At 40.8% G+C, this 51,074-nt stretch carries 43 protein-coding genes and 1 pseudogene (1 of these 44 only partly in view); 23 read left to right on the top strand and 21 right to left on the bottom strand.

The genetic code is table 11. The annotated features are described in order from the left end of the window. The 7 genes from Q8S11_RS04135 to ubiE all read right to left on the bottom strand — a co-directional run. Window positions 1-501 (bottom strand): NAD(+)/NADH kinase (locus Q8S11_RS04135; RefSeq protein ID WP_305660802.1); only part of this gene is annotated, 501 nt, incomplete at its 3' end. Between the two features lie 9 nt (window positions 502-510). Next, on the bottom strand, window positions 511-1,173 hold the full coding sequence (locus Q8S11_RS04130; protein ID WP_305660801.1) for a CBS domain-containing protein: 663 nt from the start codon (window positions 1,171-1,173) through the stop codon (window positions 511-513). Between the two features lie 9 nt (window positions 1,174-1,182). Then, entirely contained in the window at window positions 1,183-1,941 is a 759-nt protein-coding gene (locus Q8S11_RS04125) for an alpha/beta fold hydrolase (RefSeq protein WP_305660800.1), read from the bottom strand. Between the two features lie 129 nt (window positions 1,942-2,070). After that, complete coding sequence (locus Q8S11_RS04120; protein WP_305660799.1) at window positions 2,071-2,520, bottom strand: GatB/YqeY domain-containing protein; 450 nt, start codon at window positions 2,518-2,520, stop codon at window positions 2,071-2,073. Window positions 2,521-2,617: 97 nt separating this feature from the next. Beyond that, window positions 2,618-3,379 (bottom strand): SDR family NAD(P)-dependent oxidoreductase, encoded by a 762-nt coding sequence (locus Q8S11_RS04115; protein WP_305660798.1) that lies wholly within the window; start codon window positions 3,377-3,379, stop codon window positions 2,618-2,620. 420 nt (window positions 3,380-3,799) lie between these two features. Continuing rightward, window positions 3,800-4,537, bottom strand: a complete 738-nt coding sequence (locus Q8S11_RS04110) for an outer membrane beta-barrel protein (RefSeq protein ID WP_305660797.1) — start codon at window positions 4,535-4,537, stop codon at window positions 3,800-3,802. Continuing rightward, a complete protein-coding gene (gene ubiE / locus Q8S11_RS04105) occupies window positions 4,534-5,265 on the bottom strand; it encodes a bifunctional demethylmenaquinone methyltransferase/2-methoxy-6-polyprenyl-1,4-benzoquinol methylase UbiE (RefSeq protein WP_305660796.1) in 732 nt (243 codons plus the stop codon). Before ubiE ends, Q8S11_RS04110 begins: the two co-directional genes overlap by 4 nt. Window positions 5,266-5,416: 151 nt before the next feature. Here ubiE and yihA point away from each other — a divergent pair, with 151 nt between their 5' ends. The 3 genes from yihA to Q8S11_RS04090 all read left to right on the top strand — a co-directional run bounded on the left by yihA (window position 5,417) and on the right by Q8S11_RS04090 (window position 8,668). After that, window positions 5,417-6,019 carry a ribosome biogenesis GTP-binding protein YihA/YsxC gene (yihA, locus tag Q8S11_RS04100; RefSeq protein WP_305660803.1) on the top strand — a complete coding sequence of 201 codons (603 nt, stop codon included), beginning with the start codon at window positions 5,417-5,419 and terminating at the stop codon, window positions 6,017-6,019. A 69-nt stretch (window positions 6,020-6,088) separates the two neighbouring features. Continuing rightward, a complete protein-coding gene (locus Q8S11_RS04095; protein ID WP_305660795.1) occupies window positions 6,089-6,949 on the top strand; it encodes a UbiA-like polyprenyltransferase in 861 nt (286 codons plus the stop codon). Between the two features lie 3 nt (window positions 6,950-6,952). Then, entirely contained in the window at window positions 6,953-8,668 is a 1,716-nt protein-coding gene (locus tag Q8S11_RS04090; protein WP_305660794.1) for a M3 family oligoendopeptidase, read from the top strand. A 187-nt stretch (window positions 8,669-8,855) separates the two neighbouring features. On the opposite strand, the gene Q8S11_RS04085 is transcribed toward Q8S11_RS04090, so the two are convergent. Beyond that, a complete protein-coding gene (locus Q8S11_RS04085; RefSeq protein WP_305660793.1) occupies window positions 8,856-9,737 on the bottom strand; it encodes a PorP/SprF family type IX secretion system membrane protein in 882 nt (293 codons plus the stop codon). 16 nt (window positions 9,738-9,753) lie between these two features. Continuing rightward, complete coding sequence (locus tag Q8S11_RS04080; RefSeq protein WP_305660792.1) at window positions 9,754-15,279, bottom strand: cadherin-like beta sandwich domain-containing protein; 5,526 nt, start codon at window positions 15,277-15,279, stop codon at window positions 9,754-9,756. A 233-nt stretch (window positions 15,280-15,512) separates the two neighbouring features. On the opposite strand from Q8S11_RS04080, the gene Q8S11_RS04075 reads away from it, so the two are divergent. Continuing rightward, on the top strand, window positions 15,513-16,325 hold the full coding sequence (locus tag Q8S11_RS04075; RefSeq protein WP_305660791.1) for a helix-turn-helix domain-containing protein: 813 nt from the start codon (window positions 15,513-15,515) through the stop codon (window positions 16,323-16,325). A gap of 167 nt (window positions 16,326-16,492) precedes the next feature. Here the strand turns inward: Q8S11_RS04075 and Q8S11_RS04070 are convergent, their stop codons facing one another. Then, entirely contained in the window at window positions 16,493-16,885 is a 393-nt protein-coding gene (locus Q8S11_RS04070) for a type I restriction enzyme endonuclease domain-containing protein (protein WP_305660790.1), read from the bottom strand. A gap of 86 nt (window positions 16,886-16,971) precedes the next feature. Between Q8S11_RS04070 and Q8S11_RS04065 the strand changes: the two genes are divergently transcribed. Next, window positions 16,972-17,640, top strand: coding sequence for a hypothetical protein (locus tag Q8S11_RS04065; protein ID WP_305660789.1), 669 nt, complete (start codon window positions 16,972-16,974; stop codon window positions 17,638-17,640). On the opposite strand, the gene Q8S11_RS04060 is transcribed toward Q8S11_RS04065, so the two are convergent. After that, window positions 17,622-19,199 (bottom strand): glycosyltransferase family 39 protein, encoded by a 1,578-nt coding sequence (locus Q8S11_RS04060; RefSeq protein WP_305660788.1) that lies wholly within the window; start codon window positions 19,197-19,199, stop codon window positions 17,622-17,624. The two genes, Q8S11_RS04065 and Q8S11_RS04060, sit on opposite strands and share 19 nt — an antisense overlap. After that, a complete protein-coding gene (locus tag Q8S11_RS04055; protein ID WP_305660787.1) occupies window positions 19,186-19,842 on the bottom strand; it encodes a phosphatase PAP2 family protein in 657 nt (218 codons plus the stop codon). Before Q8S11_RS04055 ends, Q8S11_RS04060 begins: the two co-directional genes overlap by 14 nt. Window positions 19,843-19,918: 76 nt before the next feature. On the opposite strand from Q8S11_RS04055, the gene Q8S11_RS04050 reads away from it, so the two are divergent. Then, window positions 19,919-21,643 carry an APC family permease gene (locus Q8S11_RS04050; protein WP_305660786.1) on the top strand — a complete coding sequence of 575 codons (1,725 nt, stop codon included), beginning with the start codon at window positions 19,919-19,921 and terminating at the stop codon, window positions 21,641-21,643. A gap of 151 nt (window positions 21,644-21,794) precedes the next feature. Here Q8S11_RS04050 and Q8S11_RS04045 read toward each other — a convergent pair whose 3' ends face one another. Further along, window positions 21,795-23,753, bottom strand: a complete 1,959-nt coding sequence (locus Q8S11_RS04045) for a KUP/HAK/KT family potassium transporter (RefSeq protein WP_305660785.1) — start codon at window positions 23,751-23,753, stop codon at window positions 21,795-21,797. A gap of 219 nt (window positions 23,754-23,972) precedes the next feature. Here Q8S11_RS04045 and Q8S11_RS04040 point away from each other — a divergent pair, with 219 nt between their 5' ends. From Q8S11_RS04040 to Q8S11_RS04000, 9 genes are all read left to right on the top strand, one after another. Continuing rightward, on the top strand, window positions 23,973-24,521 hold the full coding sequence (locus tag Q8S11_RS04040) for a T9SS type A sorting domain-containing protein (RefSeq protein ID WP_305660784.1): 549 nt from the start codon (window positions 23,973-23,975) through the stop codon (window positions 24,519-24,521). 50 nt (window positions 24,522-24,571) lie between these two features. Beyond that, window positions 24,572-25,183: a fumarylacetoacetate hydrolase family protein gene (locus Q8S11_RS04035; RefSeq protein ID WP_305660783.1), complete on the top strand. Its 612-nt coding sequence runs from the start codon at window positions 24,572-24,574 to the stop codon at window positions 25,181-25,183. Between the two features lie 13 nt (window positions 25,184-25,196). Beyond that, the gene (locus Q8S11_RS04030; protein WP_305660782.1) at window positions 25,197-26,909 is read left to right on the top strand and encodes a M23 family metallopeptidase; all 1,713 of its coding nucleotides are present in this window, start codon (window positions 25,197-25,199) and stop codon (window positions 26,907-26,909) included. 60 nt (window positions 26,910-26,969) lie between these two features. Continuing rightward, the gene (gene bcp / locus Q8S11_RS04025; protein ID WP_305660781.1) at window positions 26,970-27,431 is read left to right on the top strand and encodes a thioredoxin-dependent thiol peroxidase; all 462 of its coding nucleotides are present in this window, start codon (window positions 26,970-26,972) and stop codon (window positions 27,429-27,431) included. A 105-nt stretch (window positions 27,432-27,536) separates the two neighbouring features. Next, window positions 27,537-28,382: a transketolase gene (locus tag Q8S11_RS04020; protein WP_305660780.1), complete on the top strand. Its 846-nt coding sequence runs from the start codon at window positions 27,537-27,539 to the stop codon at window positions 28,380-28,382. Between the two features lie 80 nt (window positions 28,383-28,462). Then, window positions 28,463-29,416: a transketolase family protein gene (locus Q8S11_RS04015; protein WP_305660779.1), complete on the top strand. Its 954-nt coding sequence runs from the start codon at window positions 28,463-28,465 to the stop codon at window positions 29,414-29,416. 38 nt (window positions 29,417-29,454) lie between these two features. After that, complete coding sequence (locus tag Q8S11_RS04010; RefSeq protein ID WP_305660778.1) at window positions 29,455-30,006, top strand: RNA polymerase sigma factor; 552 nt, start codon at window positions 29,455-29,457, stop codon at window positions 30,004-30,006. Between the two features lie 30 nt (window positions 30,007-30,036). After that, window positions 30,037-30,660, top strand: coding sequence for a hypothetical protein (locus tag Q8S11_RS04005; protein WP_305660777.1), 624 nt, complete (start codon window positions 30,037-30,039; stop codon window positions 30,658-30,660). A 47-nt stretch (window positions 30,661-30,707) separates the two neighbouring features. Then, entirely contained in the window at window positions 30,708-31,088 is a 381-nt protein-coding gene (locus Q8S11_RS04000; RefSeq protein WP_305660776.1) for a hypothetical protein, read from the top strand. 78 nt (window positions 31,089-31,166) lie between these two features. On the opposite strand, the gene Q8S11_RS03995 is transcribed toward Q8S11_RS04000, so the two are convergent. After that, window positions 31,167-31,322, bottom strand: a complete 156-nt coding sequence (locus tag Q8S11_RS03995; protein ID WP_305660775.1) for a hypothetical protein — start codon at window positions 31,320-31,322, stop codon at window positions 31,167-31,169. A 330-nt stretch (window positions 31,323-31,652) separates the two neighbouring features. Between Q8S11_RS03995 and Q8S11_RS03990 the strand changes: the two genes are divergently transcribed. Further along, on the top strand, window positions 31,653-32,843 hold the full coding sequence (locus Q8S11_RS03990) for an aspartate aminotransferase family protein (protein WP_305660774.1): 1,191 nt from the start codon (window positions 31,653-31,655) through the stop codon (window positions 32,841-32,843). 101 nt (window positions 32,844-32,944) lie between these two features. Next, the gene (locus tag Q8S11_RS03985; RefSeq protein WP_305660773.1) at window positions 32,945-34,210 is read left to right on the top strand and encodes a DEAD/DEAH box helicase; all 1,266 of its coding nucleotides are present in this window, start codon (window positions 32,945-32,947) and stop codon (window positions 34,208-34,210) included. A 43-nt stretch (window positions 34,211-34,253) separates the two neighbouring features. Here Q8S11_RS03985 and Q8S11_RS03980 read toward each other — a convergent pair whose 3' ends face one another. Both Q8S11_RS03980 and Q8S11_RS03975 read right to left on the bottom strand, forming a co-directional pair. Then, complete coding sequence (locus Q8S11_RS03980) at window positions 34,254-34,919, bottom strand: SGNH/GDSL hydrolase family protein (RefSeq protein WP_305660772.1); 666 nt, start codon at window positions 34,917-34,919, stop codon at window positions 34,254-34,256. Window positions 34,920-35,445: 526 nt separating this feature from the next. After that, entirely contained in the window at window positions 35,446-36,366 is a 921-nt protein-coding gene (locus tag Q8S11_RS03975; RefSeq protein WP_305660771.1) for a DUF58 domain-containing protein, read from the bottom strand. A gap of 416 nt (window positions 36,367-36,782) precedes the next feature. On the opposite strand from Q8S11_RS03975, the gene Q8S11_RS03970 reads away from it, so the two are divergent. Then, entirely contained in the window at window positions 36,783-38,927 is a 2,145-nt protein-coding gene (locus Q8S11_RS03970; protein ID WP_305660770.1) for a S9 family peptidase, read from the top strand. A 176-nt stretch (window positions 38,928-39,103) separates the two neighbouring features. On the opposite strand, the pseudogene Q8S11_RS03965 reads toward Q8S11_RS03970, so the two are convergent. The 3 genes and pseudogenes from Q8S11_RS03965 to dnaE all read right to left on the bottom strand — a co-directional run bounded on the left by Q8S11_RS03965 (window position 39,104) and on the right by dnaE (window position 43,875). Further along, a pseudogene (locus Q8S11_RS03965) lies at window positions 39,104-39,508 on the bottom strand (GxxExxY protein). A 339-nt stretch (window positions 39,509-39,847) separates the two neighbouring features. Next, complete coding sequence (gene trxA / locus Q8S11_RS03960; protein WP_305363572.1) at window positions 39,848-40,165, bottom strand: thioredoxin; 318 nt, start codon at window positions 40,163-40,165, stop codon at window positions 39,848-39,850. Between the two features lie 77 nt (window positions 40,166-40,242). Continuing rightward, on the bottom strand, window positions 40,243-43,875 hold the full coding sequence (dnaE, locus tag Q8S11_RS03955) for a DNA polymerase III subunit alpha (protein ID WP_305660769.1): 3,633 nt from the start codon (window positions 43,873-43,875) through the stop codon (window positions 40,243-40,245). Window positions 43,876-44,200: 325 nt separating this feature from the next. Between dnaE and Q8S11_RS03950 the strand changes: the two genes are divergently transcribed. Beyond that, complete coding sequence (locus tag Q8S11_RS03950) at window positions 44,201-44,953, top strand: hypothetical protein (protein WP_305660768.1); 753 nt, start codon at window positions 44,201-44,203, stop codon at window positions 44,951-44,953. 55 nt (window positions 44,954-45,008) lie between these two features. Here the strand turns inward: Q8S11_RS03950 and cfa are convergent, their stop codons facing one another. Next, the gene (gene cfa / locus Q8S11_RS03945) at window positions 45,009-46,127 is read right to left on the bottom strand and encodes a cyclopropane fatty acyl phospholipid synthase (RefSeq protein ID WP_305660767.1); all 1,119 of its coding nucleotides are present in this window, start codon (window positions 46,125-46,127) and stop codon (window positions 45,009-45,011) included. Window positions 46,128-46,433: 306 nt separating this feature from the next. Between cfa and Q8S11_RS03940 the strand changes: the two genes are divergently transcribed. Together Q8S11_RS03940 and Q8S11_RS03935 are read left to right on the top strand one after the other, a co-directional pair. Then, window positions 46,434-46,763 carry a helix-turn-helix domain-containing protein gene (locus Q8S11_RS03940; protein ID WP_305660766.1) on the top strand — a complete coding sequence of 110 codons (330 nt, stop codon included), beginning with the start codon at window positions 46,434-46,436 and terminating at the stop codon, window positions 46,761-46,763. Between the two features lie 11 nt (window positions 46,764-46,774). Next, window positions 46,775-48,076 carry a type II toxin-antitoxin system HipA family toxin gene (locus Q8S11_RS03935; protein ID WP_305660765.1) on the top strand — a complete coding sequence of 434 codons (1,302 nt, stop codon included), beginning with the start codon at window positions 46,775-46,777 and terminating at the stop codon, window positions 48,074-48,076. 203 nt (window positions 48,077-48,279) lie between these two features. On the opposite strand, the gene Q8S11_RS03930 is transcribed toward Q8S11_RS03935, so the two are convergent. Continuing rightward, on the bottom strand, window positions 48,280-49,704 hold the full coding sequence (locus Q8S11_RS03930) for an MATE family efflux transporter (RefSeq protein ID WP_305660764.1): 1,425 nt from the start codon (window positions 49,702-49,704) through the stop codon (window positions 48,280-48,282). 326 nt (window positions 49,705-50,030) lie between these two features. On the opposite strand from Q8S11_RS03930, the gene mdh reads away from it, so the two are divergent. Together mdh and Q8S11_RS03920 are read left to right on the top strand one after the other, a co-directional pair. Continuing rightward, window positions 50,031-50,969, top strand: a complete 939-nt coding sequence (gene mdh, locus Q8S11_RS03925) for a malate dehydrogenase (RefSeq protein ID WP_305660763.1) — start codon at window positions 50,031-50,033, stop codon at window positions 50,967-50,969. Window positions 50,970-50,977: 8 nt separating this feature from the next. Further along, window positions 50,978-51,074: the beginning of a retropepsin-like aspartic protease gene (locus Q8S11_RS03920; RefSeq protein WP_305660762.1), read on the top strand. It continues 332 nt past the right edge of the window; only the first 97 of its 429 coding nucleotides appear in the window; its start codon is at window positions 50,978-50,980; the stop codon falls past the right edge of the window.

Raw genomic sequence — 51,074 nt, 5'->3', positions numbered from 1 at the left:
CAGATAAGCATGCACTATCATCATAGCTGAGGTATCCCGTTTATGAATAGTAACATCATTCAGTGCAAAATTTTCATTTCCAAATAGCTTCAATTCTGATTCTATACAAAGCTGAACACGTTTATCCAGGGTAAAGTCCTTATTAACCAGACTATTCATTGCGTTAGCAATATCATTCTTGTTGATACTGGCCAAAAACCCTAAACGTCCAAAGTTTATACCAATGACCGGAATATTGGAATCTCGAATCAAAGTTACGGTATCAAGCAATGTGCCGTCACCGCCAAGGCTGATCATAACATCAACCTGAGCCTCTATCAGATCCTGGGAATTTCTAAAGATCTGAAACTTCCTCGGGAAAAATATTTTGCCTGAGATGAAGTGATTATACTTATCATAGACAAAGGCTTCAACAGTATGTTCTGCAAGGCTGTCGAAAACCTGCTGGACATGTGGTAATACAGTATTATTGAATTGCCTGCCGTAAATTGCAATCTTCATGGGGTCCTTTTAGATATCGAGATAATTCATTAGCTGATCATATCTGTCTGAACTACCATCATCTGATTTGGTATCATTAAATGTGGCCTTAACATGATAATCATATCTAAGAAAAGATGCTATAATAGAAGATAAATCTGTACGATTAAGTTTTAATGTAATTTCAAGTTTTGTAGAATCAGGGAATGATTGTACATAGGAACTCAGGATTTGAGCATTGTCTGATTCTACAATTTGGGAAATATGTGCCAATGAATTATTCCTGTTCGTAATTTCGAGTATAATAATCCCTCCGGGCTCTTTAACCGATGTAATTGTCGCAACATATTCCATCATCGTATTTATGGAAATTAGTCCCTTATAATTTTTGTTTGTATCGAGAACGGGTACCAGACTCAATTTTTGCTCATAGAACAAACGAATTACATCATAAATATGCTGTCCTTCATAAACAAATGGATTATGAAGTGACAAGCTTAAACTACCTACCGGAGCATTGATATCCTGAACCTCAATCAGGTCTTCATCCGACACGAGTCCCAAAAATTGTTTGTCGTTAACAATTGGAAGGTGGTTTACGCGAAACTCAGCCATCCTTTCATGCACTTTCTGAACGGTATCAGAAGTTCTTAAAGCCGGGATACTATCCGATATGAGTTCCTGTGCATACATATAGTTCTGTTAATATATACGTTCTAAAAACTTTCTTAAATGTACATTGAATTCAACAGGCCTTTCCATCATTGGAGCATGGCCACAAAGATCGACCCAGTTCAGTTCAGAATCGGGCAATAATTGATTAAATTCAACAGCAACTTCCGGTGGGGTAATTTTATCATTCTTTCCCCATATAAGGCAAACCGGAACTTTAATCTTATAAATGTCTTTTGACATGTTATGCCTGATGGCTGATTTGGCCATAGCAAGTATCTTAATGACTTTTATCCTGTCATTCACTATCTGGTAAACCTCATCAACCAGTTCTTTGGTCGCTGTAGCCGGATCGTAAAATGTAAATTCAACCTTCTCTTTTATAAAATCATAGCTTTCACGTCTGGGGAATGACCCCCCAAAAGCATTTTCATATAAACCTGAACTACCGGTCAAGACCAGGGCTTTTACCTCATCCTGATGATTAAGTGTATATATCAGGCCAACATGACCGCCAAGTGAATTTCCAAGCACGGTTATATTTTTAAGATTTTTGAATTTTACAAACTTATGGACAAACTTAGCAAGCGTCTTTACGCCGGTGGTTAACAATGGAAGATCGTACAGTGGCAACAAGGGAATGATTACCCTATAATCCTTTTTAAATTCTTGAACAACATCAGTCCAGTTACTAAGTGCACCCATTAAGCCATGAAGCAATAAGAGCACTTCTCCTTCTCCCTCTTCAATGTATTTAAAACCGTTTTCTTCTTTTATCTCGAACTCCATAGAATTTTTAAGTACATTTTTCTTTTACCTGCTAAGGTATAAGTCTAAAAGTTAAATCAATATAAAAACTTATTTTATTAGAAAGAAAATAAGCCTTAATCATCAATCCACTTTGAGATGATCTAATAATTAACCTAGAAGCTCCTTTACAAGCTCAGAAACAGTTTTGCCATCGGCCTTTCCCGCCAGTTCCTTACTTACAAAGCCCATCACCTTACCCATATCTTTCATACCTGAGGCACCTGTTTGAGCAATTACTGTTTTAATAAAAGCAGTAATGGCCTCTTTGTCCAATTGTTTTGGCAGATAGGCTTCAATGACCAGAAGCTCTTCCTGTTCTATTTGATAAAGATCCGGGCGATTTTGAGACTGGTAGATATCTGCAGACTCTTTGCGTTGCTTTGCCAGCTTTTGCAAAACCCTTATCTCTGCTTCTTCTGTAAGTACTTCCTGGGCGCCCTTTTCCGTTTTGGCAACCAGTAATGCAGCTTTTATGGCCCTTAGTCCACGCAAACGGGTACTATCCTTACTCAACATGGCGGATTTAATATCCTGGTCAATATTTTGTTGCAGAGGCATTTCCTGAAATGATTATAATTTGGTTAGTGATTAATGCAAAACTACACAATCCTGATTAGTTGGGAGTAAATTTTACATTTATTACAAAGATCATGCCCTAGCTTAATTCTTTTAAATGGTGCGAGGTGCTTGCCTGCGCCGTTGGCATCACGATCATATCGTTTAAATTTACATGAAAAGGACGCGAGACTGCAAACCAGATAGTTTCAGCAATATCCAATGCATGCAGAGGTTCATATCCTTCGTATACTTTCCTGGCCCGTTGCTGATCACCATGAAAGCGAACTTCCGAAAATTCTGTATCCACCGCTCCGGGATGCACACCCGTCACCTTAATTTTATGAGGAAGAAGGTCAATCCGCATTGCTTTATTAAGTGAATCTACCGCATGTTTGGTCGCACAATACACATTTCCATTCAGGTAGGTTTCCTTTCCGGCAATGGAACCAAGGTTGACTATGTGACCGGATTTGTGTTTGATCATCCAGTTTGAAACAACTTTGGTTACATATAGTAATCCTTTGATATTTGTATCGATCATTACTTCCCAGTCTGTAGTATTTCCGGCATTGATTGGGTCCATGCCTTGCGACAAACCAGCATTATTAATCAGTACATCAACTTTTTTCCAATCATCCGATAAAGTCTCCAGTTTTTCAACCTCCTCCTTGTTCCTGACATCCATGGTCAATGTATTAACTTGTATACCAAATTCTTTAACCAGATCCTGTGCCAAAGCATCTAAACGCTCAGTCCTTCGTCCGGTGATAATAAGGTCATAATTTTGTTGTGCAAAGAGGCGGGCGCATGCTTCGCCAATTCCGGCGGTGGCACCGGTTATTAGAGCTATTTTTGACATAATTATTTAAAAACCCGAAATTAAGGAATTTGAAGCAAAAGCTCAGCCAATATTAGGAATGGATTGAGATTGTACTGATGAGAGGATAATCCTTTTGTCGGGCTGCCCTTCCCAATGAAAACAGCTCCAGGTAAAATAAACCTTGCCGAAGGAGGTATCTTCCGGCTATCCGCCTGTGGTCGGTGTTATCACCGACCAATGATAAGATCGAGCTTGGTACAGTGAGAACACCGACCAGAGGGGAATAGAATGCGATTTCTTGCCGGAAATACTCCGGAGGAAAGGGCTGAATTAACCTATAACACACAGGTATTGCTTTCAAAAATCAAACTATTTTGGCTCCAGAGCCTTATGAGATCAATTATAAGGCCATTTTTTACCCTTCCTTATACCGAACTCAGGTTAAATTAAGTTTAACCCTTATTCAAAATAAAGACTGAACTGAAAATTTCGGAGAAATAACTTATCAATAGGTGAAGTATAGGGATTTTCAAGTCTGTCATCATCCCTGAGTACACTTTTCATTGATTGAGCGAATTTGATCTCAGGAGACATTTTGAAAAACTCAAAGTAGAGGTCAAAACCAACTCCGGCTTCATACCAAGCTATATTTTTATTGTTCTTAAGGTATTTTGCTTCGGGACTTAAAGCGATATCATCGGTTTTCTTTTTCGAAGTAATGTCGACTGAATATTTTGCCCCGGCGATCATGTATGCCCTGAAATTCCTCCTTCTGTCCGATTTAAGCTTGATTCCCAAAGGTAAATCCATCAGCGTAGCCTGAACCTTTCTTTGAATGTTAAAAGCCGGATCCATATATTCATAATTAACAATTCTATCGGCAAACACCATCGCAGGAGTAAAACGCAGATTGGCATTATCCCCGAGCCTGAAATCAGAAACAAATCCTAATCCAAATCCCGGTGTTACCGGAGATGAAAGGCTTTTCATTGGACTGTTTATCATTGGACCGTACTGATCGTTAAAAGGACCTTGCCATTCAGCCAGCTTTAAGATCTTAAACTCGGAAGCCACATATTGGAAAGTAAAACCAAAATGCAATTGTTCTCCGTCAACACCTCCCCCCCAGCTCTCCTGTGCAGCTAATCTGTTCAATGAAAAAATAAAAAATATACACAGAATGAGCGTTTTCTTCATTTGATACCGGTGTAAATGGAACAAATTCCAAACGTCAGCGGACGGTATTTCGTATTTTTGAACCCAACTTTTTGCATCAATAAATCAAAACTCTCTCCATCAGGGAATGAAGCTACTGATTCAGGAAGATAGGTGTATGCGCTGCTGTCTTTCGAGAAAATTCTCCCAATTGTGGGAGTTATATATTTGAAATAGAAATTATATGCCTGTTTTACCGGAAATACCTTCGGTTTTGAAAATTCAAGAATCACCACCTTAGCTCCGGGCTTTAATACCCGCAGCATGTCACTCAGCCCCTTTTCAAGATCCTCAAAATTTCGGACACCAAAAGCCACAGTTACAGCATCAAAAGAGTCATTATCAAACAATAATTTTTCAGAGTCACCTAAGCGAACCTCAAAAACATCCTGCATTTTTCTCTTTATAATTTTCTGATCTGCAATTCCAAGCATGCCTGCAGAAATATCCACCCCCACTACCTTTCGGGGTTTAAGGATTTTAATTGCCTCAAATGCAAAATCACCGGTTCCGGTTGCAACATCCAGCATGTATGAAGGCTTATCAGTAAGCAATTCTTTAATAGCTTTTTTTCTCCAGACCCTGTCAATGCCCATTGATAGAAAATGGTTCAAAAAATCATAGGTACCGGAAATATTATTAAACATGCTTGCTACCTGCTCCTTTTTGGTAGTATCTGAATCCTGATAAGGCCTTACTGTTTTCGACATACAACGCAAAGATAATGGAATTAAGGAAGCGTCTACAGCCAAGATTAGTCCTTCACGCAAAATTTATCAAATCATTGAAAATATGACGCTGTGCAGATTGAATTAAAATCAGGGGTTTTAAACATTGCAAGCAATGTCCTACCTTTGCCAGATGATCATTAAAAGCGCAGAATTTCAATGCAGTAATACCAGAACTGATAAATTACCGGCTCCTGAATTACCCGAATATGCCTTTATTGGTCGTTCAAACGTAGGTAAATCCTCACTGATCAATATGCTTGTGCAGCGCAAAGGGCTTGCAAAAACATCTCAAACTCCCGGAAAAACCCAGTTAATTAACCATTTCCTGATCAATGAAAACTGGCAACTGGTCGATCTTCCGGGCTACGGATATGCACGAACCTCAAAAAGTAACCGCGGTGAATGGTCAAAATTCATCAGCTTCTATCTGCGCAACCGCGAAAATCTGCAATGTGTATTTGTCCTGATTGACAGCCGTTTGGATCCACAAAAAATCGATATTGAGTTCTGTACATGGCTGGGTGAAAACGGCCTGCCTTTCCAGTTAATTTTTACAAAAGCTGATAAGCAATCGAGTGTAAAGACTGATCAAAGCATAGCAAAATTCAGAAAAGCCCTGCTGGAGATCTTTGAAGAGGTGCCACAACATTATATAACCTCAGCAGAAACACAGGAAGGCCGGGATGACTTACTGAATTTCATTAATGACCTGAATAAGAAGTTTACACGTTAATCTTTGATTCAAGAAAAAAAAGCTGAAATGCTATTTTCAGAATCCGGTATAAAAAAAACAGAAAAGCGAATGAACAAATATTTTTCCCTTGTATTATTTGCCCATACTATTTTTGCAATGCCTTTTGCTATTATCGGCTTTTTCCTTGCCATTACCACCACCACGCACGAATTTAACTGGCTGAAGCTGTTACTGATGCTACTCTGTATGGTTTTTGCCCGCAATGCAGCAATGGCATTCAACCGATTCCTCGACCGTGATATCGACGCCCAAAACCCAAGAACTGCAGTCAGGGATATTCCTTCAGGTCGCATTAGTTCTAAAGAAGCATTACTCTTTACCATTGCTAACAGCCTTTTATTTATCCTTACAACCCTGCTGATTAACAAACTGTGTTTTTACCTGTCTCCCATTGCACTTGCAATAGTTTTGGGCTATAGTTATACCAAGAGATTTACACCCCTTTGTCACCTGATTTTAGGCCTCGGTCTTGCACTTGCGCCAATCGGAGCCTATCTGGTAGTTACCGGTGAATTTGCAATGCTGCCAATTTATTTTTCACTGGCTGTTTTATGCTGGGTAAGTGGCTTTGATATAATTTATGCACTTCAGGATGAAGAATTTGACAGGCAAAATAATCTGAATTCTATTCCAGCCTGGCTTGGAAAGAAGAATGCCTTAGCAGTATCGTCTTTTTTGCATTTTCTGGCTATTGTATTTGTGACTCTGCCCTATCTGTATACCGACCTCTCCTGGTTTTACCTTGCCGGAGTCCTGTTCTTTATCCTGCTATTAGTCTATCAGCATCAGCTGGTAAAACCAGATGATCTCTCTAAAGTAGATCGTGCTTTTTTCACCACAAATGGTATCGCTTCGGTAGTTTTTGCCGTATTTTTTTTACTGGATGCCTATCTCAGAAATCAATTTTAACAAATGAAAGATCTTAAAATTTCAAAAAAACAAAGAACCTATATCCCTGCAGAACTGAAAATACAATGGGAAAATCTTGAGCCTATATTTAATGAACTGATTATCCGATCTATAAATTCGGTAGCTGACTTAGAGCAATGGCTCCGTGACCGAAGTGAAATTGAAGCAGCACTGGAAGAAGACTTTGCCTGGAGATACATCCGCATGACCTGCGATACCACAGATGAAAAATTATTGAGTGACTTTCAATTTTTCGCGACAGAAATCGAACCAAAAATTGCACCACTCCACAATGAACTAAACAAAAAATTTGTCCAATGTCCCTTTGCTGAACAATTGGATGAAGCAAAATACTTTGTCTATGTCCGTGGCATTAAAAAGGCACTCGAACTCTTTCGGGAAGAAAATATACCCTTACTGACCCAAATACAGGTCGAACAGCAAAAATATCAGGGTATTACGGGTTCTATGTCAGTGAAACTGGGAGGACAGGAATATACACTTGAACAAGCCGCAGTATTCTTGAAAGATACCGATCGCAAGGTACGACAAGAGGCATGGGAAGCCATCACAGCCAGAAGGTTAGAAGACAAGGTAAAACTCGATGAACTATTCAATTCTTTACTTAAACTCCGCCATCAGGTTGCCTTAAATGCCGACTTTGAAAACTTCAGGGATTATATGTTTCAGGCTTTGGGTCGTTTTGATTATAGCCCGGCCGACTGCTACAAATTTCATGAAGCTATCCAAAAGGAAATTGTACCTCTTTTAAAAGTGCAGGCTGATAAGCGTCTTAAAGCATTGGCTTTAAATGAATTAAAGCCCTGGGACATGGATGTTGATATTTCCGGTAAGCCGGCATTAAAACCCTTCAGCAATGGCGAAGAATTGATTGAAAAGTCCATAAAATGTTTTCAGGGATTGAGTCCGTATATTGGCGAAAGACTCGAAATAATGAAAGCAAATGGCTTTTTCGATGTTGACAGTCGTAAAGGTAAAGCTCCTGGAGGTTATAATTATCCACTTGCAGAAAGCGGTGCACCATTCATTTTCATGAATTCTGCCGGGACTTTCCGCGATCTGACTACTATGGTTCATGAAGGCGGGCATGCAATCCATACTTTTATTACTGCAGAACTTGAATTAAATGACTTTAAGCATCTTCCTTCAGAAGTAGCAGAACTTGCTTCTATGAGTATGGAGCTTATCTCTATGGATCATTGGGATAAATTCTTTGATAATTCTGAAGATCTCATTCGGGCAAAAAAGGATCAGCTGAAAGATGTCTTAAAAACTCTCCCTTGGGTGGCTGTAGTAGATCAGTTTCAGCATTGGATTTATACCAATCCAGAGCATACTACTGAAGAACGGGCAGAGGCATGGACAAAAATATTTGAGCCATTTGGAAATAATTTTGCCGACTGGTCTGAACATCTGCATGCGCTTGAGAACCTCTGGCAAAAGCAACTTCATATTTTTGAAGTTCCCTTCTATTATATTGAATATGGAATTGCCCAACTGGGTGCCATTGCAGTCTGGAAAAACTATAAAAATGATCCTGAAAAAGGACTTTCCAATTATATGAATGCCCTAAAACTTGGATATACTAAAACGATTAAGGAAATTTATGAAACTGCCGGAATCGAATTTAACTTCACTGCTGCATATGTGAAAGAACTGGCAGATTTCGTACAGGAAGAATTGGATAAGCTGGAGTAATTGGCAGTTTAGGGCATATGAGGAGAAATTAAATTAACAAAGGGGCTCGAAAGGTTTTACGGTGTGGCGGGGAGATTGCCGGGCTGACTACGGCTGAATCTGCAACATGGAACAAGTCTTAAAGATATTGTTCGAAATTGCAGTTGCTACATTTGAATGGACAAAAGATTAAGCCACTAATAGCTTATTAATTTAATAATGAGGCTTTCAAACCAATCTCAAAGTTCCCGCTGCTATAGCCGGCCAGAGATGAGGTGCTAGTTGAGTAAATGCCAATAATATTAAATGATTGGTAATTCATGCCCAATCCGAAAGTAGCACTTCCTATGCTATGAAACATTCCGAAAAGATTAACCTTATTTACATAACTAACATTAGCCCCGATGTCCAGGATGTTATTAAGCCCTTTAATGCCACGATATACCACTTTGGGCTCCAGGCTTATCCCATAAGGGTTTTCGCTATCAATTTTATAACTTAATGCTGAGAAAAATGTAGGATGATTTATTCTCTGGTTTACCAGGTCACGTTGAAAAATACCCTTAATATTCGGCAGGGCAGCCTGAACACTAAGCTTGTTACTGGTATATGCCAAGCCGAAATCGCCATCTACATGGGTTTCCGTCTGGTTATAGTTAGCAACAATAATATCATTTGGATCACCATTCATATCTTCCCGGCTTAGGCGTTCATTCAGGAAGCCTAATGAAAGACCGAATGAAAGTTTAGTATTATTTTCGTTGAGAGGCATATGGTATGCATAGCTGGCTACACTCCTCAGACTTTTGAATAATCCGGACGTTTCATTGGACACATTCAATCCGATACCTGCATTGCGGGTAAATGCGTATTCCCCAGTAAGTATCTGGCTAGATGGTCCTCCTGGAATGTTGCTCCATTGTTTGCGGTAACCCATGTTAACATCAAAGCCTTTTCTTCCTGCCATCGCCGGATTGCCCAAGTATTGATTTTGGAAGTAAAGTGCGCCTATTGGATTAAGCTGTGCATGAAGGTCAATTGCGATGCCTTGTAAAATATAAAGCAGCAATGTCAGTAATATAAATCTCATTTTTAAACCCATCTTTTTACTTTACAATACTCACAAAACCTTTCAGTCTGTTCTTACCCTCACCGAAATCTACCACATAATAATAAGTTCCTTCTGCCAGGGGGTAACCTTCAAAACTGCCATCCCAATCGTTCTGATAATTTACTTTCTGATAAATTATCCGGCCCGAACGATCAAATATCTTGAGTGAATGGTCAGGGTAATAATCCAGATTTTTAATGACGAGAAAGTCATTTTTCCCATCGCCATTCGGTGTCATAATATTCATCGCTTCAAGCGCCTGATAGTCGTCGATCACGTTGACGGTGATGCTTTGCGAGCTTATACAACCCATAGCACTGGTTACCTTTACGGTGTAGCTTGTTGTTACTGCCGGTCTGACAGTTAATACTGCTGAGTTTTGTCCGCTGATTATGCCTGATTCCGTTACCCAGCTGTATCCTGTTCCTCCCGCAGCTGTAAGCATTGCTGTATTTCCTTTGCTCAGCGAATTCCCTGCACTATTGCTTATATGGATCGACGGAAGTGGATTAATGGTGACAGTGAATGACCTCGATATTGCATCTGTACCACCATCCGCTGTACCACCATTATCTTTTACGATAACAGTGATGATTGCTGTACCGCTTGCACCCGGAACAGGCATGTAAGTGATCGCACCTGTTGAACCCTTGGAGGTCACACTAAGTTGATTAAGCAGATCAGGGTTGTTTGAACTCACGCTCAGTGTAGTACTTTGCCCTGATTCCGGCCCTGCGCTGATGCCACTTAATGCTACTATACTTTGCAAGACCGGGGCAGCACATATAGCCGGCTGATTAACGATAAGCCCCAGTGTTGGTGCCTGATTAGCCAGAGGCAATACCCTTAAATTAAATGTCTTTGTATCAGTTATTAGTCCTTTCTTAACCGTTGCAGTAAGCGTTACCATCGGACTTGGCAGCCCCATTAATGGTCTGTTTAGCCTTTGTCCGTCTGCCGAAATTACAGCAGCATTGCTACTTGTCCAGGTCACTTCAGATCCTCCGGGAAGCGTTGCCGGGAGTGGATTAGTCAGTGAGGTAATGATATGATTAAGGTCTGTGTTTGCACCTTTGATCAGATCCTCAGTCAGCGCATCCTTATCTAACGCTACTATAGCTACATTCAGGTCTGTTGTCTGTGTAAAGGTGATAAATCTTGAAAACGCTTTAGTCCAGATCACCAGGTCGGCGCCTGCATTGATCTTAAAGGCTCCGTCTGCCGGAAGCGCATCGCCAGCCGCCTGTGTATCCGATGAGCCTACCGCGGTGATTTCTGTATAAACCGATCCGTGAACTCTGGCAACACGCATGCCGGATTGTCCCGGTAATAACAGCCGGACTCCTTTACTAAACGAAAGTGAATTCGTTTCACTTCCGACTTCTATGATCAGTCCAACCGTAGTTACCTCCCCCAGTACTACAGGAAGATCATAATTTGAAACCGCCGGTGCGTAGATCACACCATTCCATGTAGAACTTGAGCCTGTTACAACAGTTCCGGAAGGGATCTGCACGTTTGCCAGCGGAGAATTAATACTGGTTTGAGGAATAGTTCCTGTGCCGCCTGAAATAAGATTACCATAAGAAATGGAAGGAGCTGTTGTTGTTCCGGCTGCTACCGTTACTGTAACAGCTTGTACAGAGGAGGTTATTATTACCTTATTAGAAGTGTTATTCAAGGTGCTATTACCACCTGTGTCAGGTAAAGTCTGTCCTGGTTGCAAGCGGGTTACTTTTACGACATAGGTATTCGCGCTTTTGCCATCTTCAGCAGTTACAATTGTAGTAACGGTATTTTCCCCTGCGTTTAGTGCTATATTTCCCGAAGAATTTTGAGCAGTTACAGTGTTGCCATTTATTTTAATAGTTGCTCCTGCTTGATCTGCTACCGGGCTTAGTGTAACAGAGCTTATTCCGCTATTGACATATGCAGTATAAGAACTTATTGAGGGTGAAAACGCCGGACTTAATATTCCTGCACTTAGTGAAAGAGACGATAAAGTACTTACAGAAGATAAAATAGTGGCCGCACGTGTTATAGTGATGGTGTAAGTTTTGGTTGTTGTGCCGTCCTGTGCGGTAACGACAGTGCTGATTGTATTACTTCCTACATTCAGAGCTATGATTCCTGAGGCAATTCCGCTATTTACTTTGCTTCCGTTTACCCGGATTGTGGCATCAGCATGTTCGACTACAGGTGTTATTGTCACAGAGCTAACATTGTTTGCAACAGACACATTATACGAAGTCGTACTTGCCGAGAAAAGGGGGCTTAACATTCCGCTGCTCAATCCCAAAGCCGAGAGGTTAGCAATAGCTGATACCCCTTTGTTAACAATCAATACCTGCTGCACGTCTGCTGCATCAGTATAATTAGCGTTACCAGCTTGTGATGCAGTAATATTAGTTGATCCGGCTCCAACTAGCGTCACGGTTCTGCCTGATATTGTAGCGACGGCCGTGTTCGAGCTGACGTAGGTAAGTGCATTGCCCGATGCTCCGCCGGTAGCGGTCAGATCAAATGCTGCATCCCCAAAAGCTTTAGCTGCCAGTGCCGGGAAGTTGATGCTTTGTCCTGCTTTGTTAATTGTTAGCGACTGTACCACATCGGTTGCTGCATTGTAATTGGTATTTCCTGTCTGCGAAGCAGTAATGTTGGTGCTGCCTGCGCCTAGAATCGTAACCTTAGTGCCCGAGATTGTTGCGACAGCCGTGTTCGAGCTGACGTAGGTAAGCGCATTGCCCGATGCTCCGCCTGTGGCGGTCAGATCAAACGCGGCATCGCCGTAGGACTTTGCGGTTAATACATTGAACGTGATTATTTGATTTGCCTTATTCACTGTAAGGGTTTGCACCACATCCGCTGCAGCATTGTAGTTCGCACTCGCTGCCTGCGAAGCTGTGATATTGCTTGTCCCCACACTAAGGATGGTAACCGTGCTGCCTGATATGGTGGCGACGTTGGGGTTCGAGCTTAGGTAAGTCAACGGATTGCCAGATGCTCCACCAGTTGCTGTTATTGAGAACGCGTCATCGCCAAAAGTCTTATTTGGCAAGGCCGAAAAGCTGAGCGTTTGATTCGCTTTATTCACCGTGAGGGTTTGCACCACATCCGCCGCAGCATTGTAGTTCGCACTCGCTGCCTGCGAAGCTGTGATATTGCTTGTCCCCACACTAAGAATGGTAACCGTGTTGCCTGATACGGTGGCGACGTTAGGGTTCGAGCTTAGGTAAGTCAACGGATTGCCAGATGCTCCACCAGTTGCTGTTATTGAGAATGCGTCATCGCCAAAAGTCTTATTTGGCAAGGCCGAAAAGCTGAGCGTTTGATTACCCTTCGTTACAATAAGTGTTTGCACCACATCAGCCGCTGGATTGTAGTTCGCATTACCTTCCTGTGAAACTCTTATTTCAGTTTCTCCTGTACCAACTATCGTAACAATGTTGCCGGATACAGAAGCGACCGTGGGAAACGTGCTAACGTATATCAACGGATTGCCAGATGCGCCGCCGGTAGCTTCGAGTTCGAATGCAGCATCACCATATTTTTTAGCGCTAAGGGCATTGAATGTAATTACCTGATCGGCTTTCTCTCTGCTTACTGTAATCGTATACGTTTTTATCGTTGTCCCATCCTGAGCGGTTACCTTTACATCGATGATATTGCTTCCCACGTTCAAGGCTAATGCCGATGATGCACTGGCGCTGGCCACACTCGCGTAGCCACCGCCATTTACCTGTACCTGGATGGTCGCGTTCGCCTCAGAAACGGTTGGTGTGACCGTTATCGAAGTGGTGGCAAAGGATACGCTCGCTGCATAGCTTAGTTTAGCCGCATCGAAGCCTGGGTCGATGGTGACCGAACTGGTTGACAAAGCCGTCAGATTAGCGTTAGTTGAAAGCGCGCGATTTACTCGAAGGGTATAGGTTTTGGTAGTTTCGCCATCCTGGGCAGTTACCACAGTAGAAATGGTATTAGAACCTCCGGATAAACTGATTGCCTGACTTGCGCTTCCGCTTGTTACTGCAACACCGTTCACAGTCACACTTGCTGTTGCATCTGATACTGTTGGTGTTAGCGTGATGCTTGCCGTGCTGTTGCTCACCGATGCTGAATAGTTCGTAGTATCGGAATGAAAATCCTGCGACAAAGTTCCATCAGAAAGCGTAAGGTTAGTAAGTGCCGCACTGGTAGAAACGAAGGTGGCTGACCACAAGTCTCCCCGAAGATTGGACTTTCCGGTGAGGCCAAAACCTGAACCGCCGAATAGATAGAGTTTGCCCCCGGCTTGCCAGCCTACTGCAGCATCTCTTGCCCCTGGCGTATTTGCGGACTCTGTAGATCCTAGCGTACCGGTTTTGCTAGGCAAATTACTGCCCTTAATCCAGCGCCAGTACCCGGTATCTGGGTTGTATTCCCAAAGGTCATTGAGTGACCCGGAATTTGATGCGGTGTAACCATATCCTCCGAATAAATAGAATTTGCCCCCGCTTACCCAGCTCGCGGACTTGTGTCTTGCTCCCGGTTTATTATCTGCAGCTGCCGTACCACGCGTGCCATAGGTGCTAAACTGGTTTTTTGAATTAGTGCCTTTGATCCAGCGCCAGTGGCCACTTGCTATTTCATACTCCCAGAGGTCGTTGAAGTACCCGGAGCCGCTATTGCCCCCAAAAAGATAGAGCTTTGCTTCTTTTTCCCAGGAAACTGAACTATATCTTGGGCCTGGCGTATTGGCCGCCTCTGCTACACCCAGTGTACCATAGATTCCTGTTTGATTTGCTAAGCTGCTGCCCTTGATCCAGCACCAGTATCCAGTTGCAGGGTCGAATACCCAAAGATCGTTCAGGTGATAGGCTTCGCCCGTTGAAGTATTATTGTTTAGCCCCCCAAATAGATAGAGCTTGCCTCCGCTTTCCCAGCTTACCGAACTATGTCTTGAGCCCGGTGTATTGGCTGACGCTGCTACACCTATTGTGCCATAGTATCCTCCTTGGTTCAACGAACTACCGCCCTTGATCCAGCACCAGTTTCCGGTTGCAGGGTCGAAAACCCAAAGATCGTTCAGACGCTGGGTATTGCTTGAAGTATAGGTTACACCCCCAAACATATAGAGCTTGCCCCCGCTTACCCAGGTCGCCGAATTTCCTCTTGACCCCGGACTATTGGCTTCTGCGGGTTCGCCGATGGTCCCATAAGTAGCTGCTTGATAAGTAGTTAAAGCGTTCCCTTTGATCCATCGCCAGTTCCCGGTATCTGTATCGTATTCCCACATGTCGTTGAGGTATCCGCTGATTCCTGTTACTGCAGCTCCCCCGTAAAGATAGAGCTTGCTGCCGATTTGCCAGGTTGCCGAACTGTGTCGTGCGCCGGGCAGGTTGGCCGGGTCTGCCACGCCCATCGTGCCATAAACGGGGGTTCCTACTGATTCTGTAAAGCCTTTTAAAAATGACCAGGTAACGCTTTGAGCGTTTGCAACACTAGTGCACAGAGAAAGGAGGAAGATGAGATAAATTCTCATCGGGTTGATTTTAAAAAATTGGTAGATATATTTTTTCATAGACAGCCAGGGTTTCTTGAACAGGTCAATGCAGAATATTTAATCCCGCTTCCCCAACATCTACAAAAATCTGCCTTAATAAAATAACAAACCCGCCAATCTCCTGATCCAGCCTGCCAAAATTGAGGACAGAATTACATTTTTAGGGTAAATTTTAACCTTATACAACGTTTAACTCACGATAATTATCATATTTGAAAGACCGAAACCTTTTAAGAATAAACTATCCTGCGATGAATCCTCCCACTTTTACAAGTTTATTTGACCTCGAATATTTTATTGAACTGACTCCGGATTTGATCTGTATTGCCGGATACGATGGTTACTTTAAGAAAATAAATCCCGCAGTTTCAAAAACGCTTGGATACACTGATGAAGAGCTGAAATCGCGGCCAATAAACTCTTTTGTTCACCCCGACGATCAGGATATTACAGCTAAAAGCAGGCAAAGCGTAAAGGAAGATCAACCGCTCCTTAACTTTGAGAACCGATACATTAGCAAAAGCGGGGAGGTAGTTTGGTTATCATGGACATCCATGCCAATAAAGCGCGATCAGTTGATCTTCGGAATCGCCAAGAAGATCAATCCCCGGCATAAAAAAGAGGAAGCGGTGTCTCACCTGCTCGTTTCTAATCGTGGTGTTGTTAACGAGCGTTTAAAAGCGGAAGAGGAATGGCTCAATGAATTTGAAGACGTTGTTAAAAAGTATATCGGCCATATGAATTTAAGTGTTGGCTTGCTGAGTTCGGAGTTGGGGATGAGCGAACGTCAGCTTTTCAGGAAGGTTAAACGGATACTGGGTATCACTCCCAATCAACTGATCCAGAATGTTCGGCTAAAAATAGCATCCGAAGCTATTTCGTCGGGGAAGTATACAACCATAGCCGAAATTTCAAACATTGCCGGTTTTAGTACAGCCACTTATTTCAACAGATTATACAAAGAGGTATACCAATTGAATGTATCGGATCTGCTTGCCGCGGCACCGGATTATAAGGAAGTGTAATCTAACGTGATCCGGACATAATAGACAAGTTTGGAAGAGGGGCTAAAGATGAAGACTGGATTCCTCAGGCCCGGGCAAACTGCGGCTTGCATCATCACTCAAGATTTCAACATTCGGGGAATCAGACATCAAAATGAATTGTGTAAGCAACACCAGCTACTTTTACCTCAGCCCAACACCAGCCAATCCCTGTACTGCCCCTCCACCTGCTCCAGCACCTCCTTCAGTAAATTATCCTGTTCCGAAAATTCAACTTTACATCTTAATTCCTTTTTAACAGCCAGGCGAATAGCTGAACGGGCATCTTCCTTTTTGGTCCAGTCGAGCTGGAGGTTTTTCTTTACTAATGCCACTACGCGGTGCACCAAATCCTGAATAGGTCCTGTCTGGTTGATGATTTTTTCATTTCCAGATAGTAAATCGTAAAAAGCCAGTTCGTCTTCGGTCAAGCCGAGTTCTTTGGTACGGATATCCTCGTTTTTAAATTTGGTGGCAATGCAGGTATTGCCAGAATGCCTTCTTTGGCACCATGAACGTATTGCTGGAACGGTATTCGTCATGGATAATCAGGGATAATTCAGGTCTTCCTTTTGGAATATAAATTTAGAGAAACCAAATTTAGCACACTTTTTGTATTTCTATCAGTATGAAAAAGTTATTCATACTGCTCACTATATTTTTGATTCCTCTCTTATCCCTGTCTCAAACCTGGGATACCTTCCGGATTGACAGTGCTGTTTCCGTCCGGCTTCCTAAAGGTTTTACCAAAACTGAAAGCAGTAAGCAGTTTAATCTGTTGGCCAGAAGTTCATTTGGAACAATATTAATTTTCAAAGTCCCTGACGATCCGCAAATAACCCCCGACATTGAAAAAGAGAGGCATCTGGGTCAGTATTATGATAATTACCTAAAAAGTGTCAGGCAATCCTCAAAATCCGGTATTATTACCGGTGAAAAAAACAAGCTGGTAGGCGGATTAAAAGTTAAAGATTTTACACTGCAGATTGATACGGGCAGCGGGGTTCTTTTTAGGGATTTTAGAATACTACATGCCAATGCGGCTACCTATACTTTTGAATTTCTATATCAGGACATTCATAAGGAATATGCTGTTCCTGAGCGTGAAAAATTCTTTAATTCCATTGAAATCAACGAAATTATAGGCAGCTCTGACCAGTTTACCAGCCACAACCCCAATTCTGACAGCCCTGACAATTCTCAATATTTGATTTTGCTGATCCTCATAGTGTTATTGGGAATCGGATTGAATACGCTAAGAATTGTGTTAAAAAATGCTCAGCGACCCGACTTATAAATAACAGTAACTGGATTTTCGAAGGTGTCTTTCTGTTCAAAAACCGGAACCAGGTTGCCTGCCGCCTCTAACTCTTTCTCAAATTGTTTCCGGGAAATCACCAAAACATCCGGATGCTCGTTGAGAAATAAGCTGAGGCTATCCTGACTATGAATTGCAGGTACCAGTCGCTGCATGTTAAAAACATAGGCAGAATTCATCATTTTGTAGTAAACCAGATCCGGTTTATTTTTAAGTAGCTCTAATGATCCTGCGACGGGATTAATTCCATATACCCTGGGATAAGCTTTCGCAAAAAAAAGAAAATTGCTCAGGATAAATGAGAAGGCCATACTAAAAATGAATTTATTGAGTTCATTCTTTCTGATAAAATACCAGCCAAACACTGCTCCAAGCGGTAAAGGAAGAAACCATACCCAGACACCTGCAGCATCCTGAACACTCTTATCAGCCTTTAGTACGAAATAAACTACAAACGGTAAAACAAACGCAATGATCGTATAAAAAACATAAGCCAATTTTATTTTTTTCATAGACACTTTCATGCCCTCAAGTTCCGACAACAAAAACCCAAGCAGGATTGCAATGAAAGGATATGACGGAGCTGTATAATTCGGCAACTTGGTCTGTGAAAATGAGAAAAAGATAATGATACCCAAAACAATGCTAAGGGAATACAATAAAATCTCATTTTCCCGCTGTTTCCATGCCAGGAACATCGCCTGGATACAAAAAATTCCCAAAGGAAGTAAACCCGCGATCACCATAATCAGAGGCAAAAGAAAAAATCCTCCATGCCCTTCCATAGTGTCTGAGAACCTTTGCAGGTTATGTTTAAAAAAGAAACCTTCGGTCCAGAGCCCATCACTAGCCAGATAATTTAGCCAATACCAGGGCAAGGAAATCAACAGCACTATAATTATCCCGGCAGGAATTTGAAATAAACGCATCCAAACCCAGTTCAATCTTTTAGTCCAAAGAAGGAATGTCAGCATAATTAAACCCGGTAATGCCACAGCTATTGGCCCCTTGGTCAGTAAGCCCAGTCCAAAGCATAAATACATCAGTAATATCCAAAACTTTTTCTTATCGATGAGGAAGTTATAAAAGCACATAAAACTGGCAGTCATAAAGAATATTAGATAGGGATCAGGTACTGACATCCGCATCTGAAAATTAAAATGCAAGGAGGATATTAAGACCAATGCAGTGAGCCAGCCTGCCTTCTCACCCAAATATCTTCTGCAGAACAGAAAACTGATCAGGATAGTTAAAGCCCCAAATATGGCAGAGAAAAACCGGGCGCTGAATGCTGATACTCCGAACACCTTATAAGACATTGCCATAAAAAAGTAATGCAGAGGAGGTTTATCGGTTCTTAACTGCCCGTTAAAATAAGGCATAATATAATTGCCAGAAACCAGCATCTCACGGGCACATTCTGCATTCTTAGCTTCATCAAGAATATAAATCATTGGTTTATCGAGATTCTGCAGAAGGAGGACCAAACTGATTATAAATAAGAGAAATCCCTTAGTTTTCAGATTAAGCTTTTCCAAATAACCTCCCTTCTAAACTGGCCGAATGGTACCATTTGCTGTTTTCAAGCCACCATATCAGATGAAATGTCATAAATACAGCAATGATAGACCCCGCAATTACGTCTTCCAGGAAATGCTGGGCAAGATATACCCTTGAAAATGCGGTGAGGGTAGCCAGTGGAATGATGATCCAATGGCGTCTCCTATGGGGGAGCAAATAACTTAATACCACGGCAAGGGTAAATACAGACGCAGTGTGTCCGGAGGGGAAACTGTTCCACTCATAGACCGGATAGTTTTCAATAGTTCGGATTGGTATGATATCCTCGAAATATTTAACCGGTCTTGGGGCCTTGAACAAATGTTTAAGTAGCTGGATTACGATAGAACTATAGGCAAATGCAATAGCGGCAAGTACTGCATAACGAAATTTAAAGAATAGTAAAATCAAAACAACCAAAACTGTCATTAAGCCATCACCAAAAAAGGTGATTAACTTAAAAAGCTCATCAAAATAACTGTTATGATGTCTGTTGGTCCATAAAAACAGCTCGGCTTTAGAATTAAGCAGCATCAAAATAAAACCAATCAGAAGCATGAATAAAAACGGGATCAGAAAGTACCGCTGAGGATAAAGGATTTCGGAGAGTCTTTTCTTCATTATTTAGTTCGAAAACGAATTCAAAACTAAATAATTTTTATGTTTGATTGCTAAACCAATCTAATTGAACGACAATATGTCAAGAAACCTTTTTAGAAAGAAATCTATTGAGCTGATCATGAAAGACCGTCAGGCGGGATTTTCTGATTCAGAAATCGAAGATCAACAGTTAAGAAGAGTTCTATCAGTTAAAGACCTTACCCTGATGGGTATTGCTGCAGTGATTGGTGCCGGCATATTTTCTACAATTGGGAATGCAGCCTTCCATGGAGGACCCGGGGTAAGTATCCTGTTTGTGATCACAGCCATTACCTGCGGATTTTCGGCATTATGCTATGCAGAATTTGCATCAAGAATCCCTGTTGCAGGAAGTGCTTACACATATGCTTATGCTTCATTCGGAGAGCTAGTCGCCTGGATAATCGGATGGGATCTACTTATGGAGTATGCCATTGGCAATATTGCGGTTGCAATTTCATGGAGTGAATATTTCACCAATCTGCTTGAGGGTTTCAATATCCATGTACCCGCATATCTGACCATGGATTATCTTTCTGCTTTCAGGGCATACAAGGAAGTGCTCGCAGCCGGAACAGATCTGAGCGGGATCAGTGCAAAGGTTCAATATGCTGCCGGTGCATGGGAAACGGCACCCGGATCAGGCAATTTAAAATTCGTAGCAGATATACCGGCACTGGGCATCGTTTTTCTGATAACTTATCTGGTTTACATCGGTATCCGGGAGACGAAAAGAGCAACTAATGCAATGGTTTTCCTGAAAGTTGCTGTCGTAATCGGAGTAATTGTACTTGGATTTTTCTATGTACAACCGGCAAACTGGGATCCATTTTTACCAAATGGTTTTGAAGGCATGATGAAAGGGGTTTCGGGGGTTTTCTTTGCATATATTGGCTTTGATGCCATTTCTACAACAGCCGAAGAATGTAAAAACCCACAGCGGGATTTGCCCAAAGGCATGATTTACTCATTAATCATCTGTACCGTTTTGTATATTCTGGTAGCCTTGGTATTAACCGGAATGGTGAACTATAAAGAGCTGCAGGTTGAAGATCCATTGGCATTTGTCTTCAAAAATGTCGGACTGGTTAATATCAGTTATATTATTTCAATTAGTGCAGTAATTGCGACAGCAAGTGTATTACTGATATTTCAGATGGGCCAGCCCCGTATCTGGATGAGCATGAGCCGGGATGGATTATTACCAAAGAAGTTTTCAAGTATTCATCCAAAATACAAGACCCCTTGGTTTGCCACGTTAATCACGGGTATCGTCGTTTCAGTACCAGCTTTATTCATGAACCTTACTGAAGTTACTGACCTTACCAGCATCGGTACTCTTTTTGCCTTTGTACTTGTATGTGCGGGGGTACTGTTGTTACCCAAAGAAGAAATAAATGATTCGAACCGTAAACGCTTCCGTATTCCATATGTTAATTCGAAATATATTGTTCCCTCTCTGCTAATTATCATTTTCATAAGTTTCAAAGAACCTATTCTCTCTCTGTTTGATTATAGTGGAGATTGGCATGAATACAAGGATAAATTACCTTATTTCCTGTTTATTCTGGCAGCTATAATTATGGCTGTACTCTCTTTCAGAAAAAATTTATCCCTTATACCAGTTTTGGGAATGCTGAGTTGCTTATATCTGATGACTGAACTGGGATATACCAACTGGATCCGTTTTCTAATCTGGCTCGCACTGGGTTTGCTTATCTACTTTTCATACAGCTATCACAAAAGCAATCTGAATAAAACAGATCAAGCGGCAGAGGTATAAGGAATTTTCGGATTTAACTGGAAATTGAGTTTTTTCTGACAAAATAAATAAAAAAGGCAATTCTCGAGTTGAAAATTGCCTTTTTTATCCTTTAATGGATTTCAAAATTAAAACTGCTTTTGAATGCTGATTTTAAAAGTCTTTTGTCTCATTAAGAATCCCGATGATCTAATTCCAATCTTGTCAACTCACTGGTATCCTGAGTAGAAATAATCAGAGGTACCCGCTCGATCGTAACAAAACTAATATCCAACCCGAACCCACGTTCTTCTGAAAGCGAGAATTTCTTCAGAATGAAATAATAGTCCATGATGAACTTATCTATAAAGCTTAACACATTTGAACGTGATAAGACTTTTTCTAAAACAACAAATCTGAAATCACCAATGATTTTGTATTTGTTCAGGGAAGTGTACTTACTGGTGATATCAACCTCATTGTTTCTTACCAATTCTTCAACAACCTTCCTGAATAGAACATTAATTTGTTGCTCAACCCTAAAGCCCAGTTTAAAATCGATTCGGATCAGTTTATTTGGCACCAGAAACTCGACTTTATAATCCCTTGTAAAAGGTTCATCTGTAACATCAACGTGTACCAGCCAATAAACGTCAGCTCGTTTAGGCTGCTTCTGAAGAATTGAATACATAATTTTAGATTCGATTTCCGAATTAAAATTAGAACTGGTCAAATAAACCAGTTGAGAAGCATATTTAGGTACAGATTCATCTTCACTCAACTCTTTCAAAATAGGATAATAAGAATCAATCTCCACGAATTTTACAAAACGGTTTTTTATCTTTCTTGCAGAGTACCATGCCCACATAATAGACAACAGGAAGGACGCCAGCAAGAGGGTAAACCAGCCTCCGTGAAGGAACTTAGCCATATTTGCAACTAAGAACCCTATCTCAATAAGCCCGTATATGGTCACGAAAATAACAATGATATAATTCGGAAATTTCTTCCGTTTCAGAAATGTTGCAACCAGAATGGTGGTCATCAGGAAGGTCAGATTGATGGCTAAGCCATATGCACCTTCCATATTCTGGGATTCACGGAAAATCAAAACTACCACAATACAGCCAATCCATAGTAAAATATTGATTGAGGGCACATACAATTGCCCCTTTTGATTACTTGGGTAATTAATTTTGACCTTTGGCCATAAATTAAGCCTTACGGCCTCAGAGATCAGCGTAAACGAACCGGAGATCATTGCCTGACTGGCTATAATTGCAGCTGCAGTTGCTATGCTGATACCCGCGATAAGAAACCACTCTGGCATAATGCTGAAAAACGGGTTATCACCTGGCACTAAGCGGCTACCCTGATGCTGCCATAACCAAACTCCCTGGCCAAAATAGTTCAGTAATAAACAGGTCTTAACATAAATCCAACTAATACGAATATTTGAACGACCACAATGACCCAAATCTGAATACAAAGCCTCTGCTCCGGTTGTACAAAGGAATACGGCACCCAAAATAAACAAGGCATTGGGGTTAGATGACAACAGGGAATAGGCATAATAAGGATTGATAGCTTTTAGAATCTCCGGAAATTGAAATAAATAAATACTACCCAAAACTGCCATCATTGTAAACCATACAAACATGATGGGACCAAAAGCCTTACCTACAATAAAAGTCCCGAATTGCTGTATTAAAAACAATAAAGAAATAATAGCAATCACTATCGGTACTGTTGGAATATCCGCATAAAATATTCTTAAACCCTCGATTGCCGCAGAAACTGTAATTGGAGGGGTAATCATCCCATCTGCCAGCAAGGCAGAGCCCCCAATCATTGCCGGAATTACCAACCATTTCCCCTTCTTTTTTACCAGCGAAAAGAGGGAAAGGATTCCTCCCTCACCTTTGTTGTCGGCGCGCAACGTAATTATTACATATTTTATTGTCGTCTGCAGAGTTAAGGTCCAGAATATACAGGACAGCCCTCCCAATATTAATTCGCTGGTTATTATTCGGTCTGCTACAATCGCCTTAAAAACGTATAATGGGGAAGTTCCAATATCGCCGTAAATAATGCCCAGACTGATTAATAAACCTGCTGCAGAGAGCTTATGTAGATTTTTTAAATTCGACACTTCGAAAAATTTAGATGACAAAAGTACATCATAAAATCAAATTCTTATTACCAAAACAAGAATGTTGATTTTTTGTCATATTTATTTTAATTTTATACTAACATTTCAAACAGATAAGCGTATAAAAAGAAATTTTAGTTAAAAATTGTTAAAAAAAAGCATGCTAACTATGGGTATACATTAATATGCCTTATATTTATACCATCATCTATTTTGCGTATGATAAACTCTTACCTGAGAACATTAATTGTATTCGTAGCTTTAGGCATAACAATGTCCCTGAATAGCTATGCATATAATTTTGCATTTTCTCAGGCATCACAAGCAGATTCCCTGAAAACCAAGCCAAAAGTAATCACCAAGATTACTGATACAAGGCTTAATAAACCTGCAGAACCCAAAGCTAATGTCAAATTAAGTTTTACACCATTCAATCCATCCAAAGAAAAACTCCAGGCACAGAACAAAATTATGTCGGGTCCTAAAACCCCATTTCCAGGGGATAAAATCCTGGCTAACGTGAAGGTTTATCCAAACCCAGTATCTGAGTACCTCAATATGACCTATTCAATTAGCAAGGATTCCAATGTAACCATCAGAATCATGGATGTATTGGGCAATGAAATAACAACACTCTTCTCAGAGAGACAGACTATCGGTGAACACAGTAATACATTCAGTATTTCTTCAAGAATCAGCAGTGGATTCTATTTTATTCGTGTAAGTGTAGGTAGTGAAATCATTACCAAACGGATTTCCGTATTGTAAATTCCATACCTTTTTCCACATCTTAAATTCTGTATGTTTATATTCGCTGGATGAAGATAATCGCTATAGGGCGTAATTATGCCGAGCATGCCAAAGAACTAAATAATCCTGTACCTAAAGTACCTGTAATATTCATGAAACCGGACACTGCGGTTCTCAAAGACAATAAACCGTTTTATCATCCTGAATTCTCAAATGATATTCATCACGAGATAGAGCTTGTGCTAAAAATATCAAAAGAAGGTAAACATATTTCTCAAAAATTTGCCGGTTCTTACTTTGAGGAGATCGGTCTGGGCATTGATTTCACAGCCAGGGATATTCAACAAAAACATAAAGAAAAAGGCCTCCCATGGGAACTGGCTAAATCTTTCGACAATTCAGCACCAGTCAGCAATTTTATCCCAAAATCATCGTTCAAAGACTTGAACAATCTCAAAATCAGACTCGACCTTAATGACAATACTGTTCAGGAAGGCAACACTAAAGACCTTCTTTTTTCGTTTGAATATATAATAGCTTTTGTTTCTCAGTATATCACTCTGAAAAAGGGTGACCTGATTTTTACCGGCACTCCGAAGGGTGTAGGTAAAGTAACTATTGGCGATCATCTATGCGGTTATCTGGAGGATGAAAAATTGCTCGATTTTTATATCCGTTAGTAATCCTATTTCTATGCTTAAATTCTTGTTTTCTTTATCCCTCCTGACCGTATTATGTCAATTAGCCAATGCTCAGAACACAGTTTTACCCGAATACCCGCAAAATTATTTTATACGGCCACTTGACCTGCCCCCTATCATTGCAGGAAATTTCGGGGAGATAAGAAGCAATCATTTCCACTCAGGCCTTGATCTTAAAACTAATCAAAGGGAAGGACATCCTGTCTATGCAAGTGCAGATGGCAATATTTCCAGAATAAGAGTTCAGATTGGCGGCGGAGGGAATGCATTATACATTAGCCATCCAAATGGTTATACCACAGTCTACATGCATTTGAGAAACTTCAATGATCGCATCAGTATGACCTTAAAAAATTATCAATACCGGATGCAAAAGTTCGATGTCGATTTCCCATTACTTTCCGTTGAAATCCCTGTAAAAAAAGGAGAAATAATTGCATGGTCAGGAAATACAGGCAGCTCCAGCGGTCCACACCTGCATTTTGAGATCCGGGATACAAAAACTGAAGACCCCATCAATCCTCAGCTTTTCGGAATCAGAATACCCGACCAGGTTAAACCTGTGATTACAGGATTGTATCTCTATCATTTGAATGGCGAGCCATTTAGTGAGCTAACTCCAAAACAAGCCTATCCTGTAAGTGGTGTTGCAGGCACTTATCAGCTTAGCCCGCAAACCGTTGTCACTATCGGAGGTGAATCCGGACTCGGAATTGCCTGTTCCGACAAAAACTCAGCTTCTGAAAATAGTAACGGCCCATATTCTATTGAACTTCGGATTGATGATCAAACGATTTACTCCTCAGTCTGGGAAAGATTTTCATTTGAAAATTCCCGGGGGATAAATTCTCACATTGATTATCCGGCGATGATTGCTACCGGTAGAAGGATACAGAAAAGTTTTATTGAACCCGGAAATTCATTAAAGATCTATAAAAACGTCATAAATAATGGCATTCTGAATTATACGGATCAGAATATCCGCAATGCCCAATACATCGTAAAGGATATTGCGGGGAACCAAAGTGTCCTTAATTTTAAAATAAGATACAATCCGGCATCAGTAAAAACATCACTAATTCCTGAAGGAAAGCGGTTTAAATTTAATCAGGTTAATGAGTTCGATTCTGCCGGACTTAAACTTAACCTTCCATTAAATACGCTATATGATGATCTGAATTTTACCTATAAAAATTCGCCCATGCCTGCCGGGGCGTATTCTTTAATTCATCATGTCCATAACCGCTTAATGCCATTAAACGGTGCACTTAGTCTGGCAATAAAAGCCGATGATAGTCTGCCTGTGGAATTACAAAGCAAAGCTCTGATTGTAAACAGATTAAAAAAATCACAGGGAGGGACTTTTGTAAATGGTTATGTAAAAACAGAAATTCGTAATTTCGATAGCTTCTACATTATGACCGATACGATGGCACCCCGAATTGTGCCGGTAAACATCAGCAATGGGGCATCTATGCTTAATACTTCAAAAATATTGTTCCGGATTTCTGATAATCTGTCGGGAATAAAAACCTTCAATGCAATGATTAACGGAAAGTGGGTACTGATGGAGTACGAGCCAAAGACAGGCACAATTTGGTATACTTTTGACGAATTAACAGCTAAGGGTAAGAACGATTTTGAATTGACGGTAAGTGATATGAAAGATAATCTTACAAACTACAGAGCTGTTTTTTACAGGTAAAGAGAATTATTATATCAAAATATATATTTTGTTAATTTTACCCCATAAAGCAGATTTAAAATGATTGAACTTACAGAGGGGCAAAAAGCTCCTGATTTCAATGCAAAAGACCAAACTGGAAAAAACATCAGTCTGAGTGATTTTTCAGGCAAAAATGTGATCTTATATTTTTATCCTAAAGATGATACTCCAGGATGCACCGCCGAAGCATGCAGCTTCAGGGATAATTATCAGTCCCTGTTAAATGAAGGCTTTGAGGTGTTAGGTGTTAGCACTGATGATGAAAAATCACATCAGAAGTTTATTACAAAATACAACCTGCCCTTCTCTCTGATTGCCGATACCGATAAAAAAATCGTTGAAGCTTATGGGGTTTGGGTTGAAAAGAACATGTACGGTAAAAAATACATGGGCGTAGCAAGAAAAACATTCATCATTGATAAAAATGGCCTGATTCGTAAGATAATTGATAAGATTGATACTAAAAACTCATCCACGCAGGTTTTGGATGCAATTAAATAAAATGGTTTATTCCACTGTACAATACTCTTAAAATCAAATAATTTCAAAATAATCCATCTCTTTCAAAGAACATGGCTATTTTAGCAGGGCCATTAAGCACAAATTATGACTCCAGATATTGATAAATTAACAAAAATTGCCTCACAAGTCCGACGTGATATTTTAAGAATGGTTCATGCCTGCCAATCCGGCCATCCGGGCGGCTCACTGGGCTGTACCGATTATTTAGTGGCCCTGTACTTTCATACCTTAAAGCATAATACCAAATTTGACATGGATGGAAAGGATGAAGACCTTTTCTTTCTTTCAAACGGACATATCTCACCAGTATGGTATAGTGTTCTGGCACGTTCAGGATATTTTGAAGTATCAGAACTGGCCACGTTCAGAAAAATCAATACCAGACTTCAGGGACACCCTGCCACCCACGAAAAATTACCGGGAATACGGGTTGCTTCCGGCTCTTTAGGCCAGGGTATGTCGGTAGCAATTGGTGCTGCCATTGCTAAAAAGTTAAACAATGATAACAGATTGGTTTTTTCATTGCATGGCGATGGAGAACTTCAGGAAGGTCAGACCTGGGAAGCAGCAATGTATGCAAGCCATAATAAAATTGACAACCTGATATCCACTGTCGATGTTAACGGGCAGCAAATTGACGGACCAACTGATGCCATTTTATCCTTAGGAAATTTAAGGGCCAAATGGGAGTCTTTCGGATGGGAAGTACTTGAAATGAGCGGGAATGATATGTCAGATGTAGTCCGTGTCCTTGATCTTGCAATCAGCAAAACATTTAAAGGAAAGCCGATCATGATCCTGATGCAAACTATGATGGGCAATGGTGTTGACTTCATGATGCATACTCACAAATGGCATGGCTCTGCTCCTAACGATGATCAGCTCGCACTTGCCCTGGGTCAATTGGAAGAAACTTTAGGTGATTATTAAGGATATCTAAAGCTTAATCTGCATACAAAAACACAATAAAAAATTTCGCCTGCTAAATTTCAGGCCCTTTGCTTTGTTATATGAAGAAATACACATACACCGAGAAAAAAGATACCCGTTCAGGTTTTGGAGCAGGTTTGCTGGAAGTTGGAAAAAAGAACGATAAAGTAGTCGCTTTATGTGCCGATTTGATCGGATCATTAAAAATGGATGCTTTTATCAAGGAATTTCCTGAACGATTTTTTCAGATCGGAATTGCAGAAGCTAATATGATGGGAATCGCAGCCGGTTTAACAATCGGGGGTAAAATTCCTTACACGGGAACTTTTGCCAACTTCTCAACCGGCCGTGTGTACGACCAGATCAGACAGTCTATTGCCTATTCAGACAAGAATGTCAAAATTTGTGCTTCACATGCCGGACTAACACTCGGTGAAGATGGTGCAACCCATCAGATTCTCGAAGATATTGGTATGATGAAAATGCTTCCCGGAATGGTAGTAATCAATCCTTGTGATTATAACCAAACCAAGGCCGCAACTATTGCTATTGCCGATCATCATGGTCCGGTTTATTTAAGGTTCGGAAGACCAGCGGTACCTGTTTTTACAGATCCGGATCAAAAATTCGAGATTGGGAAAGCATGGATGGTCAATGAAGGAACCGACGTTAGTATTTTCGCCACCGGCCATATGGTATGGAAGGCAATTGAGGCCGGTGAAAAGCTTGCAGAAGCAGGAATCAATGCTGAAATAATTAATATTCACACTATTAAACCTTTGGATGAAGCTGCAGTCTTAAAATCAGTTGCCAAGACTGGTTGTGTTGTTACTTGTGAAGAGCATAACCGTTATGGTGGTTTAGGTGACAGTATTGCACAGGTGCTAACCAGAAACAATCCTGTACCGCAGGAATACGTTGCAGTTAACGATAGTTTCGGAGAAAGTGGTACTCCTGATCAACTAATGAAAAAATACGGTTTGGATACTGAGGATATTATCAAAGCGGTAAACAGGGTAATTAAACGTAAATAACTGCCCTGCGTTTAGGAATCCAATCCAACAACAAAAATATGCAGGTAGAGGATTCCGAAATTATAGAAAAATTTTCAAGGGAAAAAACCCGTCACGAAGCCTTCAATCTTCTGCTGAACAAATATCAGCAGAAGATTTACTGGCATATCCGCAGGCTGGTTATTGACCATGATGATACTGATGACCTGGTTCAGGATGTATTCATTAAGGTCTGGAAGAACCTGGCAAACTTCAGGAGTGATTCACAATTATTTACCTGGATCTATCGCATAGCCACCAATGAAAGCATCACCTTTCTAAACCGCAAAAAAATAAGAAACAGCGTTTCCTTAGATGATTCAAACGGTTTGGATTTGGCTGAAACACTCGCCGACAGTCCTTATTTTGATGGGGATAAGGCTCAGATAAAGCTTCAAAAAGCCTTATTGACATTGCCTGAAAAACAAAGGTTGGTGTTTAACATGAAATATTTTGATGATTTGAAATATGATGAGATCTCTGAAATTCTTGGGACCAGTGTCGGTGCGCTAAAGGCTTCTTTTCATATTGCAGTAAAAAAAATTGAACAGATATTATTAAATTCAGATTAAACCTTTCTATCCCAGGTGTATCAAAGGAATATGAAAACAGAGAATTCAGATAAGGATTGGGTAAAAGAGGCTCCTACGCTAGCTAAAATTAGCAGAGAGAACCCCTTTACTGTGCCCTCTGCCTATTTTGAATCTTTAAATGAAAATCTGAATACTCTGGCTAAGCTCGAAACCTTTCGATTTGAGAATGAAAATGAGTTTAAATTACCAGAAAATTATTTTAATCACTTAGCAGGGAGGATTGAAGATCGTGTAGCCATTGAAACTATTCATGATCTGGCACCTAGCGAAGGGTTCAAAGTCCCTGATGCCTATTTTAAGAACCTGACTGAACGAATTAATTCAAGAATTGAGGAAAAGAAAGAACCTGCAAAGCTGAAAAAACTGTTCCCATCATGGATGCGCTATTCTGCAGCTGCCAGCATTCTATTCGTTATCGGTCTATTCATTTACTTTAATTCATCCGTTTATATTTTTGATCAGCAGTTATCAAAAGTACCTGACCAAGATATTATCAATTACCTGCAGATACACAGCACAGTGAATGACAATCAATATATTATAGAAAATATTAGTGAAGATGGTCTTCAGCAGGTAACTGCTGATGTTTCGGAAGAAGATATCGAACAGTATATTAAGAGCACAACATTATGAAAGGATTAGTTAAGAATGGGGTTTTGGGTATAATAATGTTTCTGACAATGAACACAGTCTTAATAGCTCAGGACCGTCGTGAGCATTATGAACGGATTGAGGCTATCAAAGTCGCATTTATTACCAAAAAACTCGATTTGAATACAGATGAAGCTCAAAAATTCTGGCCGGTATATAATAATTATCAAAAAGAATTGATGGAGATCATGAAGAAGAGAAGGGAAGACAGGCAGAAATCTGATATAGCTCCTAATGATAAAATCAACGCGGACCTAAGCTATGAAAGCAAGATGCTGGATTTGAAAAAAAAGTATAAAAAACTGTATTTAAAGGCCATTCCTGCAGAAAAAGTTCTGCTATTATACCAGGCAGAGCGTGAATTCAGAGAGCATCTGATCAAGCAGTTGAAGCATCGGAGAAGGGAATAGTTTAAATTTAACCGAGTTCGATACAAGGAAGGTAAAATAGTAACGTCATTATCGGTCATATAGGACTCTGGAACCAAATTATTTGATTTTTGAAACCAATACCTGTGTTTTATTGGCTAGTTCAGCCCTTTCCTCCGGAGTAGTTCCGGCATGAAATAAGGTCCTGATACAAATTACCAATAGCCGGAAGCTACCTCCTCCGGCAAGGTTTATTTTACCTGGAACTGTTTTCATTGGGAAGGGCAGCCAGGCAAAAGGACCATTTGCTATTTGAAATAAACCCGGGTGGCAGCTCTAGCTTTTTTGCTTAATGAATTTTATGATATCTACTAAATCTGCTGCAAAAAACCAGGGCAGAACACGGGATTGGCAGGACCGAAGAGGCAGAGACCCTGCTTTCTAAAACAAGAGAAAATCAGTCAATCAAAATAATCAAACTAATCCTGGTCCAGACAAGCAAGGGCCTCCCCTTGGTGCCCAACAATTTGACTGAACTGGAAAATATTTTCTCAAGCAATTTTCCAGGCAATCAATTGACTGCATTTTATTTATGTATTTTTGTACATGCTTAGCCCGCGTCAGCTTTTTCTGTTAAATACCGCTCAAACATCGCCATTTCCCCGTTTACTTGAAATTGATAGGGCCGAAGGCATGTATCTTTATGACCATTCCGGGAAAGGTTATATGGATTTGGTTTCCGGATTTGCAGTTAGCAACATCGGTCACCGGCATCCAAGAGTTGTACAGGCGATAAAAGACCAGGCCGATAAATACCTTCACCTCACCGTTTATGGGGAGTATGTACAATCGCCACAGGTTAAATTCGCAGAAAAACTATCTTCCATCCTGCCTGATTCCCTGAGCTCTGTCTATTTTGTAAATTCAGGTAGCGAAGCTACAGAAGGTGCAATGAAACTGGCAAAGCGCTTTACCGGCAGATCAGAAATTATAGCCTGCAAAAACTCCTACCATGGCAGTACCCAGGGAGCACTTAGTGTGATGGGTAACGAATATTATAAACAAGCCTACCGTCCGCTACTGCCCGGAATACGGTTTATTGAATTTAATGAAGTCGCTGATCTTGAGAAGATAAACTCAGATACAGCTGCCATCATTATCGAAACAATTCAGGGAGAAGCAGGTGTTCGCGTTCCTGATGTTGAGTATATGCAGGCTTTGCGCAAGCGATGTGATCAGACCGGCACCCTGCTTATTCTGGACGAAATTCAAACAGGTTTCGGCCGTACGGGTAAACTCTTTGGTTTTGAGAACTTTAACATCAAACCTGATATTCTTCTACTTGCCAAAGGCATGGGTGGAGGAATGCCTATTGGCGCATTTATTTCGAGCAATGATATTATGTCTGTTCTTAAAGAGAACCCGATTCTTGGACATATCACCACATTTGGTGGTCACCCGGTAAGTTGTGCAGCCGGCCTTGCCAATCTGGAAGTGATTCTGGAGGAAAATCTGGTTAAAGATGTTGCTGCGAAAGAATCATTGTTCAAAAAATACCTGAAGCATTCCGAAATAAAAGAAGTTCGGGGCAAAGGATTGATGCTGAGCATACAACTTAGTACTTTCGCGCAGGTAGAATATGTGAGTAATTATTGCTCCGACAAGGGCATCATCATCGACTGGTTTTTGCATTGTGATACTGCTATGCGTATTGCTCCTCCCTTGATCATATCCGAAGAAGAGATTAAACTAGCCTGTAACATAATATTAGAGGCACTTGATTTATACAAGTCCTGAAAGACTACAATTATCAGGAGAGATACATTATCATTTTAAACCCGTACCTTTGCCGCATTATAAAATTGCCGGCATTTTTACCAGCAATGTAAAATCATTACATGTTATTCGAAGAATTAAATATTATTGAGCCTATTTTAAAGGCTTTAAAAACAGAAGGTTATACTGCCCCTACTCCTATTCAGGAACAATCCATACCAATCATTTTAGAACGCAAAGATCTTTTGGGATGTGCGCAAACAGGCACAGGTAAGACTGCTGCCTTCGCAATTCCGATTATTCAAATCCTTGAAGGTGGTAAAATATATGATAAAGGGCCAAGAGCAATCAAATGCCTTATTTTGACCCCAACACGTGAACTTGCGATACAAATCGGCGAAAGCTTTGCTGCATATGGTCGCCATACAGGCATGAAACATGCAGTCATCTTTGGAGGTGTTTCTCAGGGTTCTCAGGTATCTGCGTTAAAATCAGGAATAGATATACTCATTGCAACTCCCGGAAGGTTATTAGACCTGATCAATCAGAAGTTTGTTCATTTACATTACCTCAAGATCTTTGTACTTGATGAAGCGGACAGGATGCTGGACATGGGCTTTATCCACGATGTAAAGAAAATCATCACCAAGATCCCACAGAAACGCCAAACCTTGTTTTTCTCAGCCACCATGCCGCCTGAAATTCAAAAACTTGCGAACACGATTCTGGTAGACCCCGAAAAGGTGGAGGTTACACCACCCTCAACAACTGCCGATACAATTGATCAATCGCTCTTTTTCGTAGAAAAAGGTGACAAGAAAAAGTTGTTGATCCACCTGCTGAATGATAAAAGCATCAAATCTGCACTGATCTTTACCCGTACCAAACATGGTGCTGATAAGATTACCAAGGATCTGCTTAAAGCCGGAATAAAGACGGAAGCGATTCATGGAAATAAATCACAGAATGCCCGCCAAAAAGCATTATCCAATTTCAAAAGCGGACAAATCAAAGCCTTAATTGCAACTGATATTGCAGCCAGAGGAATTGATATTGATGAGCTTTCGCATGTGATCAATTACGAATTACCGAATGTCCCGGAGACTTATGTGCACCGCATCGGCCGTACAGGACGTGCAGGATCAAGTGGCATCGCATTATCATTCTGTGATGAAGAGGAAATGGAATACCTGAAAGATATTCAGAAACTGATTGGCCGGGAAATTCCTGTTACAGAAGATCAGCCTTATCATATGCGTGCTGCTTCACATATTTTCAGTCAGTCGACTAAAAAGAAAGGAAGCTCGGGCAAAAAACCTGCCTCTGATTCGGCTAGAGGTGCAACAAGCGGAAGCCCCAGAAGGCGTTTCGGCAATAAAAGAAGATAATAAAAAAATAATACAGGCTCCGGAATCAAACCGGGAGCCTGTATTATTTTTCGGATAATGCTTTGATCATCAGGTCAGCAAGGAGTTTGTTCCCGGCCGGATTCAAATGCACCCTGTCTGTTGTCAAAATTCCTGATTCCTTATTATCAGGATTATTTTTAAGATTATAATCCAAAAATGCCTTTCTAAGGTCAACTAAGCCGCATGAGTATTTCTGTGCCAGTTCGCGGATAATCGTACTGTAGCGATTCAGATCCCCATCCTGCGCATTGCTGAAATCTGTACGTTCTCCTATGGCGGCAGGTGTACAAACAATAACCCTGATACCTGAAGCCTGCAATTTTTTAATCATTGCGGTATAAAATGCAATGAACTTATCCGGGTCGGTACCTGTCTGCGAACTTTGCTTATGCCATACATCGTTTACGCCGACATACATCACCACAACATCAGGTTTTTTACTGAGCACATCTTCTTCAAACCTAAGAAACAGATCATATACTTTATTCCCTCCAATACCGGAACCAATCAATTCATATTCAGGATTTACTTTCCCGCGTAAAGCTTCCTGCATCAGGGTAATATATCCCCCCGGCGTCACACCTGCACGGGTAATCGAATCACCAAAAAAAATCACCTTAACAGGCTTTTGAATTTGCATAGAACTCATTAATATAAATACAGCTAAAAAGAGGAGTACTTTTTTCATGTTTCTTTTCTATTAGTATGATTTAAATTAAACAAGGTGCGATAAAAATTTAATTTAAATTCTCTAACCCATAAATTAAATTCAGCTAAAGTAGTTTATTCCGCTCATAACCGCGGAGGCCTAGTCTTTTTTCTTCAGGAAAAAAGGACAATGCCGAGGAGGAACGACGAGACCATGAGCACCTTAAAAACATTAAACCCTCAGCGAATAAACCCCGCCGCTGTCCCGAAGGTTCGGGACGGAAAAAAATTGAAAGGGAGAGATACTACTCTGGCCAGAAGACGTTCTATAAACATATTATATATTTATTAACCTTTGTCATTAATACGGAGGAGCCAGGGCTCGATGCCTTTGCTACATGCTAGGCTGGAAACAGTCGGATAGGCTGGAAAGAAATTATTTACCATTGAAGTCCCCGCGCTGACCGCTTTCAATATAAGGTAACAGCAATAATTTATAACAAAACACTTGTCTTTCTATATTCCTGATTTCCAATTATCAACTGTCAATTGTCAACTATCAACTATCAACTCATTTTAGATCTCTTAATCAAATACGAATGTAATACCTGATAAAAGCCATCATGAATATCCGCATCAATCAGATCAATTTTATACTGGGCACACTTCAGTTTCAGTTCTTTGTGATAAGTATCAAAAGCGGCTATATAAGCTTCCTTTACATTATTGGGATGCACTTTTAGCTCTTCTCCGTTTTCAATATCGATAAAATGATAAGGACGGTTGTCAAAATTAAAGTCCATCTCCATTTTATGATCCAGGACATTGAAGATAATTATCTCATGTTTATTGTGTTTGAGATGCTGCAAGGCTGAAAATATCTCTGATAGGCCATCTTCAGATTCTCCGACCAGCATATCACTAAAAATAATAACCAGAGAACGCTTGTGAATCAGTTCTGCTATCTGGTGCAAAGCAGATGCTACAGCCGTACGACTGTCCCTGCCCTTTCTGTTCATTAAACTCTCGAGCTCTGAAAACAAATACTTTTGATGTACTGCAGTAGATTTAGCTGCTGTTGTCAGTTCCAGTTTATCAGAGAATAGACTGAGACCAAAGGCATCCCGCTGTTTTTTAAACAGGTACATTAAAGAGGCTGCCGAATAAACAGAAAACAATAATTTGTTAAAATCCATTTCGGGATAATACATCGAAGATGACACATCCAGAACAACCTGACAACGCAAATTTGTTTCTTCCTCAAAACGCTTCACAAATAATTTATCCGTCCGCCCAAAGAGTTTCCAATCTACATTCTTTACCGAATCCCCCGTATTGTAAAGCCTGTGTTCAGCAAATTCAACCGAAAAACCATGAAAAGGGCTTTTATGCAGACCCGTTATAAAACCCTCAACCACCTGCCTTGAAAGCAGTTCCAGATTTCCAAAATCCTGAAGGTCTTTATAATTTGTAAGATTGGGTTCCATATCCTAAAATAACATAAAATTCACTCCCTGAAGAAAAAAAGCATTATTCTTCAATCACAAAAGACAGATTGGCTTAATCTTACAGGTTCAATGTCATGACGATTACTCCTACAACTTGGAATTATAAATACTGACCCTGAAGGGGTCAAATGTTTATAGAAAAAAAACACATACGACCCCTTGGGTCGGGGAACAAGGTTTTCATGTCTTTTCTATAAATATACGACCACCTTCATGGTCGATGCACAAAACCTTTTGACCGGACACCAGGGATTCTTCAATCAGCATGAATTAGCTTAAACCTCATGATTATCCTAAAATAGCTCAATTTTCATACCTTTGATTAAATAAATGCCTTTAACCAGCATAATATCCACAGATCAATAATATTTACAACATATTCTGAACATTCAAAGATGAATACTAAGCTATCTTATGCCCTTATTTTAAGCTTACTGCTTTTATCCTCATCCACGCAGGCACAATTAAAGGAACTGAATTTTAAGGAAGTCTTTGGCAGTCCCCCAAAGGATCTGTTCAACCCAATGCCAGCTTATCGTGGCTGGACAGATGATTCCCATTATATTGAATATCGGGTAGAAGGGCAGCAAACTAAACCTTATACTGTCAATATACGTAGCGGAGAAGCCGTTCCATCAGCTCCTGCACAGGTTAATGAAGCTTCGGTTTCAGTAAAAAACAAAGATATTTTTTATAAAAGTGCTGCGGGTGTTGAAAAGCAATTAACAAAGGATACCCTTGTTGAGAAGAACCCAAGTCTATCGCCCGATGGAACCCAGGTAGCATTTACCCGTAATAATGATCTTTACTCAATTGATATAAGTACCAATGTCGAAACCCGCTATACTACTGATGGTTCTGACGTAATCTATAACGGTTGGGCATCATGGGTCTATTTTGAGGAGATCCTCGGCAGACCAAGTAAATACAAAGCCTTCTGGTGGAGTCCCGACAGTAAAAAAATTGCCTTTATGCGATTTGACGACTCCAAAGTCCCGGTTTTTCCAATTTACAACTCCAAAGGACAGCATGGTTTCCTTGAAAACACCAGATATCCGAAGGCGGGGGACAAAAATCCGGAAGTTAAAACAGGCATTGTCACCGCCGGCAGCCAGGGTATTGTCTGGACAGATTTTGATCCTAAAATGGATCAGTATTTTGGAACTCCATTCTGGATGGCCGATAGTAAAACCCTCTGGATGCAATGGATGAACCGCGATCAGAATAACCTGATCATTTATAGTGTAAACCCTCAGAGCGGTATTAAAAGTGTTATTTACGAAGAAAAACAGAATACCTGGGTCGACTGGTTTGAGAACATGTATTTTTTTAAGAACGGTCAGGGTTTTATCTTAAAAAGCGATAAAAGCGGCTGGGGGCACTTCTATTACTATGGTCTTGAAGGAAATCTGAAAAAACAACTTACTTCCGGTACATGGCGGGTAACTGAGCTGCTGATGGTTGACGAAAGAGGCCAGGAGATTTATTTCACTGCAAGGCAGGAAAACTCAACACGTAACGATTTATACCGTGTGAGTTTGAGGGGAACAGAAGAACCGCAAAGGCTAACATTTGGCAATTACGATCATCAGATCAGCCTTGCACCGGATGGAAAACACTTCATCACAACTTATTCAAATTTAACTACTCCGCCTAAATCTGCCTTGATGGATACCAAAGGCAATGTTATCCGTGAGCTTGCCGACGCGAAGGGTTTGGCATACGATTCCTTTAAAATGCCAAAGACCGAACTTTCCTATTATCAAACCCGCGATGGGCTCGAACTGCCAATGACCGTTATATTACCACTTAACTTCGATCCAGCCAAAAAATATCCGGTATGGATTTCAGTCTATGGCGGACCGGATGCAGGAAGGGTTTTCGACAAATGGGGCAGTCCCCTTGGGCAGACCTATTGGTGGGCTAAAGAAGGTGTAATACAGGTAGCCATTGATAACCGAAGTTCAGGGCATTTGGGCAAGACCGGGATGGATTTCATTTATCGTAAAATGGGTAAATATGAGATTGAAGATTATATGGATGCCGCCATTCTTCTTAAATCTAAACCTTATGTCGACGGCAGTAAAATTGGAATCACAGGGGGAAGCTTTGGCGGATACATGGCAGCCATGGCATTAACCTATGGCGCTGATGTGTTTACACATGGCATTGCCAATTATTCAGTAACTGATTGGGCACTATACGATACACATTATACTGAACGCTTCATGGGAACCCCTCAGAATAATCCCGAGGGTTATAAGATCACATCACCCCTAACCTATGCTGATAAGCTAAAAGGTAGCCTTCGCATTGTCCATGGCACAATGGATGATAATGTTCACATGCAAAACAGCATTCAGCTGATTGATAAACTTCAGGATTTGAATAAGCATTTTGAATTTATGCTATACCCTGGTGAGCGTCATGGTTGGGGAGGTTCAAAAGCAAGGCATAGCACGCAGGAGAATGTGAGGTATATTTATCAATACATGCTGCAAAAGGCAGTGCCGGGGGAGTTTTTCGAGTATTGGAAATGATGCATTGGGTAAAATTCAGAAACAAGGTTTTTTGTCTGAGCTGTGATTTTTATGATTAACCTGATTATTATGATTAGCCTGATTGTTTGATTCATACTATCATATTAATCAGATAAATCACCTGAATCACGGTTCAGACAGAGGACTGCATTTTGTATGAACTGTGATTTTTATGATTAGGGTGATTGTAGTAATTTAAATTTCTTATTGGTTAGACGATTGAAATTTAGACTTTTTTCGCCAAAATTGATCAGTAAGCCTATTTCAAGATTGTATGCTTCTAGATAATTTATGGCTTGTGCCAAATGAACATCTTCTAATTTTGTTATTGCTTTCAGCTCAAAAGATAAAATATCTTCAATTAAAAAATCGACTCTCCTAGTGCCAATTTACTTTTCTCTATAAAATATAGGCATTTCAAACTCTCTTTGAATCTGTATGCCTAGCAAAAGCATTTCTATTGCCAATGCTCGTTGGTAAATTACTTCCTGAAAACCATTTCCCAGCCTTTTGTGAACCTCCATTGCACAGCCAATAATTTTAGCTGTAAGTTCAGAATGTTTGTAGTGTTCATTAATCATAATAATCAATTAATCACGTGCATGTTGTCTGAACTGTGATTTTTATGATTAGCGTGATTGTTTGATTCAAACTAGCATAATAATCAAGTAAATCACCTGAATCATGGTTCAGACAAAGAACATAAAAATAGCATTGAATCGTCAAAATGGAAAGGTAATTTAGTTTACGGTAGGACATATTGAATTAACGGAGGCAGGTTTAGGAAAGGAGAGAAAACTAAAATATTCAATGAAAAACCTTCCAAGATACTTTATCAAGAAATAATTTAAGCTGGACTATTCTCACAAAAAAAGCCCTTCAATGAACTGAAGGGCTATTCAATATGATTTGTGATGGAATTAAAGTTGCTTGATCAATTTCTCAGCCAGAACCGATTTTGGTACTGCACCAATCTGCTTGTCCACAATTTCACCACCTTTGAAATATAATAAAGCCGGGATGTTCCGGATTCCGAATTTCATTGAAATACCAGGATTGTTATCGACATTCACTTTTCCGATAATCGCTTTTCCTTCATACTCTTTTGCCAGTTCTTCAACAACAGGACCTACCATACGGCAAGGACCACACCATTCTGCCCAAAAATCAACCAATACTGGTTTATCAGACTTAAGGACTAATTCATCGAAGTTTGCATCTGTTAATTCTAATGCCATAATAATGAGATTTACTGTTTATAATTCAAAGATAGTATTCAATATTCCTGCCACAAATTACTGCTGCTAATGTGACACTAATTCAACTTATACCGAACGCCTAGCAATTTAGAAATATCTTCAAGAAATTCATTGCTTGGATTTATTTTTACTGATTTGGATGGCATCTCGAGTGTCGTTTCCCCTTCAAAATCCATGATCATGAATTTCAGCTGACAATTCCGTTGAGGGTTCTGCTCCGTATTGAGCTTCACAATCTCATCCATTTTGGTCATAAAAGTCTCCGACAATTCAGTCAGAGGCAATTGAATGGTCAGACATTTTGACATTTTATCTCGTAATTCTGATAGCAATACGATGTTGCTTACCTTAAATTCCCAGTTATCCTTTTGCTTAAAACGCTCAGTAACAGATCCTCTGATCTGTAAGAACAAACCCACCACCAGGTATTGCTTTAATTTGATATAATCTTCCCCAAACAAGGCAATCTCGAAAGTCTCACCATAATCTTCGAGCATAAAAGAGCCGAAAGGCTTACCGGTTTTTGTAGTACCATGCCTGCAGGCCGATACCAGTCCCCCGATCACCAAATCCCGGTTACTTATCTTTTTAAACTCCTCCTGATCTTCGGGCAGCGCCTCAGTGCTCTTCATTCTGTTGATCAGGCTCAGATGTTTCACCTGATGAGAGCAGAAATTCTCCAGTTCAAACTTATAATTATCGAGCGGATGCCCTGTCAGATAAATGCCGATAGATTCCTTTTCATATTTCAGCTTTTCAATCAGTCCCCATTCTTCGCATTCCGGAAGCTGAGGTTCGGTAATTTCGGCATCATTAGTACCACCAAACAAGGAGGCCTGTGAGGAATTTAAATTGTTTTGAAAATCATTCGTGTATTTAACCAAACGTTCAATTCCATTGTAAAAACCACCATCGGGTTTAAAGAAAAACTGAGCACGGTTAAAGCCAAAGCAGTCGAATGCTCCTCCATAAACAAGGTTTTCGTATACTTTCTTACTCACTGCACGTGAATTGGTACGGCGTGCAAAATCATAGACACTGGCATATAATCCGTTTGACTCCCGCTCTTCCACAATACTTTCAACGGCCTTCTCTCCCACACCCTTCATCCCCGACATTCCAAAACGAATTTCGCCCTTTTTATTTACGGTAAAACTAAGTTCAGATTCATTAATATCAGGCCCCAAAACAGGCACACCCATCCTTTTACATTCATCCATAAAAAAGGAGATCTTTTCAATGTTATTCTGATTATTCAAAACTGCAGCCATGTATTCTGCCGGGTAATTAGCCTTCAGATAAGCGGTTTGATAGGCCACAAATGCATAACAGGTAGAATGTGATTTATTGAAGGCATATTGCGCAAAAGCCTCCCAGTCTGTCCATACCTTTTCGGCAATCTTCGGATCATGACCGTTTGTATTGCAGCCCTCCATAAACTGGGCCTTCATCTTATTCAGAACCTCAATCTGCTTCTTACCCATTGCCTTACGCAGCACATCCGCATCACCCTTGCTGAAACCGGCAAGCTTTTGCGACAGCAGCATCACCTGCTCCTGGTAAACCGTAATTCCGTATGTTTCTTCCAGATGCTCCTGCATATCCATTAGGTCATAACTCACCGCCTCACGACCATGTTTACGGGAAATGAATTTAGGGATGTACTCAATTGGCCCCGGACGGTAAAGCGCATTCATCGCAATCAGATCCTCAAACTTATCCGGTTTGAGATCACGCAGGTACATTTGCATTCCGTCGCTCTCAAACTGGAAAGTTCCGTTGGTATCGCCACGCTGATAAAGCTCAAAAGTTTTCTGATCTTCAAGTGAAATATAATCGATGTCGATGTCGACATTATGATTCTGCTTGATCAAACGCAGTGCATCCTTAATGATGGTCAGGGTTTTTAGTCCCAGAAAGTCCATTTTTATTACTCCCGCATCTTCAATTACCCGCCCGTCAAACTGGGTGACCAGCAAGTCAGATTCTTTGGAAGTCGCGACCGGAATAATATCCGTAAGATCGTATGGAGCAATGATGATACCAGCCGCATGAACACCAACGTTGCGCACCGAGCCTTCCAGGATCATCGCCTCCTTCAACACATCTGCCTGGAGGGACTTTCCATCTTCGAGGATCTTCCTTAGTGTTTTAATATTCTCAAAATCTTCAGGATTCTGCTCCTTCTTAACCGTATCTATCGGAGCCGTCATCACCTGTACAAGGTTCGTTCCCGGCCTGTCGGGCACCAGTTTGGCCAGCATGTTTGACTCGGCCAAAGGCAGATCAAGCACCCGGGCAACATCCTTGATACTCGATTTTGCGGCCATAGAGCCATAGGTAATGATCTGTGCAACCTGATTTTTACCGTATTTATCCACTACATAATCAATCACCTTCTGCCGACCGGCATCATCAAAGTCCGTATCAATATCGGGCATGGACTTACGGTCGGGGTTCAGAAAACGCTCAAACAGCAGATTGTATTTGATGGGATCGATATTGGTGATCCCGATGCAATAAGCCACCACAGAACCGGCTGCAGAGCCACGCCCCGGACCGATAAATACACCCAAATCGCGCCCGGCACGGATAAAATCAGCTACAATGAGGAAATAACCTGCAAAACCCATCGTACGAATCGTGAAGAGCTCGAAATTGAGGCGTTCTTCAACCTCAGGACTAATATCCACATAACGGTTTTTGGCACCTTTAAAAGTCAGATCTTTGAGGTATTCCCACTGATTCATGTTCTCAGCTTCTGCACCCTGATGGATCTTAAACTCATCAGGAATCGGGAAATTAGGAAGCATGATATCCCGCTTCAACTGAAGAATATCAACCTTATCAACTATCTCATTTGTATTGTCGAGCGATTCGGGCAGGTCATGAAAAACCTTTCCCATTTCTTCCTGACTCTTGAAAAAGAACTGATCATTCGGGAATCCGAAGCGGAAACCCTTTCCACTCTCCTCATCTGTAGCAATCGGCGTACTTTTCATATCGCCGGTATTCACACATAAAAGAATATCATGTGCATTGGCATCCTCCTGATCCACGTAATGCGAATCGTTGGAGCAAATTATTTTAACGTTATATTTCTTTGCAAACCTGAGCAGCACTGCATTTACCGTTTCCTGCTCAGGGATGCTATGGCGCTGAAGTTCAATGTAATAATCCTCACCAAAGAGATCAAGCCACCATTTGAATTCAATCTCAGCCTCTTCTTCCCCTTTTTTCAGAATAGCCTGAGGTACCGAGGCTCCCAGGCAACAGGTAGTTGCAATCAATCCTTTGTGATATTTAAGGATCAGTTCCTTATCGATACGTGGCCATTTGCTGTACAAACCTTCGATATAGCCCAGAGAACATAATTTTACGAGATTTTTATAGCCTTCCGCATTTTTAGCAAGCAATAGCTGATGAAAACGCTGATCGCGCTTTTCCTTAGTAAACTGCTTGATGTGACGGTCATCAACTACATAAAACTCACAACCCACAATCGGTTTCACCCCATGTTTACCAGCTTCGGCGACAAATTTGAAAACCCCGAACATATTCCCATGATCGGTGATGGCCAGCGCTTTCATGCCATCGGCTTTAGCTTTTTTGAAGAGCCGCGAAATATCTGCTGCACCATCCAACAGTGAAAATTGTGTATGTACGTGGAGGTGCGAAAAATCAGGCATAAAGATAATTTTGGAATAAATTCAAATTTACGAATCTTTTAGGGTGTGGGGAAGGGTGTTGAAAAGTAAAAAGTAAATGTTCGCAATGACGCAGGGACGCAAAGAGTATGATCTAAAACGTGTCTAATTATTTACTATACCTCTGCGTCTTCGCGTCTTGCGAGAGAAATTTAATCGTTTTAAGGCGAATTGAAATACAACTATAGCATGTCATGGATACTAAACCTGCCGACAGGCAGGGAGCAATGATTAATAAGAATTCACGTTTGATATAAAATCCAGGCATATTATTTGCTTCAAACGCACCAATGTAAAACCTATCCGAATGCATACGATCAGATCCATCAGCATAATTGCCTTATTACTAGTATTAAACAGCTGCGCTTCACTATACATGCCCAACGTTCCAAACACCCCGATGTTAAGTGCTAAGGATGAAGTACATGCCTCAGGCCATTTGACTTTAAAAGGAAATTTTTCTTTTAACTCAGCCTATGCATTTTCTGATCATTGGGGCGTACTTCTGAATGCTTCTGTAACCAATCAGGAAAGGGCTAGAAAAGAGTTTAAACAAAATCTGCTGGAAACTGGTGTTGGCTATTTCACAAAATTTGGAGCTGAGCAAAACCGGATTCTGGAAATTTACGCCGGACTTGGTACAGGTAATTCAGAACGGACTTATTTTACAAACACCAGCAGCGGTCTGATAGTCGATGAAACACAGGAGATTAGTTTTGGAAAGAAATTCCTGCAGGTAAATTACAGCACCAAGAAAAAGAAAACCCTCAATTTATTCGGAGCCCGGTTCCCCTTAAACTATGGCACGGCTTTACGGATCAGCCATATCCGCTCAAACAAATTTCAAATCAACGGCCTGGAACAATTACCCGAGGATAATATTTTCTTTGAGCCTGTATTTTTTACCAGAATGGCTGTCAGCAAAAACCTGCAGCTTCAATACAGCAGTGGCAGTAATTTCGGTTTAAAGAACAAGAAATACCTGCAGGCCGGAAATGGGGTGTTGAGTATTGGATTGGTGTGGAATATGGGTGGGAATAATGTGGTAAGAGTTGATTGAGGGAGTTTTAAAAAGCTGTGTATTTTTTTCTTTCCCCTCCCGGGTGATTAAAACCTTATCTCACTGATTGATACCCCCCTAAGTTTTGCCGTTTAGTTAAAACAATATGCCAAAGCTGATTATAGCGAGCACGGAAAGTCGCCGCACTTGCACACAGGTAATAACGCCACATGCGATAAAAGGTTTCGTCATAATCTGCTTTAATGCTCCCCCCACTAAGTTCGAATTTTTTGAGCCATGCCATTAATGTGGGATCATAATAGGGGCCGAAATTATGCCAGTCCTCCAGAACAAAAAGCCCCTGCCATGATTTTGACAACTGACTTGCCGAGGGAATCACCCCATTTGGGAAAATATATTTATCTATCCATGGGTCGGTAGTTTTGGCATCATGACCTCCTCCAATGGTATGAATCAGAAACAAGCCATCGTCTGTCAGGCATCTGGATGCAACTTCCATATACTCCCTGTAATTACGATAGCCCACTGCCTCTAACATTGCAATGGATACCACACGGTCAAATTTTTCATTTACATCACGATAATCCTGTAACCTGATCTCAACAGGAAGCCCTTCGTTAACTTTCCTTGCAAGAATAGCCTGCTGTTCAGATATGGTAATAGCAATAACAGAAACACCGTAATTTTCAGCGGCATATTTAGCAAAACCACCCCAGCCACAACCTATCTCCAATACCTTCATTCCTTTTTCCAATTTCAACTTTCGGCAAATCAAATCAAGCTTGGCCTCCTGTGCTTCCTCAAGATTGTTCGCTTTTTCCCAATAGCCACATGAGTACATCATTCTTGAATCAAGCATTTTTTCAAAAAGCTCATTACCAATATCATAATGTTTAAAAGCAACCTGCTTCGCCCGACTTTTGCTTTGAAGGTTTTTAAATTTTGCAGCCAGCGCCAATAAAAGGAAGTTATAGTTAAACACCGGTAATTTTTTATGCAGGCGATGGTGAAACACCCTGAAGAAAAACTGATCCAAAGCTTCACAATCCCACCATCCTTCCATATACGACTCACCAAAAGCCAAACTACCACCAGCTACAACCCGCTCGTAAAATCTGGAATTATGCACTTGAATATCCCAGGGCTGATCACCGTTAACTGTAACATCTATACCGGCAAATGCATCCCGAAAAATTTGCTCAAGTGATCTCATGAATTAAACCTTTTTGAATTCTAAAAATATAAATTTATTCAAGTATTCCAATTTGGAACATATGGAGCAGCTGAAGAAATTAGATTGCTTGTGAAGGCTAAGATTTCTAATTCCCGGGCCTGGTAAATTACATTGAAAAATAGTTGGTATAAATCTGAATGACACCTAGCTGAATAAAATATTTTATATTGTATTACATATAATTATAATAATATATCGCATGATAATTCATTCAATATTTTGGATGTTAAAATAAATAATTATATTTGTATTAATAATCATTCACTAATAACAAAATAACCATTTATGACTGAAATATCATACATAAATTGGAATTCAATGAGCGATAAGGCTTTGGCCGGGCAAATTGCTGCATTTATAAAGCACCATCGCCTGGAGCAAAATAAATCGCAGGAGCAATTGGCCAATGCTGCGGGTATCAGTCGCTCAACCCTGAGTCTGCTGGAACGGGGAGAAACCGTTACCCTCGCTACCCTGATTCAGGTTTTGAGGGTTCTGGACTTATTGCATATCATGGAAGTATTTACCGTTCAGCAAAGTATTAGTCCGCTTGTTCTTGCAAAAATGGAACGGAATAAACGTAAACGTGCAGGTAGCAGAAAACTGAAACCTTAATCTGCAGAGCAATGAATGTAGCAGAAGTAAAAATTTGGAATGAACTGGTCGGGGCAGTCGCATGGGATGAAAAAACAGGTCTGGCGAGTTTTGAATATGAGCCTAAATTCAAAAAGTTGGGCTGGGAACTGGCTCCGCTAAAAATGCCGCTTAATTCAGGCAGGAATGTGATCAGCTTTCCTGAATTACGCCGCAACAAAAATAGCGAATTCGATACCTTTAAAGGCTTACCCGGCTTACTGGCTGATGTTTTGCCTGATAAATACGGAAATCAACTCATCAACATCTGGCTGGCACAGCAAGGCCGGCCGCAAGATAGCATGAACCCCGTCGAATTGCTTTGCTTTATTGGCAGCAGAGGCATGGGCGCTCTTGAATTTGAACCGACAAGCCTGAAAGAGAACGTCAGAACCTTTTCGATTGAAATAAATAATCTGGTGGATATCGCTCAAAAAATGCTCTACAGCCGTGAGTCTTTTGCCACAAATCTGCAAAAAGATGAAGAAAAAGCAGTGCTGGAGATCTTAAAAATTGGAACTTCTGCCGGTGGTGCCCGACCTAAAGCGGTTATTGCCTATAATGAAAAAACGGGAGAAGTAAAATCAGGGCAAACCCGGGCTCCGCAGGGATTTGAGCATTGGCTGATCAAACTGGATGGGGTGAGTGGTGTGCAATTGGGAGCAACAAAAGGCTACGGCCGGGTGGAGATGGCTTATTATAATATGGCCATTGCCTGCGGCATTGAGATGATGCCCTCTATGCTCTTGGAAGAAAACGAGCGTGCACATTTCATGACCAAACGCTTTGACCGGGAAGGCGGAGAAATAAAACATCATATTCAAACTTTTTGCGCACTGAAACATTTTGATTTTAATCTGGTCAGCAGCTTTAGCTATGAGCAATTATTCCAAACCATGCGCGAGCTGAAACTGGATTATCAGGCTATGGAGCAACTATTTAGAAGAATGGTATTCAACGTGCTCGCGAGGAATTGTGATGATCATACAAAGAACTTTGCTTTCAGACTAAAAAAGGAAGGCAAATGGGAGCTGGCTCCTGCCTATGATATTTGCCATGCCTTCCGTCCCGGAAGCGATTGGGTGAGTCAGCATGCGTTGAGCATCAATAATAAACGAAAAGATATTTTAAAAGAAGACCTCCTGATCATAGGTGAATCGATCAAATGCAAGAAATCTGCTCATATCGTTGAAGAAATAAGTGACACTGTAGGTCGATGGAGGGGATTTGCAGAGGAAGTAGAGGTAAGTCCAGGAATGGTGGATGCGATTGAGAAGACATTGTTAAGAATTTAGTTGTCTGTTGTCTGTTATCTGTTGTCTTTATCTGTTGCCGGGGATTGAAAAATCATCAAAAAATCAAATTAATCAAAAGAATCACAGTTCAGACAGAATAGCCAAGCCAATTGTCTGAACTGTGATTTATATTTAGAAAATGATTAGCATGAGAACCTCCCTTTTTAATTTTCAACTCTCCACTCTCCATTCTCAACTGCAAATCAAACCTTAATCCTCTTCCACTTCCCCCGCTTAAACAACACATACCCAGCAATGGTAATCGCGATTTCTGTAACCGGAATTGCAATAAAAACCCCTTCAGGCCCCATTTGGAAATACTTGGCCAGCAAATATGCCAGCGGAATCTGGAAAAACCAGAAGCCAAAGAGATTGAGCCAGGTTGGGGTCCACGTATCTCCTGCCCCATTAAAGGCATTTATCAGAACCATACCTACACCGTAAAATATATAACCGGCACCAATAATTCGCAAGGCTTGTACCGCCACATCCTGCACAGCGTGATCATTGGTGAAAAATGACACCATAATCCTTGCCCCTGGTACCGAAATAGCAGTAATGAGGATCATAAATACGACATTGTATTTGGCTGTTTTGATAACCGAAAGCTCGGCACGCTCGATCTGTTTGGCGCCAAGGTTCTGCCCGACAAGCGTTGAGGCCGCATTGCTTAGTCCCCAGGCCGGGAGCATAAAGAACATGAATAAGCGCAAGGCGGTCTGATAACCTGCCGATCCTACATCCCCACCTGTGGTTGCAACTAATTGTGCAAGGAAAATCCAACTGCAGGATGCGATAACAAACTGCAAAACCCCGGGTCCGGCGATCTTCAAAAGTGCGACCATCTGCTCCCATTGCGGTTTCAGATAAGCCAGTTTCATTTTCAGGTAACCGCTACCATCAAACAGATAATAAAGCTGATAACAAACTCCAAGACCACGTCCCAAAGTGGTTGCCATTGCCGCTCCGGTAAGTCCGAAAGCGGGTACCGGACCGAATCCATTGATAAAAATCGGGCATAAAATAATATTCGCCAGGTTAGCCAGCCAGAGACTTTTCATTGCAATTGCTGCATTTCCGGCCCCTCTTAAAATACCATTGATCAGAAACAAAAGCATAATGAAAATACTGCTTCCCATCATGATCTGAGTGAAGGCAGTTCCATGCGCTGCCGATTCTGCAGAGGCACCCATCAGCATCAGGATATCGGTAGCATAGATAAATCCGGGGATACTGATGATCGTATTGATCAGAATTGCGATGAGTATCGCCTGCATCCCTGCTTTGGAAGCTGCTTTCGGATCTTTTTCTCCGATACGCCTTGCGACCACTGCGGTTGCAGCCATGCTGATACCGATCGCAATCGAATAAATGATGGTTAGTACTGATTCGGTCAGGCCCACAGTCTGGATTGCATAACTGCTGTTCTCGAGGTGACCCACAAAATATAGATCAACCAGAGCAAAGACAGATTCCATAATCATTTCGAGCACCATTGGAATGGCCAGCAAAAGGACTGATAATCGGATGCTACCCTGAGTATAATCGCGCTCTTCTCCTTTGAGCGATTGTTTTATAATAGATAAAATTGCCGGAATTTTACCGGAATTTTGTACGGTTTCAGACATGATAAAAGAATGATGATTAAAAGAAGATATAAGCAGATAAAATCTGCTTTAATAATTTTTGAAGAAGGGGAACCCTAGCGTATACGCCGGGTGGCTACTACTATCATCTTTTTGGCGTTGAAATTGAGAAACAAATATATTATATTTTTTAATTTAGAAACAAAAAACTTACATAACAATCGCTAATAATTTCATAAAAAAGATTGAATTATCTATCTTCGGCTTGTCAATTCAAATGTGACCGCAATGGGGCTTTTGAACAAGAAAAAGGCAGATTTTAATTAAAATCTCAAGAGGTCCGATCTTAAATTTAAACAAATCATAAAATGAAAATTACAGTTGTAGGAGCCGGTGCAGTAGGTGCAACTTGTGCTGATAACATCGCCAGAAAAGAATTAGCAGAAGAACTTATTTTATTAGACATCAGAGAAGGTTTTTCTGAAGGTAAAGCGATTGACATTATGCAGACTTCAGCACTTTTGGGATTTGATACAAAGGTTAAAGGTGTGACCAATGATTATGCTGCTACGGCAGAATCTGAAGTAGTTGTAATCACTTCAGGCTTACCTCGTAAACCGGGAATGACCCGTGAAGAGCTGATTGGTACCAATGCGAACATTGTAAAGAGCGTGACAGAAAACATCCTGAAACACTCTCCAAATACAATCATCATTGTGGTTTCAAACCCAATGGATACCATGAATTACCTTACACTCCAAACTTCAGGTCTTCCAAAAAATAAAATTCTGGGAATGGGTGGAGCGTTAGATTCTGCAAGGTTTAAATATTACCTGAGCGTAGAGCTGGGATGTTCACCTGCAGATCTGAATGCTGTGGTAATTGGCGGACATGGTGATACGACCATGATCCCTTTAATCAATCATGCGACCTGGAACAGTATTCCGGTTACTCAGTTATTGACAAAAGAGCAGCAGGAAAGAGTAGTTTCTTCAACGATGGTTGGTGGTGCTACTTTAACAAAATTGATTGGCACTTCTGCATGGTATGCACCGGGTGCAGGTACAGCAGCGATGGTTGAAAGTATCGTACGTGATGAGAAAAGACTGATCTCCTGCGGAGTTGCACTTGATGGAGAATACGGTCAGAAAGATATCTCTCTGGTTGTTCCTGTTATCATTGGCAAAAGCGGATGGGAAAAAATCCTTGACTTTAAACTTTCTGATGCTGAGCAGGCTGAATTTAACAAGAGTGCAGATGCAGTAAGGAATATGAATCAGGTACTCAGAGATTCTAATCTTATCTAAACGCTTAAATGAGCGAAACAAGAGTTCCATTAGAACTGGTAAATTTACACGACGACGGCTTCCACCTATTGGTGGAAGTTGTTGTTTTCGGGCAATCCTTTAATG

The sequence above is a fragment of the Daejeonella sp. genome (genome assembly GCF_030695525.1).
In the GTDB taxonomy this organism is placed as follows: Bacteria; Bacteroidota; Bacteroidia; order Sphingobacteriales; family Sphingobacteriaceae; genus Daejeonella.
Note: the sequence above shows the minus strand (reverse complement) of the source record. Positions and strands in the feature narration are given on the sequence as shown.

Coding starts and splice junctions, on each gene's coding strand:
- Q8S11_RS04130 (WP_305660801.1), bottom strand. CDS start 1,173: ATGTATGCACAGGAACTCATATCGGATAGTATCCCGGCTTTAAGAACT.
- Q8S11_RS04125 (WP_305660800.1), bottom strand. CDS start 1,941: ATGGAGTTCGAGATAAAAGAAGAAAACGGTTTTAAATACATTGAAGAG.
- Q8S11_RS04120 (WP_305660799.1), bottom strand. CDS start 2,520: ATGCCTCTGCAACAAAATATTGACCAGGATATTAAATCCGCCATGTTG.
- Q8S11_RS04115 (WP_305660798.1), bottom strand. CDS start 3,379: ATGTCAAAAATAGCTCTAATAACCGGTGCCACCGCCGGAATTGGCGAA.
- Q8S11_RS04110 (WP_305660797.1), bottom strand. CDS start 4,537: ATGAAGAAAACGCTCATTCTGTGTATATTTTTTATTTTTTCATTGAAC.
- ubiE (WP_305660796.1), bottom strand. CDS start 5,265: ATGTCGAAAACAGTAAGGCCTTATCAGGATTCAGATACTACCAAAAAG.
- yihA (WP_305660803.1), top strand. CDS start 5,417: ATGATCATTAAAAGCGCAGAATTTCAATGCAGTAATACCAGAACTGAT.
- Q8S11_RS04095 (WP_305660795.1), top strand. CDS start 6,089: ATGAACAAATATTTTTCCCTTGTATTATTTGCCCATACTATTTTTGCA.
- Q8S11_RS04090 (WP_305660794.1), top strand. CDS start 6,953: ATGAAAGATCTTAAAATTTCAAAAAAACAAAGAACCTATATCCCTGCA.
- Q8S11_RS04085 (WP_305660793.1), bottom strand. CDS start 9,737: ATGAGATTTATATTACTGACATTGCTGCTTTATATTTTACAAGGCATC.
- Q8S11_RS04080 (WP_305660792.1), bottom strand. CDS start 15,279: ATGAGAATTTATCTCATCTTCCTCCTTTCTCTGTGCACTAGTGTTGCA.
- Q8S11_RS04070 (WP_305660790.1), bottom strand. CDS start 16,885: ATGACGAATACCGTTCCAGCAATACGTTCATGGTGCCAAAGAAGGCAT.
- Q8S11_RS04065 (WP_305660789.1), top strand. CDS start 16,972: ATGAAAAAGTTATTCATACTGCTCACTATATTTTTGATTCCTCTCTTA.
- Q8S11_RS04055 (WP_305660787.1), bottom strand. CDS start 19,842: ATGAAGAAAAGACTCTCCGAAATCCTTTATCCTCAGCGGTACTTTCTG.
- Q8S11_RS04050 (WP_305660786.1), top strand. CDS start 19,919: ATGTCAAGAAACCTTTTTAGAAAGAAATCTATTGAGCTGATCATGAAA.
- Q8S11_RS04040 (WP_305660784.1), top strand. CDS start 23,973: ATGATAAACTCTTACCTGAGAACATTAATTGTATTCGTAGCTTTAGGC.
- Q8S11_RS04035 (WP_305660783.1), top strand. CDS start 24,572: ATGAAGATAATCGCTATAGGGCGTAATTATGCCGAGCATGCCAAAGAA.
- Q8S11_RS04030 (WP_305660782.1), top strand. CDS start 25,197: ATGCTTAAATTCTTGTTTTCTTTATCCCTCCTGACCGTATTATGTCAA.
- bcp (WP_305660781.1), top strand. CDS start 26,970: ATGATTGAACTTACAGAGGGGCAAAAAGCTCCTGATTTCAATGCAAAA.
- Q8S11_RS04020 (WP_305660780.1), top strand. CDS start 27,537: ATGACTCCAGATATTGATAAATTAACAAAAATTGCCTCACAAGTCCGA.
- Q8S11_RS04015 (WP_305660779.1), top strand. CDS start 28,463: ATGAAGAAATACACATACACCGAGAAAAAAGATACCCGTTCAGGTTTT.
- Q8S11_RS04010 (WP_305660778.1), top strand. CDS start 29,455: ATGCAGGTAGAGGATTCCGAAATTATAGAAAAATTTTCAAGGGAAAAA.
- Q8S11_RS04005 (WP_305660777.1), top strand. CDS start 30,037: ATGAAAACAGAGAATTCAGATAAGGATTGGGTAAAAGAGGCTCCTACG.
- Q8S11_RS04000 (WP_305660776.1), top strand. CDS start 30,708: ATGAACACAGTCTTAATAGCTCAGGACCGTCGTGAGCATTATGAACGG.
- Q8S11_RS03995 (WP_305660775.1), bottom strand. CDS start 31,322: ATGAAAACAGTTCCAGGTAAAATAAACCTTGCCGGAGGAGGTAGCTTC.
- Q8S11_RS03990 (WP_305660774.1), top strand. CDS start 31,653: ATGCTTAGCCCGCGTCAGCTTTTTCTGTTAAATACCGCTCAAACATCG.
- Q8S11_RS03985 (WP_305660773.1), top strand. CDS start 32,945: ATGTTATTCGAAGAATTAAATATTATTGAGCCTATTTTAAAGGCTTTA.
- Q8S11_RS03980 (WP_305660772.1), bottom strand. CDS start 34,919: ATGAAAAAAGTACTCCTCTTTTTAGCTGTATTTATATTAATGAGTTCT.
- Q8S11_RS03975 (WP_305660771.1), bottom strand. CDS start 36,366: ATGGAACCCAATCTTACAAATTATAAAGACCTTCAGGATTTTGGAAAT.
- Q8S11_RS03970 (WP_305660770.1), top strand. CDS start 36,783: ATGAATACTAAGCTATCTTATGCCCTTATTTTAAGCTTACTGCTTTTA.
- trxA (WP_305363572.1), bottom strand. CDS start 40,165: ATGGCATTAGAATTAACAGATGCAAACTTCGATGAATTAGTCCTTAAG.
- dnaE (WP_305660769.1), bottom strand. CDS start 43,875: ATGCCTGATTTTTCGCACCTCCACGTACATACACAATTTTCACTGTTG.
- Q8S11_RS03950 (WP_305660768.1), top strand. CDS start 44,201: ATGCATACGATCAGATCCATCAGCATAATTGCCTTATTACTAGTATTA.
- cfa (WP_305660767.1), bottom strand. CDS start 46,127: ATGAGATCACTTGAGCAAATTTTTCGGGATGCATTTGCCGGTATAGAT.
- Q8S11_RS03940 (WP_305660766.1), top strand. CDS start 46,434: ATGACTGAAATATCATACATAAATTGGAATTCAATGAGCGATAAGGCT.
- Q8S11_RS03935 (WP_305660765.1), top strand. CDS start 46,775: ATGAATGTAGCAGAAGTAAAAATTTGGAATGAACTGGTCGGGGCAGTC.
- Q8S11_RS03930 (WP_305660764.1), bottom strand. CDS start 49,704: ATGTCTGAAACCGTACAAAATTCCGGTAAAATTCCGGCAATTTTATCT.
- mdh (WP_305660763.1), top strand. CDS start 50,031: ATGAAAATTACAGTTGTAGGAGCCGGTGCAGTAGGTGCAACTTGTGCT.